The 41,627-nt window shown below is 42.2% G+C and carries 48 protein-coding genes and 1 tRNA gene (1 of these 49 cut by a window edge); 10 read left to right on the top strand and 39 right to left on the bottom strand.

Annotation, left to right across the window (positions count from 1 at the left end; translation table 11 throughout):
* The 7 genes from H8S07_RS14300 to ppk1 form a co-directional block, all read right to left on the bottom strand.
* Positions 1–384 (bottom strand): hypothetical protein (locus tag H8S07_RS14300; RefSeq protein ID WP_207722396.1); only part of this gene is annotated, 384 nt, incomplete at its 3' end.
* Positions 385–957: 573 nt separating this feature from the next.
* Positions 958–2,946: a 2-isopropylmalate synthase gene (locus H8S07_RS05875; protein ID WP_021861151.1), complete on the bottom strand. Its 1,989-nt coding sequence runs from the start codon at positions 2,944–2,946 to the stop codon at positions 958–960.
* Between the two features lie 163 nt (positions 2,947–3,109).
* A complete protein-coding gene (locus H8S07_RS05870; protein WP_186855640.1) occupies positions 3,110–4,639 on the bottom strand; it encodes a sodium:solute symporter family protein in 1,530 nt (509 codons plus the stop codon).
* 465 nt (positions 4,640–5,104) lie between these two features.
* Positions 5,105–5,578 (bottom strand): methylglyoxal synthase, encoded by a 474-nt coding sequence (locus tag H8S07_RS05865; protein WP_117537252.1) that lies wholly within the window; start codon positions 5,576–5,578, stop codon positions 5,105–5,107.
* A gap of 18 nt (positions 5,579–5,596) precedes the next feature.
* Positions 5,597–6,268, bottom strand: a complete 672-nt coding sequence (locus H8S07_RS05860) for an acyltransferase (RefSeq protein ID WP_186855639.1) — start codon at positions 6,266–6,268, stop codon at positions 5,597–5,599.
* A 70-nt stretch (positions 6,269–6,338) separates the two neighbouring features.
* Positions 6,339–8,375 carry a DNA topoisomerase gene (locus H8S07_RS05855; protein WP_117537253.1) on the bottom strand — a complete coding sequence of 679 codons (2,037 nt, stop codon included), beginning with the start codon at positions 8,373–8,375 and terminating at the stop codon, positions 6,339–6,341.
* A 16-nt stretch (positions 8,376–8,391) separates the two neighbouring features.
* A complete protein-coding gene (ppk1, locus tag H8S07_RS05850) occupies positions 8,392–10,509 on the bottom strand; it encodes a polyphosphate kinase 1 (protein ID WP_186855638.1) in 2,118 nt (705 codons plus the stop codon).
* Positions 10,510–10,691: 182 nt separating this feature from the next.
* On the opposite strand from ppk1, the gene H8S07_RS15020 reads away from it, so the two are divergent.
* Positions 10,692–10,874 (top strand): hypothetical protein, encoded by a 183-nt coding sequence (locus H8S07_RS15020; RefSeq protein ID WP_117537410.1) that lies wholly within the window; start codon positions 10,692–10,694, stop codon positions 10,872–10,874.
* Here the strand turns inward: H8S07_RS15020 and asd are convergent.
* The 3 genes from asd to H8S07_RS05835 are packed head-to-tail and all read right to left on the bottom strand — an operon-like array spanning position 10,862 to position 14,026.
* Positions 10,862–11,947, bottom strand: a complete 1,086-nt coding sequence (asd, locus tag H8S07_RS05845; RefSeq protein ID WP_021861157.1) for an aspartate-semialdehyde dehydrogenase — start codon at positions 11,945–11,947, stop codon at positions 10,862–10,864. The genes H8S07_RS15020 and asd overlap by 13 nt on opposite strands.
* Positions 11,948–11,972: 25 nt before the next feature.
* Positions 11,973–13,370: an argininosuccinate lyase gene (argH, locus tag H8S07_RS05840; RefSeq protein WP_186855637.1), complete on the bottom strand. Its 1,398-nt coding sequence runs from the start codon at positions 13,368–13,370 to the stop codon at positions 11,973–11,975.
* 41 nt (positions 13,371–13,411) lie between these two features.
* Positions 13,412–14,026 carry an epoxyqueuosine reductase QueH gene (locus H8S07_RS05835; RefSeq protein WP_117537256.1) on the bottom strand — a complete coding sequence of 205 codons (615 nt, stop codon included), beginning with the start codon at positions 14,024–14,026 and terminating at the stop codon, positions 13,412–13,414.
* A gap of 136 nt (positions 14,027–14,162) precedes the next feature.
* On the opposite strand from H8S07_RS05835, the gene H8S07_RS05830 reads away from it, so the two are divergent.
* Positions 14,163–14,930: an ABC transporter ATP-binding protein gene (locus H8S07_RS05830; protein ID WP_021861160.1), complete on the top strand. Its 768-nt coding sequence runs from the start codon at positions 14,163–14,165 to the stop codon at positions 14,928–14,930.
* On the top strand, positions 14,923–15,720 hold the full coding sequence (locus H8S07_RS05825) for an ABC transporter permease (protein WP_408640166.1): 798 nt from the start codon (positions 14,923–14,925) through the stop codon (positions 15,718–15,720). Before H8S07_RS05830 ends, H8S07_RS05825 begins: the two co-directional genes overlap by 8 nt.
* A 144-nt stretch (positions 15,721–15,864) precedes the next feature.
* Here the strand turns inward: H8S07_RS05825 and H8S07_RS05820 are convergent.
* The 17 genes from H8S07_RS05820 to H8S07_RS05740 all read right to left on the bottom strand — a co-directional run bounded on the left by H8S07_RS05820 (position 15,865) and on the right by H8S07_RS05740 (position 26,820).
* Positions 15,865–15,937, bottom strand: a tRNA-Thr gene (locus H8S07_RS05820).
* A 155-nt stretch (positions 15,938–16,092) separates the two neighbouring features.
* Entirely contained in the window at positions 16,093–16,980 is an 888-nt protein-coding gene (locus H8S07_RS05815) for a mechanosensitive ion channel family protein (RefSeq protein WP_186855636.1), read from the bottom strand.
* Between the two features lie 58 nt (positions 16,981–17,038).
* On the bottom strand, positions 17,039–17,875 hold the full coding sequence (pgeF, locus tag H8S07_RS05810) for a peptidoglycan editing factor PgeF (RefSeq protein WP_186855635.1): 837 nt from the start codon (positions 17,873–17,875) through the stop codon (positions 17,039–17,041).
* A 10-nt stretch (positions 17,876–17,885) separates the two neighbouring features.
* Positions 17,886–18,239: a YraN family protein gene (locus H8S07_RS05805; protein ID WP_021861164.1), complete on the bottom strand. Its 354-nt coding sequence runs from the start codon at positions 18,237–18,239 to the stop codon at positions 17,886–17,888.
* Positions 18,240–18,265: 26 nt separating this feature from the next.
* Positions 18,266–18,937, bottom strand: coding sequence for a ribonuclease HII (locus tag H8S07_RS05800; protein ID WP_118288513.1), 672 nt, complete (start codon positions 18,935–18,937; stop codon positions 18,266–18,268).
* Positions 18,930–19,496, bottom strand: a complete 567-nt coding sequence (gene lepB, locus H8S07_RS05795) for a signal peptidase I (RefSeq protein ID WP_118660408.1) — start codon at positions 19,494–19,496, stop codon at positions 18,930–18,932. The genes H8S07_RS05800 and lepB (H8S07_RS05795) overlap by 8 nt, the downstream gene beginning before the upstream one ends.
* Positions 19,497–19,589: 93 nt before the next feature.
* Positions 19,590–20,150 (bottom strand): signal peptidase I, encoded by a 561-nt coding sequence (gene lepB / locus H8S07_RS05790; protein WP_186855634.1) that lies wholly within the window; start codon positions 20,148–20,150, stop codon positions 19,590–19,592.
* Positions 20,144–20,995: a ribosome biogenesis GTPase YlqF gene (gene ylqF, locus H8S07_RS05785; RefSeq protein ID WP_021859799.1), complete on the bottom strand. Its 852-nt coding sequence runs from the start codon at positions 20,993–20,995 to the stop codon at positions 20,144–20,146. Before ylqF ends, lepB (H8S07_RS05790) begins: the two co-directional genes overlap by 7 nt.
* Before the next feature lie 6 nt (positions 20,996–21,001).
* Positions 21,002–21,664, bottom strand: a complete 663-nt coding sequence (lepB, locus tag H8S07_RS05780) for a signal peptidase I (protein WP_118288515.1) — start codon at positions 21,662–21,664, stop codon at positions 21,002–21,004.
* 64 nt (positions 21,665–21,728) lie between these two features.
* The gene (gene rplS / locus H8S07_RS05775; protein ID WP_021859801.1) at positions 21,729–22,076 is read right to left on the bottom strand and encodes a 50S ribosomal protein L19; all 348 of its coding nucleotides are present in this window, start codon (positions 22,074–22,076) and stop codon (positions 21,729–21,731) included.
* Positions 22,077–22,190: 114 nt separating this feature from the next.
* The gene (gene trmD / locus H8S07_RS05770; RefSeq protein ID WP_118288516.1) at positions 22,191–22,937 is read right to left on the bottom strand and encodes a tRNA (guanosine(37)-N1)-methyltransferase TrmD; all 747 of its coding nucleotides are present in this window, start codon (positions 22,935–22,937) and stop codon (positions 22,191–22,193) included.
* A 26-nt stretch (positions 22,938–22,963) separates the two neighbouring features.
* A complete protein-coding gene (gene rimM, locus H8S07_RS05765) occupies positions 22,964–23,470 on the bottom strand; it encodes a ribosome maturation factor RimM (protein WP_186855633.1) in 507 nt (168 codons plus the stop codon).
* 76 nt (positions 23,471–23,546) lie between these two features.
* Positions 23,547–23,777, bottom strand: a complete 231-nt coding sequence (locus H8S07_RS05760; RefSeq protein ID WP_186855632.1) for a KH domain-containing protein — start codon at positions 23,775–23,777, stop codon at positions 23,547–23,549.
* Positions 23,778–23,801: 24 nt separating this feature from the next.
* Positions 23,802–24,047, bottom strand: coding sequence for a 30S ribosomal protein S16 (rpsP, locus tag H8S07_RS05755; protein WP_021859805.1), 246 nt, complete (start codon positions 24,045–24,047; stop codon positions 23,802–23,804).
* Between the two features lie 78 nt (positions 24,048–24,125).
* Positions 24,126–25,478, bottom strand: coding sequence for a signal recognition particle protein (ffh, locus tag H8S07_RS05750; protein WP_186855631.1), 1,353 nt, complete (start codon positions 25,476–25,478; stop codon positions 24,126–24,128).
* A 4-nt stretch (positions 25,479–25,482) separates the two neighbouring features.
* The gene (gene ylxM / locus H8S07_RS05745) at positions 25,483–25,827 is read right to left on the bottom strand and encodes a YlxM family DNA-binding protein (RefSeq protein WP_021859807.1); all 345 of its coding nucleotides are present in this window, start codon (positions 25,825–25,827) and stop codon (positions 25,483–25,485) included.
* A gap of 114 nt (positions 25,828–25,941) precedes the next feature.
* Positions 25,942–26,820: a S8 family peptidase gene (locus H8S07_RS05740; protein WP_186855630.1), complete on the bottom strand. Its 879-nt coding sequence runs from the start codon at positions 26,818–26,820 to the stop codon at positions 25,942–25,944.
* A gap of 152 nt (positions 26,821–26,972) precedes the next feature.
* Here H8S07_RS05740 and H8S07_RS05735 point away from each other — a divergent pair, with 152 nt between their 5' ends.
* From H8S07_RS05735 to H8S07_RS05720, 4 genes are all read left to right on the top strand, one after another.
* Positions 26,973–27,605, top strand: coding sequence for a J domain-containing protein (locus H8S07_RS05735; protein ID WP_021859809.1), 633 nt, complete (start codon positions 26,973–26,975; stop codon positions 27,603–27,605).
* A 73-nt stretch (positions 27,606–27,678) separates the two neighbouring features.
* On the top strand, positions 27,679–27,939 hold the full coding sequence (locus tag H8S07_RS05730) for a chorion class high-cysteine HCB protein 13 (protein WP_117537271.1): 261 nt from the start codon (positions 27,679–27,681) through the stop codon (positions 27,937–27,939).
* A 120-nt stretch (positions 27,940–28,059) separates the two neighbouring features.
* Positions 28,060–28,473, top strand: a complete 414-nt coding sequence (locus tag H8S07_RS05725; protein WP_186855629.1) for a hypothetical protein — start codon at positions 28,060–28,062, stop codon at positions 28,471–28,473.
* Positions 28,474–28,488: 15 nt separating this feature from the next.
* Positions 28,489–28,764: a hypothetical protein gene (locus H8S07_RS05720; protein WP_118288518.1), complete on the top strand. Its 276-nt coding sequence runs from the start codon at positions 28,489–28,491 to the stop codon at positions 28,762–28,764.
* A gap of 7 nt (positions 28,765–28,771) precedes the next feature.
* On the opposite strand, the gene H8S07_RS05715 is transcribed toward H8S07_RS05720, so the two are convergent.
* A complete protein-coding gene (locus H8S07_RS05715; protein WP_021859933.1) occupies positions 28,772–29,248 on the bottom strand; it encodes an acyl-CoA thioesterase in 477 nt (158 codons plus the stop codon).
* Positions 29,249–29,341: 93 nt separating this feature from the next.
* Between H8S07_RS05715 and truA the strand changes: the two genes are divergently transcribed.
* Positions 29,342–30,118: a tRNA pseudouridine(38-40) synthase TruA gene (truA, locus tag H8S07_RS05710; protein WP_118660416.1), complete on the top strand. Its 777-nt coding sequence runs from the start codon at positions 29,342–29,344 to the stop codon at positions 30,116–30,118.
* A 188-nt stretch (positions 30,119–30,306) separates the two neighbouring features.
* Here the strand turns inward: truA and H8S07_RS05705 are convergent, their stop codons facing one another.
* Together H8S07_RS05705 and H8S07_RS05700 are read right to left on the bottom strand one after the other, a co-directional pair.
* A complete protein-coding gene (locus H8S07_RS05705; protein ID WP_186855628.1) occupies positions 30,307–30,921 on the bottom strand; it encodes an HD domain-containing protein in 615 nt (204 codons plus the stop codon).
* Position 30,922: 1 nt separating this feature from the next.
* Positions 30,923–31,780, bottom strand: coding sequence for a patatin-like phospholipase family protein (locus H8S07_RS05700; protein WP_021859936.1), 858 nt, complete (start codon positions 31,778–31,780; stop codon positions 30,923–30,925).
* Between the two features lie 477 nt (positions 31,781–32,257).
* On the opposite strand from H8S07_RS05700, the gene H8S07_RS05695 reads away from it, so the two are divergent.
* Positions 32,258–33,889, top strand: coding sequence for an ABC-F family ATP-binding cassette domain-containing protein (locus H8S07_RS05695; protein WP_021859937.1), 1,632 nt, complete (start codon positions 32,258–32,260; stop codon positions 33,887–33,889).
* Between the two features lie 212 nt (positions 33,890–34,101).
* Here H8S07_RS05695 and H8S07_RS05690 read toward each other — a convergent pair whose 3' ends face one another.
* From H8S07_RS05690 to H8S07_RS05675, 4 genes are all read right to left on the bottom strand, one after another.
* Positions 34,102–34,314, bottom strand: coding sequence for a hypothetical protein (locus tag H8S07_RS05690; protein WP_186855627.1), 213 nt, complete (start codon positions 34,312–34,314; stop codon positions 34,102–34,104).
* 266 nt (positions 34,315–34,580) lie between these two features.
* Complete coding sequence (locus H8S07_RS05685; RefSeq protein ID WP_186855626.1) at positions 34,581–35,081, bottom strand: hypothetical protein; 501 nt, start codon at positions 35,079–35,081, stop codon at positions 34,581–34,583.
* Positions 35,082–35,093: 12 nt separating this feature from the next.
* Entirely contained in the window at positions 35,094–35,612 is a 519-nt protein-coding gene (locus H8S07_RS05680; protein WP_021859940.1) for a hypothetical protein, read from the bottom strand.
* Positions 35,613–35,972: 360 nt separating this feature from the next.
* A complete protein-coding gene (locus H8S07_RS05675) occupies positions 35,973–36,602 on the bottom strand; it encodes a histidine phosphatase family protein (protein ID WP_186855625.1) in 630 nt (209 codons plus the stop codon).
* A gap of 177 nt (positions 36,603–36,779) precedes the next feature.
* On the opposite strand from H8S07_RS05675, the gene H8S07_RS05670 reads away from it, so the two are divergent.
* The gene (locus H8S07_RS05670) at positions 36,780–37,259 is read left to right on the top strand and encodes an S-ribosylhomocysteine lyase (RefSeq protein WP_117537279.1); all 480 of its coding nucleotides are present in this window, start codon (positions 36,780–36,782) and stop codon (positions 37,257–37,259) included.
* A gap of 18 nt (positions 37,260–37,277) precedes the next feature.
* Here the strand turns inward: H8S07_RS05670 and H8S07_RS05665 are convergent, their stop codons facing one another.
* The 5 genes from H8S07_RS05665 to H8S07_RS05645 form a co-directional block, all read right to left on the bottom strand.
* Positions 37,278–37,814 carry a cysteine hydrolase family protein gene (locus tag H8S07_RS05665; protein WP_118660428.1) on the bottom strand — a complete coding sequence of 179 codons (537 nt, stop codon included), beginning with the start codon at positions 37,812–37,814 and terminating at the stop codon, positions 37,278–37,280.
* A 184-nt stretch (positions 37,815–37,998) separates the two neighbouring features.
* Positions 37,999–38,355: a 50S ribosomal protein L20 gene (rplT, locus tag H8S07_RS05660; RefSeq protein WP_021859944.1), complete on the bottom strand. Its 357-nt coding sequence runs from the start codon at positions 38,353–38,355 to the stop codon at positions 37,999–38,001.
* A 33-nt stretch (positions 38,356–38,388) separates the two neighbouring features.
* Positions 38,389–38,586, bottom strand: coding sequence for a 50S ribosomal protein L35 (gene rpmI / locus H8S07_RS05655; protein ID WP_021859945.1), 198 nt, complete (start codon positions 38,584–38,586; stop codon positions 38,389–38,391).
* Positions 38,587–38,620: 34 nt separating this feature from the next.
* The gene (gene infC / locus H8S07_RS05650) at positions 38,621–39,115 is read right to left on the bottom strand and encodes a translation initiation factor IF-3 (protein WP_021859946.1); all 495 of its coding nucleotides are present in this window, start codon (positions 39,113–39,115) and stop codon (positions 38,621–38,623) included.
* 303 nt (positions 39,116–39,418) lie between these two features.
* A protein-coding gene (locus H8S07_RS05645; RefSeq protein WP_186855624.1) for a heavy metal translocating P-type ATPase crosses the window boundary here: on the bottom strand, positions 39,419–41,627 show its 3' portion. It continues 368 nt past the right edge of the window; the window shows 2,209 of its 2,577 coding nt (coding positions 369–2,577); the start codon falls outside the window, past its right edge; its stop codon occupies positions 39,419–39,421.

Raw genomic sequence — 41,627 nt, 5'->3', positions numbered from 1 at the left:
AAATATCCAGCGTCTGGCAATCCGGTAAATAACAAATATAGTAATTACAAATCCTATAAGAACCCATACAAATGTAACAGCTTTGAAATATATGTAGTAGCTTTCAATTGGATATTCTATATTTATATACCAAAGATTCATTAGTTTATCATTCAAAATATCAATATAACCAAAAATGTATACTGAAGACATTAATACGGGGAGTAAAAATGCTGAGCATATATTAGTAATTACACATTTTGTCCAAAATATTTTTTTATTAGCAATTGTTCCGTTCGTTTTCTTTAGATACCCGCTAAATATAAATAGATATAATAAATCTACTATAATGTATGTGGATATAATTACTACCCATGTTGGGTATGAATGTAAGATGTCTATCATTTGTTTTCCCCCTTTACTTGCTTATAATATAGCCGTTCTCAAAATGCGCAGTTATTCTACGCAAAATATCCTCAACACTATCGAAATCATCATTTTTGGTATATGAAAGTGAATATCCCATCAAATTATACTTCTGTAATTTTTTGTTTCACTTTTACCTGATTTTGTAGAGATCCCTTTTATAAACTAGCTTCAGTTCCGAGCATTACCACCCCTTTTCTTTCATCCAACCACGTCCGGATAATTTATCTTACATATATAGTAACAATCCACAGCTCCACTTTGTGACATATAATTTCAAAGTTTTTAAAAACAGCAGGGAAATTCTGTTTCATGTATTCAGAAATCGCCCTGCTGTCGTGCTGTTTATATTATTATCTTTCTTTAATTAAAGCTTATCATTACTGTAAGTATAGCAAAGTTTTGTTGCATTTGGAAGTTTTACTTACGGAATCTGCCACTGGAAGCTTCCTCCGGATACTATGACAATTAAAAAGCACCTCTCCCATGTCCTTTTACGGAACAACTGAAAGCGGTGCTTCATCTTATTTTCTCATTTTATTCTCTTCTTAATTATTTCTGATTGCGGAACTGAATCGGTGTCATGTTGTAAGCTTTCTTGAACATACGGTTGAAATGCTCCACGTTCTGATAGCCGACTGTGAGTGCAATATTTTCAACGGTCATATTGCTGCTCTTGAGTAATGCTTTTGCTTTTTTCATGCGGATTTTCTTTACCAGTTCGCCAAATGTCATGCCGGATTTTTCCTTAATATATTTGGAAATATATGGCTTGGACAGGTAGAATTTCTCTGCCAGATCATCCAGTGTCACATCAATATAATTTGCCTGAATATAATTCATAATCTCGATCATTCTTGCATCTTTGCATGTATCGGCGCTCCCAATATCTTCCAGCTTGTTGACTGCAACTGTCAGCGCTTCGATAGATGCTTTGATGATATCTGCATCGATACCAACGCCCCAGAATGGCTTGCCGTTGCAGAGGATTCCGACATAAGCAACAGCTTTGGAAGAAGATCCCTTTGTCAGAGAATGTTCTTCATAGAAGCTCAGTTCATAGCTGACGTTGAAATACTGTTTCAGTGCGTTGCTGACAGCGTCCAGACGTCCGTTACCCATTGCTGTGATCGTGCGGTTCTCATTCTGGTGATTGATCGTTACTTCTGCAGTAATTCCATCCGTCTGTTTGAAATGGCACTCGTCTACATGGAATACTGGTTTTGTATTAATGTAGTTATCAGAGAAGATCTGATATACCCATTCCGGACTCAACTCTTTGTGCGCCTTGTCGGATACGTCTTTTACAAGGTATCCGACCTCTGCACGCATCTGCTGTGGCAGGTTGATGCCGTGGCTCTGTTTCAGGATGTAGTTGACTCCACCCTTACCGGACTGGCTGTTGATACGGATAACATCGGAATCGTACTCTCTTCCGACATCCCTCGGATCGATCGGCAGATACGGAACTGTCCACAGATTGCTCTTGCTCTCTTCTCTGCACTGCATTCCTTTGGCGATCGCATCCTGGTGAGATCCTGAAAATGCTGTAAATACAAGATCTCCGGCATATGGCTGACGCTCGTAAACGTGCATTCTTGTCAGTCTCTCGTATGTCTCGCGGATCTCTTTCATATTAGAGAAATCCAGTCCCGGATCCACACCCTGTGAGTACATGTTCATACCCATAGTTACAATATCTACGTTACCGGTACGCTCTCCATTTCCAAATAAAGTTCCTTCGATTCTGTCTGCTCCTGCCAACATTCCAAGCTCTGCTGTTGCAACACCGCATCCACGGTCGTTATGTGGATGTAAGCAAAGAATAACATCATCTCTGTATTTCAAATGTTTATTTACATACTCTAACTGACATGCAAATGTATGTGGCATCGCATTCTCTACGGTTGTCGGAATATTGATGATCGCTTTGTTGTCAGCTGTAGGTTTCCATACATCCAATACTGCATTACAAACTTCTACTGCATAATCTACTTCTGTTCCATGGAAACTCTCCGGGCTATACTGGAATGTGAAGTTACCATCTGTCTCGTTTGCCAGTTTTAACAATAACTCTGCACCATCTACTGCAATCTTCTTAATTTCTTCTTTGCTTTTCTTAAATACCTGTTCTCTCTGTGCAACAGATGTAGAATTATAAAGATGTACAACTGCATGTGGAGCACCTTTAACTGCTTCAAATGTTCTCTTGATAATATGTTCTCTTGCCTGTGTCAGTACCTGTACGGTAACATCATCCGGAATCATATTTCTCTCGATCAATGTGCGCATGAACTGGTACTCTGTCTCAGATGCTGCCGGGAATCCGACCTCAATCTCTTTGAATCCGATATCTACAAGCATCTGAAAGAACTCTAACTTCTCTTCCAGACTCATTGGCTCGATCAGTGCCTGGTTACCGTCACGTAAGTCAACGCTGCACCAGATCGGTGGTTTTTCAATGTGATCTTTCTTTGCCCAATCGTATGTGACCTCCGGCGGCATAAAATAAGACCGCTGATATTTTTCATAATTTTTCATGTGTATTACCTCTCCTTCTATACAAAACTCATTGAATAATAATCATCAATTTAGTTGTTTATTTTTAACACTCACTTATACTAACACAGCTACATTAAAAAGGGAAGTGGTAAATTTAATCACTTCCCTTGATGTTTTTTAATTTATTGTATTAGATTGTGTCTTATTTTGCCTCCAACGAGCGTTTTTTCGTTATCACGACTTTTTCATCGTAACATTCAAAAATCTGATCCACCTTTCCGATATCCGGTTTCGGTGATAATGCGCTCACTATCGGCACAATGATAAGTCCTGCGATCATCGCGATCGCTCCTGCATTGATTGGTGAAGCAATGTAGCCGATAAACATGTTCGATACGGTAATACCGACACCTGCAACGAAGCTTGCCCATACAGCCGCTTTGGAAACTCGTTTCCAATACAATCCATATAAGAACGGTGCCAGAAATGCTCCGGCTAGTGCGCCCCAGGAAATTCCCATAAGCTGTGCGATAAAGGTCGGTGGATCTAATGCGATTGCTACGGAAAGCACGATGAAGAATACGATCAGTACCTGCATCGTCCGCACCTGCTTCTTCTCGCTCATATTTTTCATAACATTGTCTTTTAAGAAATCCAGTGTCAGTGTAGAACTGGATGTCAGTACGAGTGATGCCAGCGTGGACATGGATGCGGATAAGACAAGTACGATCACAATTCCGATCAGGATGTCCGGTAACGTAGACAGCATATAAGGAACGATACTGTCAAAGACGACATTTCCTGCCTCATCGTAAATAGATGCATTGTCAAATAATCGTCCGAATCCTCCGAGGAAATAACATCCTCCGGAGATCACAACTGCAAATAATGTAGATATCACAGTTCCTGTATTGATTGCTTTCTCGTCTTTGATCGCGTAGAATTTACCGATCATCTGCGGCAGTCCCCATGTTCCGAGGGATGTCAGGATTACAACGCCTAACAGGTTCAGCGGATCCGGTCCGAAAAAGGATGTAAATGCGCCCGGCTGTCCCATCGTCACAGGTACATCACTTGGAATCTCTGCCATCTTGCGAATGGCCTGGATAAACCCTCCCTGTCCGCTAAGAACAGCTCCGATAACTCCGATAATTCCGCCTAACATGATGATTCCCTGGATGAAATCGTTAATCGCTGTCGCCATATAGCCTCCGAGGATAACATACACTGCTGTAAATGCTGCCATTCCGAGAACGCAGTATGTATATGGAATGTTAAATGCCATTCCGAACAGTCTGGATAATCCGTTGTATACGGACGCTGTATACGGTACAAGGAAAATAAATACGATTGCTGATGCAGTAATTTTCAGTGCCTTACTTCCGTATCTCTCTCCGAAGAAATCCGGCATTGTCTTGACATTCAGATGCTGCGTCATAACTTTGGTTCGTCTTCCCAATACAACCCATGCCAGCAAACTTCCGATAATCGCATTGCCAAGTCCGATCCATGTACTTGCAAGTCCGTATTTCCATCCGAACTGTCCTGCATAGCCGACAAATACAACTGCCGAGAAGTAGGATGTTCCATATGCGAAAGCAGTCAGCCACGGTCCTACTGACCTTCCTCCAAGAACAAATCCGTCAACACTGGTTGCATGCTTTCTTGAGTATACACCTACCGCCACCATCACAGCGAAGAATAATACAAGAAGTACAATCTTGATTCCCATAATAAACCCTCATCTTTCTTTTTACTTTTGTTTCTCTCGTTCCTTTTTAAGCAGAGGTTAGCTTCTCAATTCCTATCTTTCACCTGTTTTTTTACTAACTCCGTTTCACTTGTCGCTTTAAAGCGTTACGCTTTAAAGTATTAAAGTTTTAATTTCTTTTCATAGAATATCACAGCAACTGTGTACTTGTCAATAAATTTTCTTTCTTTCACCTTATCAATATCTGTAAAACCTGACACTGGCAGATTTCTCAGATACTATGGCAGTAAAAAACAACCACCTTGCAAGTAATATTGTATTTATAACATTGTATTTATAACAATGTTTCCTGCATGATGGCTGTTTTTTATTCTATATAATCTTTACGCTATAATACTTGTAGATTGTTCCATGCTTCGCACTCTCACAATCCCTCTCTCTATTCGCATATCGTGGTCTTAAAATCCCACTTTCATGCTCATATCATTACTTCATCTGATTCACGCGGTCCTGGATCGTCTTGTTGAAGTTCTCAACCGTACGGCTGTAGCTTTCAGACATATATTTGGACTGCAGCATGAAATCTGCTGTTGCAAGGTTATTTGCAACCGGGATGTCATAAACGACGGCAATTCTAAGCAATGCCTTTACATCCGGATCGTGCGGCTGTGCCTCTAACGGATCCCAGAGGAATACCATGAAGTCAATCTGTCCTTCTACGATCTTGGCACCGATCTGCTGGTCTCCGCCTAACGGACCACTGTTGTAAGCTTTCACCGGAAGCCCGGTCTTCTCTGCGATCAGTCTGGCTGTTGTTCCTGTTCCGCATAAGAAATGATTTTTCAGGATGTCTTTATTTCTGTCACACCAATCTACAATTTCTTTTTTCTTTCCGTCGTGTGCTACCAGTGCAATGTGTTTTGTTTTCGCAATTTCAAATGATACATATCTGTCGTCCATATCTGGTCCTCCCTATCATTAATCTTCGTATTTCTCAACCACTTCATTCTGCTTTTTGTAAATGCTGTTTGCCGGCACATAACCGCGCACGCTGGAAAGCGGGTAAATATTGGTGTGGCTTCCGATCACACTTCCCGGATTCAGGATGGATCCACATCCGACTTCTACTTCGTCTCCGACCATAGCGCCGAATTTCTTGATTCCGGTCTCGATATTTTCTTTCGGTGTCTTCACAACAACCAGTTTCTTGTCTGATTTTACATTGGATGTAATAGAACCGGCTCCCATGTGTGACTTGTAGCCAAGAATCGAATCACCGACATAATTGTAATGCGGTACCTGTACTTTATTGAACAGGATAACGTTTTTAAGCTCTGTAGAGTTTCCGACAACCGCACCTTCACCTACAATCGCATTTCCACGAATAAATGCACAGTGTCTGACTTCTGCGTTCTTTCCGATGATCGCAGGTCCGTGTACATAAGCAGATGGAAATACATTCGCTGATTTGGCGATCCATACGTCCTCTCCTACTTTGTCATATTCCTCTTCCGGTAATGTTTTTCCCAGTTCCAGAATGAAAGCACTGATCTTCGGCAGCACTTCCCATGGATATGTCACACCTTCAAAAAGATTTTTTGCGATTGTCTCATCCAGTGTGTATAACTCCTTCACTGTTATTTCTTTCATTTGTTTCTTTTCTCCTTTACAGTAATCTCTCTTTTGTATCAGCATACCACGTTCTTAAGTAGCTGGCAAATCATTTACCTTTATTCGTCTTCTTATAAAACTGCGCGATCTTATCATAGCAGTTTCTGAGCTGGCTCTGATTTCTGAGTCCGCGCACACCCTCGGTGCGACTGACGATAAAATGATCCAGCTTCTGCATATATTCTTCGGAAGTGATGTCACCTTCCGCAACATAGTTGAGTCCTTTTTCCCAGCTTGCGGTCAGTTCCGGGTTAAGGAGTGAACGGATGGAATTCTGCACAACGTCATATACCATCTCTCCGAGCATGGACGGAGTTACGATCTGCGTCTTTTTATTAAGAGATAAATATTTGATGTTAAATAATTTTTTTAAAATCTCTCCCCTTGTTGCACTTGTTCCGATTCCGCTTCCTTTAATCTGTGCACGCAGTTCCTCATCTTCGATCAACTGCCCCGCATTTTCCATTGCAAGAATCAGTGAACCGGAATTGTAACGCTTCGGCGGTGATGTCTTTCCCTCTTTGATGTCTAACGCCTGTACCGGGAGAGACATACCCTTTTTTAACGTCTTGATCTTCTCAAAAAAGTTTACATCCGCCTCCATCTGTCCATCGTTTTGTCCGTCATCCGGACTGTCGGCGTTATTTGTCTTTGCTTTTTTCTTCGCCGGATTGCCTGCGACTTTCAGATATCCTTCTTCTGCCAGTACTTTGAAACTGGAGAAAAAGGACTCTTCCTTGATTTTCGTCACAATCGCAACTTTCTGGTATACAGCCGGTGGATAGAAAATACTCAAGAAACGTCGCACGATCACTTCATACACCTGTTTGGACAGATGGGATAAACCATTCAACGCCCCCATACCCTGTCCGGTCGGAATAATTGCATAGTGATCTGTGATCTGTTTGTCATTTACATACCTTGTCTTCTCCAGTCCTTTATGGGAACCGAAGGATACGATTTCTTTCAGATATGGAACGGCAACGTCATATTTCATCAGCCCGTTTAAGTTCTTGTGGATCTCTTTTGCCACTGCTGTTGAGAGGACACGGGCATCCGTTCTCGGATATGTAACCAACTTCTTCTCGTATAATTCCTGCACGATTCTGAGTGTCTCATCCGGGCTGATTTTGAATCTTTTGGAACATTCATTCTGGAGCTCCGCCAGGTTATAGAGAAGCGGCGGATTCTTCTTTTCCTTTTTCTTCTCAATGGAAGTGATCTGACAGGTCAGTGGTTCATTATTTTCTTTTAAATACTGAATGAGCGCCTCTGCTTTGTCTTTTTCTTTGAAACCATTTTCCTTATAAAGATCAAAGGATTCAAAATAGCGGGAGCCCTTCACGGCGCGCCATTCTCCCTCGAATGTCTGTCCGCTCTCCCCGATCGCACTGAGCACACGGTAAAATGGCGTCTCCACAAACTCACGGATCTCCCGCTCTCTGCGCACGACCATTCCGAGGACGCACGTCATGACACGTCCTACCGATATCACGGAATATTTTGTATTCAGGTAACTGGAAATACTGTTCCCGTATTTCAGTGTCAGCAGTCTGGAAAAATTAATTCCCATCAGATAGTCTTCCTTCGCGCGAAGATAAGCGGACGCCGACAGATTATCATACTCGGAGAGGTCTTTTGCTTCTCTGATCCCTCTTAATATCTCTTCCTCTGTCTGCGAATCAATCCACACACGAAGCCTTTTCTTGCCGGTCACCTGTGCCTGCTGCTCCACCAGGCGGTAAATATATTCTCCTTCTCGCCCGGAGTCGGTACAGACATAGATTGTATCCACATCCGCTCTGTTTAATAACCCTGCCACGATCCGGTACTGTTTTGCAACACCCGGGATTACTTCGTATTTGAATTCCTGCGGAATAAAAGGCAGAGTCTCAAGGCTCCACCTTTTCAGTGACGGATCATACTCTTCGGGATAACTCATTGTAACAAGATGCCCAACGCACCACGTTACAACGGCTTCTTCCGATTCCAGATATCCGTCTTTTCTCTTTGCAAAAATATTCAGTGCTTTGGCAAATTCCTGCGCCACACTTGGTTTCTCCGCGATATATAATGATTTCCCCATATATCTTATCTAACTCCTAGTGAAATATATTTTTTATCTTTGATAAAAGACCTTTTTTCTTCTTCGGTCGTTCTTTTGTTTTCTCTGCCGCCCGAATCATCTCGTCCATGAAAACTGCCTGTGAATCAATATATGGTTCTGTCAGTTCTCTCTTTCTGTAAGTGCCATCTTTCTGTAAAATACGCGCTTTGATATTATCACTTAACATCACTTTTAAATCATGATTAATAATTTTCTTAATCTCTTCATCCAGCACCGGACACGCAACTTCTACACGTTTTTCTGTGTTTCTCGTCATCATATCTGCCGAACCGATATAGATCTTCTGTTCTTTTCCGGTTCCAAAGCTGAAAATGCGCGGATGTTCCAGAAAGCGTCCGACAACGCTCATCACGCGCACATTTTCTGTATATCCCGGTACACCCGGAAGAATACAGCAGATACCGCGCACGAGGAGATCTACTTTTACACCGGCACAGGAAGCCTTAGATACTTTCTTAATAAAATCAACATCTGTGACGGAATTCATCTTCATCACGATGCGTCCTTTTACGCCTTTTTTAATCTCCTCATCCATCATTATAAGAATTTTCTGCTTCAGGCTGGTCGGTGAGACGATCAGATACGTATAATGACCATCCAGATTGCCCGTCGCCATATTATTGAAAAATGCAGACGCATCTTTTCCAATAGCCGGATCTGCTGTTATCAGAGACAGATCGGTGTACATTGTTGCTGTCTTCTCGTTATAATTACCGGTTCCTACCTGGGTAATATACTGGATATCTCCACGGTTCCGGTAAGTGATCAGGCAGATTTTGGAATGGACTTTGTAATTTTCAAATCCATAGATTACACGGCATCCGGCTTCTTCGAGACGCTCAGACCAGTCAATATTATTCTGCTCGTCAAATCTTGCCCTCAGCTCAATGAGAACGGTAACTTCTTTGCCATTCTCTGCTGCAGCACACAAATATTCTACCAGTCTCGCCTTACTTGCCAGACGATAGATCGTAATCTTGATCGTCAGCACATTCGGATCTGTCGATGCTTCTTTGATGAGATTCAGGAAAGGCTGCATACTTTCATATGGATAGAATAATAACAGGTCTTTCTTCCGGATCTGACGCATGATACTGCCATCTTCTACTGCCGCAGACGGCTGTGGTAAAAACGGCGGATAGATCAACGCTTTCTTCAATGGCTCCGGTAATTTTCCGCTAATTGCAAAAATATATGCCAGCTTCATCGGCATCTTTGTCCGGAAAATCTGATCCGGAGTGATCTGGAATTTCTCGCAGAAAAATGCCTGCATATCTTCGCTTAATTTCTCAGCTACTTCCAGGCGTACCACTGCCATTTTTCTTCTCTTATGCAGGGTGCTCTTCATAAGTTTGCGGAAATCGTCCGTTACTTCCAGTGCCTCATCATCCGGCGCAACGTCTGCATTTCTTGTCACGCAGATGTAGTTTGCATCGGAAATGTCATACCGGGTAAAGACAAGATCCAGATATTCCATAATCACTTTTTCCATGCGGATATAACGGATATCCTTGCCTGGTAAATATAAAATATCGGAAATAAACTGCGGAATCGGAACGATACCCATATGCACTTTATTCTTTTTGTCTTTCTGTGTAAGACTTGCCGTTACATAGATTTCTTTATTCAGAAGATGTGGGAACGGATGATTCGCATCCACAATCTGCGGAGACAATACCGGAAGAACCTGTTCTTTGAAATATTTCTTCACATATTTTCTTTCCTGCTGGTCTAACTCTTTAAAATCCAGCCCGCACACACCGTAAGGACTCAACTGACTCTTGATGTCAGCATAGGTCTTATCACGCTCTTTGTAAAGCGGTGCCACCGCAGCGTAAATCTTCTCAAGCTGTTCCATCGGTGTCATGCCAGACCGGCTGTCCGTTGCCTGCGCATCTGTATGTGCCATATCAAACAGACTTCCGACTCGGATCATGAAAAATTCATCCAGATTGCTTGTGAAAATCGCTACGAATTTCATTCGCTCCAGAAGCGGAACGGTAATATCTCTTGCTTCTTCCAGTACCCGTTTATTAAATTCCAGCCAGGAAAGCTCCCGGTTCTGTGTATAATTCAAAATTTCTTTTTTCATGTCCTCTCATCCCTTCCTGTCTGTGCGTGATTATTTCTGTATTCTGCATGCTCCCACAAGATTACATCCTACTTTCGTATGTTTTCTATCATACCACATTCTGCCCGGACGGACAAGAAAGGAAGGCGTAAGCCCGATTGTGTCCCGGCTCGCCTTCCTTTTATGCATCTCTGGTATATCTTATGATACCAACGGATTACTATGTGCTAACGCACTCCCGTAATCCTACCCACTATTCGCATATCGCGGGATTAAAATCCCACTTTTATGCTCATATTGGGGCGAGCCCCAAAGTCTTACAGCCACTTATGAGCAAGCTCCTGTGGCTTCAGACTTTTTGGCTCTGGTATCATTATTTCGCCTGAATGTATCCCTTGGCTGTAAGTGCTTCTGCGCAGAGCACAGCTCCACCTGCTGCTCCTCTGACTGTGTTGTGAGACAGACCAACAAACTTATAATCGAACATGCTGTCTTCTCTGAGACGCCCGATGGATACGCCCATTCCATTCTCGTAATCTACGTCCATTTTTACCTGCGGACGGTTGTCCTCTTCCAGATACTGGATGAACTGCTTCGGAGCACTCGGAAGTTCTGCTTCCTGTGGGAATCCTTTGAAGTTTACAAGCTTCTCGATAAGCTGTTCCTTTGTAGGCTTCTTCTCAAAATTGATAAACACTGCTGCTGTATGTCCGTTAAGAACCGGTACACGTAAGCACTGGCATGTAATCTTCGGTGACTCGGCAAGTGTGATCTGTCCATTCTCATATGTTCCGAGAACACGAAGTGGCTCCTGCTCACTCTTCTCTTCTTCTCCGCCGATATAAGGGATAATGTTCTCCACCATCTCCGGCCAGTCTTTGAATGTCTTACCTGCTCCGGAAATTGCCTGGTATGTTGTTGCAACAACTTCCTTTGGTCCGAATTCTTTCCATGCTGCAAGGCAAGGTGTATAACTCTGGATAGAGCAGTTTGGTTTTACTGCGATGAATCCTCTTGTTGTCCCAAGACGTTTCTTCTGGTCGTTGATCAGTTCAAAATGAGCTGCATTGATCTCTGGTACTACCATCGGTACGTCCTTTGTCCAGCGGTGTGCACTGTTGTTGGAAACAACCGGTGTCTCTGTCTTCGCATATGCTTCCTCGATCGCACGGATCTCGTCTTTTGTCATATCTACAGCACTAAATACAAAATCTACATCAGCAGCTACTTTCTCCACTTCGTTAACATTGGCAACAACCAGTTTCTTTACTGCTTCCGGCATCGGTGTGTCCATCTTCCAACGTCCGCCAACTGCCTCTTCGTATGTCTTTCCTGCAGATCTCGGGCTTGCTGCTACTTTTACTACTTCAAACCAAGGGTGATTTTCCAGCAGAGAAATAAAGCGCTGTCCTACCATACCTGTTGCTCCTAAGATTCCTACTTTTAACTTCTGTTCCATCTTTTCTCTCCTTCTTTAATTCTCTCTATTCACTTACACCATCTTCATATGCTGACAGATAATCCTGACAGATCTTTATTACCTGTGCCATTGCATCGTGTCCCGGCGCACCGATCGTCAGACGCTTATTTACACAAGTCTTTAAGCTGATAGCTTCATAAATATCTTCTTCAAATACCGGGCAGATCTCCTTGTACTCATCTAACGGAAGAGCATCCAGTGCGATCTTCTTCTCGATACACAGAAGTACCAGTCTTCCGACAATACCGTGTGCATCTCTGAACGGAACTCCGTGATTTACCAGATAATCTGCCGCATCCGTCGCATTGGTAAACCCATGTCTTGCACTCTCTGCCATGCGCTCTTTATTGAACTGCATGGTCTTTAACATTCCTGTAAATAAAGCAAGACAGCCCTTTGTTGTATCGATCGCATCAAATACCCATTCCTTGTCTTCCTGCATGTCCTTATTATATGCAAGCGGGATTCCCTTCATCGTTGTAAGGAACGAATTAAGTGCTCCATACACTCTTCCGGTCTTACCTCTTACAAGTTCTGCAATATCCGGATTCTTTTTCTGTGGCATAATACTGCTTCCGGTGCTGTATGCATCATCAATCTCCACAAACTTATATTCATTGGTATTCCAGATGATCACTTCCTCTGAAAATCTGGATAAATGCATCATGATCGTAGACAATGCAGATAACAGTTCGATCAGATAATCTCTGTCGGAAACACCGTCCATACTATTAAGTGTCGGTCCGTCAAAGCCAAGCAGTTCTGCTGTATACTCACGATCCAGCGGGTATGTAGTACCTGCAAGTGCTCCTGAACCAAGCGGGCAGGTATTCATTCTCTTCGCAATATCGATAAGTCGCTCATGATCTCTCTTAAACATCTCAAAATATGCGCCCATATGATGTGCCAGTGTGATCGGCTGTGCTTTCTGTAAATGCGTAAAGCCCGGCATATAAGTGTCAAGGTGTGCTTCCATGATCTCAAGAAGTACTTCCATCATCTCTTTCACCAGATGATTAAGCTCTTTGATCTCATCTCTCGTGTAAAGTTTCATATCTAATGCGACCTGATCATTACGGCTGCGTCCGGTATGCATCTTCTTTCCTGCATCACCGATCCGGTCGATCAGTACCGCCTCTACGAAGCTGTGAATATCTTCATACTCAGAGGTGATCTCAAGCCTTCCTTCTTCTACATCTTTTAAAATTCCATTCAGTCCATCAAGGATCTGGTCTCTCTCTTCTTCGGTCAGGATTCCCTGTTTTGCCAGCATTCTGACATGTGCCATGCTGCCCTTCATATCCTGCGCATAGAATCTCTTATCAAAAGAAATCGATGCGTTAAAGTTATATACAAGCTGGTCTGTTTCTTTGGTGAAACGCCCGCCCCATAATTGTGCCATCAGCTCTACTTCCTTTCACAAAAATATTGTAAATAATTTTATCACATTTTGTCACGGTTTTCCATGGAAAATTCACATCCACAATAATCTTGTCGATATAGTCCATATATTTTCGATAATTCGATGGAACGTTTGTATCCATTTTTCTTCTTAAAATCAGATAACAGATATTCCACCTCGTATTCTTCACCCAACCGCTGTCCAATCTCATTTAAACGCTCCGCTTTCTTAAGCGGGCTGATACTGAGTGTCGTTGTAAAATAATCAAACCCGGCATTTTTAGCGATCTTTGCCGCTTCCCTTAAGCGCAGCTCATAGCACTTCATGCAACGTGCGCCTCCTTCTTTTACATGCTCCAGACCACTTGCCATCTCATAAAAGCGTTCCTTATCATACGGACCTGCCATAAAGGATATCGGATGCTTCGCAGGCAGCTCATCAATAAGCTTCTGCTGCTCCCAGATTCTTTTTGTATATTCGCTCTCCGGATAAATATTCGGATTATAATAAAAAACCGTGATCTCAAAATACTGGCTCAGATATTCCAGCACATAGCTGCTGCATGGTGCACAACAGCTGTGCAGAAGAAGTTTTGGAACTCTCTCCTCCTTCGTCAGTTTTTCAAGTGTCTTGTCCAGTTCTTTCTGATAATTCATAAGTTACCTTCTCTCTGTTGTTTTAACATACTACAAAATTATAGCTTTTCTGAAATCCTATGACAAGTAAATACTTGCACTTATTTCTTATATTTACATAAACTAATATTAAATTCCTGTGCGGAGTCTGTAAAATATGGAACAAGTGCTTGAACTTCGACACATTTATTATTCCTATCACACGCCGGAAGGAGAGACACCGGCGCTTGCCGATATTTCTTTTTCTCTTTCCAAAGGAGAATTTATCGCCATCGTCGGACCGTCTGGCTGCGGCAAATCTACCCTGTTATCCGTGATCTGCGGTCTTCTGTCTCCGGAAAAGGGGCTGATCCGTATCAATGGCAAATACATGCGGGAAAGTACGACAAATATCGGATATATGTTACAGCATGATGAGCTGTTCGAGTGGCGGACAATTTTCAATAATGTCATCCTCGGACTGGAAGTACAGCATATGCTGACTGCAAAGACAAAAGAGAAAGCCGGAGAACTTCTGGATCTTTACGGTCTTGGAAATTTCAAAAATTCCCGACCTTCTGAGCTGTCCGGCGGCATGCGGCAACGTGCCGCTCTTATCCGCACACTCGTACTGGATCCGGATCTTCTGCTTCTGGATGAACCATTCTCCGCGCTGGATTACCAGACCAGACTCCAGGTCGGGGATGATATCGGACAGATCATACGGAAAGAAGGCAATTCTGCCATTCTGGTCACCCATGATCTCTCAGAAGCAATTTCCCTTGCTGACCGGGTGATTGTCTTATCCGGAAGACCGGCAACGATACAGCAGACGATTCCACTTATCTTTGACCTAGATCGGGATACACCGCTTGCAAGACGCAATGCTCCCGAATTTAAAACATATTTTAATCTGATCTGGGAGGAGCTGAATGCAAATGTATGAAATATCCAGAACACACGCGGACTATCTTAGGACAATACGAAGGCATAAACACATTGTACACATTTCCCGGATACTGATTCTTCTAAGTTTCCTCTTTATCTGGGAATTTACTGCAAATGTCGGTATCATCGATTCTTTTATTTTCAGCAGTCCGTCAAAGATTGTACAGTGCTTTGCCGGCATGGCTGCTGACTGGAGCATTTTCCTGCACATCGGTGTCACGATTTACGAAACACTCTTAAGCTTCCTACTCGTCATTGCCATCAGTATCCTGATGGCAGTTCTTCTCTGGTTCAGCCCGAAGCTTTCAGAAATTGCAGATCCTTATTTGGTCGTGCTGAACAGCCTTCCAAAATCTGCTCTTGCACCGCTTCTGATTGTCTGGCTCGGTGCAAATAAAACGACGATCATTGTTGCAGGAATGTCTGTTGCCATCTTCGGGAGTATTTTAAACCTTTATACAAGTTTCCACACCGTAGATGCCGGGAAACTGATGCTGATCTACACACTTGGCGGCAGCCGTTTTCATGCGCTGTATAAAGTCGTTCTCCCCTGCTCACTGCCTGCCATCATCAGTAATATGAAAGTCAACATCGGGCTCTGTCTGGTCGGCGTTATCATCGGCGAATTTCTTGCCGCCAAAGAAGGGCTTGGTTACCTGATTATCTACGCAAGTCAGGTATTTAAAATGGATTGGCTTCTAATGTCTATTCTTTTGCTCTGCATCCTTGCCACTATCCTCTATTCGCTCATCAATCTTCTGGAGAGGCGGTGCAGGCGCCGTTATTAGAACAACCAAAAAGGACCATTCACTGCTACGTGACGGTCCTGTCTACATATCTTATTCTACAAACACGCAAATTCATCCTGAATCGCATATTCTGGTTTTTGAAATATATTCTCTGTAAGTCTTCTGAAAATAAATAATAAAAAAAGCTGGAAATCGGACTTGAACCGACGACCCCTTCATTACGAGTGAAGTGCTCTACCGACTGAGCTATTCCAGCATGGACTGCATCAACTCGCAGTCACAAATTATATTATACCTGATTTTTTTACTTTTGCAAGAACTTTTTTACGAAACCGATTTTAAACTGATTTTCAAATCGGCTTTTTCATTTTCAAACCAGTCTAATTTTTAAATCTGTTCCAGACTTCGTCCTTATGCGTTTTTGTTCATATGAACGGTCAGCTGGCGATACGGAATCTCAATCTGGTTCTCATCCATCTTCTCTTTAATGTTCTCCAGTATACGCCATTTTGCCTGCCAGAAGTCCGCACTCTTCGTCCAGGCACGGGCACCCAGAACAACAGAACTTTCACCCAGTTCATCTACAAATACGACAATCTCATCTTCTCGGAGCACTGCCGGATCATTATTTAACACATCCATGATCATTGCTTTCGCCTTTTTAAGATCCGCATCATAGGAAATATCTACCCTGAGATCCAGACGTCTCTCGTCCTTCGCTGTCGCATTGGTCAGACTGTTATTCGTCAGTATCCCGTTCGGTATGACAATTGTCTTGTTATCAATCGTTGTCAGTTTCGTGTAAAAGATCTGTATCTCTTTTACAGTTCCTTCATTTTTGTTCGTATCTTCAATAATGTAATCCCCGACTTCAAATGGCTTCAGGAGAAGGATCAATACACCACCCGCAAAGTTGGAAAGACTTCCTTGCATGGCAAGGCCGATTGCCACACCACCGGATGCGATCAATGCCGCTACAGAAGAAGCATCGATTCCAAATTTCGTTCCGATCATAAATAACAGAAGAAAATATAATGAAAACTTTAAAAGTGAATCAACGAATTGTTCTACACCTTTGTCAGCACCTGAGCGCTGCATGGATTTGCGTACGAGTTTGCGAATCCAGCGGATTACAATTCTTCCAATAAAGAAAAACACAAGTGCAAATACTACTTTTATTCCAAAAGAGATCAAATCGGGAATATGATTTTGCAGATATGTCGTAAACTGACTGACTTCTTTAACCGTATCCTGTGTTGTCTTTGTTGCGGCTTCTACCGTTTTTGTTGTGTCATCCATAGATTTTATTATCCTCCTGCATATTTTTATATATGCTTTTTCTTACATATGCTTTCTCTTACACTTCTTGTAATGCCAGGAACGCACTTAAATTGCCTCTCGCATTGCCTGTTGTTCTATGTGAAAACAGCAGATCCGGGTTACAGTGTGTGCAGAGATTTGTCACCGCTATATGTTCTTTTAAAATACCGGCTTCTTCAAAGACTGCCTCATTGGCACGCCACAGATTTAACTGGTATTTTCCATTTTCTTTTTTATAAAATAATTCTTCCCAGAGTGACGCATCAAAAGCTTCTTTAAATTTTTCAATTACATCTTCGCTCACTTCATAGCAGTCCTGACAGATCGAAGGTCCGATCGCAGCGAGAATATCTTTCGGGTCACTGCCGAATTCTTTCACAAGCTTCTCTACTGTTACTTTTCCCATCTTGCCGACTGTACCACGCCATCCGGAATGGCTGAGTCCAATCGCTTTCTTCACCGGATCTACAAAGAAAAGCGGTACACAGTCTGCGTAAAATGTTACAAGGCAGATCCCCGGCACATTTGTAACCAGTCCGTCTGTCTCCATAAAATGTCTGCCTTTATCCTCCGGCATGACACGTGCAACATTCGTCGTATGTGTCTGGTGTGTGTAGGTAAAGTCTTCCTTATGTACACCGATTGCACCTGCGATACGTTCCTTATTGATTTCCACATCCTTCGGATCATCGCCTCTTGTGATACTGATATTCATAGATGTCCAGCATCCTTTGCTGACACCACCCAGTCTTGTAGAAAATCCATGATTTACAATCCCAGTATTTTCGAACAGCGGGTACGAAAGAAACGGCACATCATTTACTATCTTTTCATTAAAAATATGTTCGTCATTTTTATATTTGAATCCCAGCATATCGCTCCTCCTAATACGCCTCAAATGCATTTTTTACAAGACAGATCTCGTCATTCATAATTCCAATCACATCAAACCGACATGGTACTTCAGATAATCCGTGGTTTATAAGATAAATTCCTGCACATCGTGCGATCGTCCTCTGCTTCTTCACATCAACAGCCTCCAGCGGATGTCCGCCGGACGAACCATTCCGGTACTTTACTTCACAGAAGACAAGATATTCACCGTCTCTTGCGATAATATCAATCTCGCCTGCACGGCATCTGTAATTGTATTCCAGTATCTCATATCCGTGCTTCTTAAGATATGCACCGGCTTCTTTCTCAAATTTGCTTCCGATTGCTCTGTTATTCTCTCTCATAAACAGATCTTGTCCTCATCTTTGTCCTATACAAAATGTGTAATAAATGTTTTCCTGTGTATCGGTGTCGCTCCAAGTTCTTTTAAGCCTGCAATATGCGCTTTTGTTCCATAGCCTTTATTTTTTGCAAAATCATACCCCGGCAGAACCTGGTCGTACTCAATCATCAGATGATCCCTTGTGACTTTCGCTACGATACTTGCCGCTGCAATGGAAATACTCTTCGCATCTCCCTTGATGATCGGCACCTGTGGAATATCCACTTCCGGAATCGTCACCGCATCATTGAGCAACAGATCCGGCTTTTTTCCGAGTTTTCCTGTCAGATCCTCAATTGCCATCCGCATTGCTTCATAAGTTGCCTGCAAAATATTGATCTCATCGATCCTTGCCGGACCAACCGCGCCGATCCCGACCGCAACAGCTTTTTCCATAATTTCATCATAGAGTAATTCTCTTTTTTTCTCAGATAATTTCTTAGAATCATTGAGATATAATATCGTAACGTCTTTTGGCAACACAACTGCACACGCCACTACCGGACCCGCAAGCGGTCCACGTCCGACTTCATCAATCCCGCAGATATGCGTATACTGCGCATATTCTTTCTCGTACGCGGACATAACTTCCAGTCTCTCAAGCTCTTTTCTAAGCTTCTCTTCTTTCTTGCGCAGTCTCTCTTCTTCTCTTTTATTCATGTTTGATCACTCCGAACTTATTCAGCGGATAAATTCTGATAAATGCTCTTCCAAGCAGATCACTCCGCTTCAATACTCCAACATACGGATCACGGCTGTCCTGGCTGTGATTACGGTTATCTCCCAGCACAAAATACTCATCGGAGCCAAGCTTAATTGGTTCTTCGGCAATTCCCGGTTCATCCATCACTTCTCTTCCGTAAATGTCACTGGTTAATTTCTTTCCATTAATATAAGTATAGCCATCCTTTACCTGGACAATCTCACCCGGCAGTCCGATAATTCGTTTAATATAGAATGTATTTTCTTCATATTTGTATGGAAATACGATAATATCATAGCGCGACGGGTCATGGAAACGATAAGATATCTTATCTACGATCAAATTGTCTCTATCCTGCAGTGTCGTCTCCATTGACTGTCCGCTGACTCTTGTTCTCTGTCCTACAAATGTTACGATCATCCAAGTCAGTCCGATGATCACTAATATGTATAAAATATATCCAAGAATCGTTCTTAACATGCTCTTTGAACGCTCCTTTTCTTTTCCTTTTGCCATTCTTAAAACCCCTTTCCGGATGCTCTCTTTCTAAAAAACTTTCATCCGTTATCTATCCGCGAAACCTTCTGTCGGCAGTTTTCAGCAGATATGCTACTTGTGCCGGAGCAGTCCGAATTTGTTAAACGGATAGATCCGAAGCCACGCTCTTCCCATCAGATCATTTTTCTTCAGTACGCTGACATCCGGATCACGGCTGTCCGTACTGTCATTGCGGTTATCTCCCAGCACGAAATACTCGTCTTTTCCAAGTTTTACCGGTTCTTCGGCAATTCCCGGTTCATCCATCACTTCTTTGCCGTATATATCACTGGTCAGTTTCTTTCCATTAATATATGTGTAACCATCCTTTACCTGCACTGTCTCGCCCGGCAGTCCGATGATACGTTTGATATAAAATGTATTTTCTTCAAACTTGATCGGAAATACAATAATATCATACCTCTCCGGATCATGGAAACGGTACGATAACTTATCTACGATCAGGTTATCTCCATTATGAAGTGTATTCTGCATGGAAGGTCCGCTGACTTTTGTACGCTGTCCTATAAATGTTACGATAAGATATGCAAGCCCGATGATCACTAACAGATATAAAAGCCATCCAATTAATGAACGCCCTGTGCTTTTCTTCTCTTCTTTATTATCTAACATACGCCCTCCGGATATTCCAGTGTCAGTCTGCCAAGACGTCCGTTACGGAAATCATCTAACAACAGCATGGCTGCCTTCTCTGTATTTAATTCATTTCCTCTGACAACACAGTTACGGTTCTTCGCAATCTGATGCAGTACTACATAAGGATCTTCATCCGGTTCTACGGCATATTTTTCCGGTAAAACATCCGGATAATATGTTCCGAGGAATTTAATAAGCTCTGCCGCCAGTTCTTCTGTATTTAAGATTTCATCCTTCATAGAACCGATAAATGCAAGCCGGAGTCCGACTGCCTGGTCTTCGAATTTTGGCCAGAGGATTCCCGGAGTATCCAGAAGCTCCACCTGCTTGTTCAGGCGGATCCACTGCTTGCCTTTTGTGACACCCGGTTTATTTCCTGTCTTTGCACAGGCTTTTCCTGCCAGTGCATTGATAAATGTAGATTTACCGACATTCGGGATGCCGACAACCATCGCACGTACCGGACGGTTTAAGATTCCTCGCTTTCTGTCGCGTTCGATCTTTTCTTTGCAGGCTTCACGGATCACACCCTGGATGGACTTGATCCCGCCGCCTTTTTTGGAATTGACCTTCACAACAGAGTATCCTTTGGCTTTAAAATATTCTGCCCACGCATCATTCCATTTATCTTCTGCAAGATCAGCTTTATTCAGTAAAACCAGTCTTGCTTTGTTCTTTCCTAGTTCATCGATATCCGGATTCCGGCTGGAAATCGGGATTCTGGCATCTACCAGCTCAATCACAAGGTCAATTAATTTAATATTTTCCTGCATCATACGCTTTGCTTTCGTCATATGACCAGGGTACCACTGAAAATGCATATATCTTTACCTCACAAATCCAAAATGTTTTCTCGGTAACGCAACAAACCACGCTTTTCCGTAAATATAACTGCGCTTCACATTACCGATATCTGCATCACGGCTGTCATCGCTGTTCTCTCTGTCATCTCCGAGGACAAAATATTCATCGGAAGCAAGTTTCATCTGCTCACCTACGATACCGACATCACTGATCTTCGATGTCTTGTAATCTTCTTCCAGTTTCTTTCCATCTATATAAACATTATTCTCGATAATCTGGATCGTCTCACCCGGCAATCCGACAATACGCTTCGTATAATAATGATCGTTCTCATTTCCTTTTGGTTTAAAGACAATAATATCTCCCCGCTTCGGTGTCGTAGCATTATACACAATCCGATTTACCAGTACAACATCTCCGTTCTTCAGAACCGGATTCATGGAATCGCCAACTACACTGACACGCTGTCCAAAATACCATACCGATACAAATGCCAGCAAGCAGACTACTGCAATCTGAAAGATCCATTTGAAAACGCCTGCAACGATGTAACGGTCCGGTTTGAAAGAAAACTTCTTCTGTCCGAATTGTTTTCTCCTGTACCTTCTGCTCCGATATTTTTTGCTTTTAAAATCTTTTCTCCGCAAATGTCTTCCTTTAAAAAGCGCCCTTCTCTTTCTTTTCATAAGATCCCCTTATATCAGAAAAGGACAACTACAAATATGTACTTGTCCTCTTTAAACCTGTTTCTTATTTTACTAATTCTTTAACTTTCGCTCTCTTACCAACGCGGTCTCTTAAGTAGTTCAGTTTAGCTCTTCTTACTTTACCTCTTCTTACTACTTCAACCTTCTCTACGTTTGGAGAATGAAGCGGCCAAGTCTTCTCAACACCTACTCCATTAGAAGTCTTTCTAACTGTGAATGTTGCTCTTGTACTTCCGCCCTGTTTCTTAAGAACTGTACCTTCGAAAACCTGAATTCTTTCACGGTTTCCCTCTTTGATTTTACCGTAAACTTTTACAGTATCACCAACGTGGAACTCCGGTGCATTCTCTTTTAACTGCTCTGCTTCAATATTCTTAATAATATCGTTCATTGTGTGACCTCCTTGTTTACTTGGATGTTCTTAATACGCTTCGTACCAGAGGACCATCTATTTTCTTCACAACATATGATATGTTATCATAATCCTAACCAAAAAGCAAGAACTTTATTCGCTTTTTGTCATTTCTTTCTGTATCTGCGCTGCAAGGATTCTCTCCTTGTCTGTAAGTTCTGCTTTTTCCAGCAGATCCGGACGGTTCTTCGCTGTACGGATGACAGACTGCTCTCTGCGCCATTTTTCAATATTGGCATGGTGACCGGACATCAGAACTTCCGGAACTTTCTTATCATGCCATGTCTCCGGTCTTGAATACTGCGGATATTCCAGAAGATTATCCTGAAAACTTTCAAACTCTGCGGAAACATCATTGTGGAGCACTCCCGGAACAAGTCTGGAAATCGCATCTACCATGATCATTGCCGGAAGTTCTCCTCCGGTCAGCACATAATCTCCAATCGATACATAATCCGTAACAATCTCTTCCAGCACGCGCTCGTCAATGCCTTCATAATGACCGCACAAGAATACGAGTTCTTCTTCTTCCGCAAATTCTTCTGCCATCTTCTGGTTAAATGTCTGTCCCTGCGGCGACAGATAGACTACACGCGGACGTTTTCCGATCCTGTCTTCCAGTGCTTTGTAACACTGGTATACCGGCTCTGCCTGCATGAGCATTCCTGCACCGCCGCCATATGGATAATCATCCACGCTGTTATGTTTGTTAAATGCATAATCCCGGATATTAATTGCTTCGATGGAAAGCAGTTCATTCTTTATCGCACGTCCGATAATACTTGTCTTAAGACCGCCCATCACCATCTCCGGAAATAATGTCATAATATAAAACTGCATTTGTTATGATTCCTTCCTGTAAGCGATCAGATCAGTCCATCCATCAGATGGATCATCATCTGCCCTTTTTCTATATCTACACTGCGGATACATTCTTTGATCGCAGGAACAAGCACTTCGCCGTGCTCCGCACTTTCAATCACATAAACATCGTTGGCACCTGTCTCGATCACATCTTTTAATGTACCGAATATATTGCCATCTTCTGTGCATACTTCCATGCCAATCATATCCGCAATAAAATATTCGTCTTCTTCCAGCGGTACTGCATGTTCTCTTGTTACATAAAGCGAACATCTTTTATACTTTTCAATATCATTTATATTATCAATGCCTTTAAATTTTAAGATCACAAACTGTTTAAAAAATTTTACACTCTGAATTTCTAACGACATTGTCTCTTTTCCTATATCAAGAATGACCTGTTTTAACTTTTTGAAGCGGTTCACATCATCCGTAGTCGGAAAAACTTTGACTTCTCCCCGCACGCCGTGTGTCTGTGTGATCACGCCTACTTGAAGCATATCTTCCATTTACAAATCTCCTTCTGACTGCTTTAAAAAAGGACAGGTACTACTACAGACCTGTCCTGTAAGCATCCGTTGGTAATTAATCTAAAATATCAACGATTACTTTCTTATCTTCCTTTGCAGCTGCTGCTTTTACCACAGAACGAATTGCTTTTGCAATACGTCCCTGTTTTCCAATTACTTTTCCCATGTCGGAATCTGCAACTTTCACTTCCAGAACGGTAGCTTTCTTCTCTTCACGTTCTGTTACAACAACACTGTCAGGATCATCTACTAAAGCTTTTGCGATAACTTCTACCAGCTCTTTCATAGCTGTGCACCTCCAGGGTATTAATTATTTCTCGATGCCTGCTGCTTTGAAAATCTTGCTTACTGTTTCTGTCGGCTGTGCACCTGTTCCTAACCATTTCTTAGCTGCTTCTTCGTCAACTGAGATTGCGCTTGGCTCACAGTTCGGATCATATGTTCCGATCTCGTCGATGAATTTACCATCTCTCGGTGATCTAGAATCTGCTACTACGATTCTATAAAAAGGAGCTTTCTTCTGTCCCATTCTTCTTAATCTGATTTTTACTGCCATTTTGTTTACCTCCAAATAAAATTTTATAAATATTTTTTGATTTCTATATATAATGCGTAATCACGCCTTATATCAATGTTAGAACGGCATGCGGAACTTGCCGCGTTTTCCGCCTTTTCCCATCATCTTCATCATCTTCTTCATCTCACCGAACTGCTTGACCATACGGTTCACTTCACTGATGTCCACACCTGCGCCTCTTGCGATACGATGCTTTCTTGAAGGATTCAGAACATCCGGATTTCTTCTCTCTTCCACAGTCATGGAATAAATGATTGCTTCCATGCGCGCCATGTTCTTCTCAGCCTGCGCTGTCTGCTCGTCATCAAGACCTTTCATCTTGCCCATTCCCATACCACCAAGTCCCGGCAGCATGCTCATGATGCTGGAAAGTCCACCCATATTTTTCATCTGCTTCATGCTTTCCAGATAATCCTCGAAGTCAAACTGTGCCTTCTTAAGCTTCTTGGACATCTCTTTGGCTTTCTCTTCATCGATCTGTGACTCTGCCTTCTCGATCAGTGTCAACACATCACCCATGCCAAGGATTCTGGATGCCATACGATCCGGGTAAAACTGCTCCAAATCTGAAAGTTTCTCTCCCATACCTGCATACAAAATTGGCTTTCCGGTAACTGCCTTAACAGAAAGTGCAGCACCACCTCTTGTGTCACCATCTAATTTGGTAACGATCACACCGTCAATGCCGATCTTATCATTGAAATCCTTCGCCACATTCACGGCGTCCTGACCGGTCATCGCATCAATTACAAGAATCGTCTGATGTACTTCTACGGTTTCTTTGATCTCCTGAAGTTCTGCCATCATATCTTCATCAATATGAAGACGTCCTGCAGTATCGAGGATCACCGGCGTGTTGCCATTCTTCTTCGCATGCTCGATCGCAGCTTTTGCGATATCTGCCGGCTTGTGGTTTTCTCCCATTGCGAAGACTTCCACTCCCTGTTTCTCACCGTTGACCTGTAACTGCTTGATTGCAGCAGGACGGTACACATCACACGCTACCAGTAATGGCTTCTTGCCTTTTAATTTATATTTGCCCGCCAGTTTCGCGGTCGTTGTTGTCTTACCTGCTCCCTGAAGTCCTGCCATCATAATGACAGTGATTGCACTTCCCGGCTGTAACTTGATCTCCGTTGTCTCAGAGCCCATCAGCTTAACCAGCTCTTCATTAACGATCTTGATCACCATCTGTCCCGGATTCAATCCATTCATGACATCCTGCCCAATGGCTCTCTCCTGGACATTCTTGATAAACTCCTTTACAACCTTGAAGTTTACATCCGCAGCTAACAATGCACGTTTGATCTCTTTTAATGCTTCTTTTACATCTGCCTCTGTAAGTCTACCCTTGCTTCGCAGATTCTTAAACACATTCTGAAGTTTTTCTGTCAGACTGTCAAATGCCATATATCTATAACTCCTCTATAATCTCATCCGATATCTTACGGATCTCTTTAACGATCTCTTCTGCACGCTCTTTCTCATAGCCATCCAGCAATTCCTTGATCGTTCCTGTTTTCTCTTTTATTGCCATGAACTTCTCTACCAGATGAAGTTTCTCTTCATATCCGCTCAATGTCTGATTACACCGTCGGATCAGATCATGTACTCCCTGCCGGCTGATGCCTGCCTCTCTTGCAATCTCACCAAGAGACAGATCCTCCTGAATGAACTGTCCGTAAATCTCTTTCTGATGATCTGTCAGCAATTCTCCATAGAAGTCAAACAATAAAGCCTGTTCAAGAATTTCATTCATGTTTATCACCTGTGTTATCATACACGATAGCTGCGCAGGTGTCAAGTATTTTTTCTTGACACCCTGGTTTTCTTCCTTTTTTCTTATTTTTCCTACTTCTTTCGTGTCTCATTTTTATGCAAGCAGCTGTTCCACACGCAGTGATCTGCCGCACCGCTTCAGCAAATATCTCTTCAGCTCCTCACCTTCCAGTTCCGGATATTTGCTTTTTGCAAGTGCAAGCGCACCTGTTACGACAGGTGTCGCCATTGACGCACCGCTCTTTCTTATATAAGGAAAAAACTCTTTTCTTTGAAAACAGCTTTCCCCGTTTACCGCTTCATATCCGCAGGATACAATTCCCTCTCCCGGTGCAAAAATATCCGGTTTCCACACACAGATTCTTTCCCGTCCTGTTCCGCTGCAGTATCTGCCCATGCCACTGCGCCTGTAAGCTCCGACAGTGAGTACTTTTTCATTTGTACCCGGAACACTTACTTTCCGGCTTTGCAGTCCATAATTTCCGGCAGACACAACGACCGTGATTCCACAGTTACACAGTTCCTCCACAGCTTCTGTAATGCGGTTCTCCTTGACCGGATCAAGTCCCACGCCGGCGCCAAGTGACAGATTCACAAGTGCAATTTTATTTTTCTTATTCACTTTTCTTACATGTTCCATTCCCCGTAAAATATGCATGGCATTTCCTTCCCCTTTTTCATCCAGTATTTTCACGATCAGAAGTTCCACTCCCGGTGCCATCCCTGCATACCTTCCACCGGACATTTTCCCGTCTCCGGCAAGAATTCCTGCCACATGTGTTCCGTGCCCGCTGTCATCATAAAGTCCGCATCGTCCATGCTGCATATCTGCAAATCCAATGACTCTTCCTTTAAAATCCGGATGTGGATATGCACCTGTATCCAGGATAGCAGCTCTCACACCTCTTCCTGTAATCCTTCCATTTATTGTATCCGGACATACATATCCGATCTGGCGCTTTACGTTGTCCATATGATTATCACCTTTTTTATCAGCATATTCACCGGCATGCTTTCCGGCAGATATTATCCGCTAAAATTTTCCAGAATTTCAAATTGATTTCCTATAAAAACTGTCGTAATATAAATATGTTCTATTTACATAGACATATAAGGGGAGAATCTATGAAATCAAAAAATTATTATGACATTCTGGGTGTTTCTGTGAAAGCGTCTGCGGAAGAAATCACATCGGCGAAGAACGAACTGGCAAAAAGATACCATCCCGATGCAAATATGAAGAACGGCGTTGATACAACCAGCCGGATGCAGGAAATTCTCGAAGCATATAAAGTACTTTCAGATCCGGCACGCCGCAAGGCATACGACCGCTCCTTAACCGGGCGGAAAGCCGTTATGCGTACTTTTGATCTGTTCGATATAGAAGAAGAATCGAACGGCGACACCGGATTTGTCGTTTACTGGAAAGCAGCAAATACATTATATGATATCGTTCTGGAGAGTGAACCGTTATTTCACAAACGGGAGGCTAAAGGCAGACTGACTGCACTTGCCATCCGAGCCCTGCGCCCGATCATCACACTGCGGGAAGCGCAGATCCCGGAGCGCTACTGGCATCCGGATATTATGAACTGGCTACTTTTTACGTCTTACCAGAATCCAAACTATACTGTTACTTATCTGCTTGCGCTCTATGACACCCATATCAGATCAAGCCGCAGCATGGTTGAAAAGCTAAAAGCCCAGAACGCTGCTGCCAGATATGAACATACTGTCAGGAAATTATTAAAATATTAGCCGGTGCTTTACTCACACATCCTCCGAATTCGCATATGTTATTACTGTAAATATTTCATCGGAGGATTTTAATATGAGTGATTTAAGTGCTACAAACTGTGGCTGCGGATGTGACGCTGACAGATTCGGAGGCGGATGCGGCAACAATAACAACTGCGGATGTGGTTTCGGCAATAACAGCTGCCTGTGGATCATCCTTCTCTTATGCTGCTGTGGCGGATGCGGCAACAACAACGGATGTGGCTGTGGCAATGACAGCTGCCTGTGGATCATCCTTCTCTTATGCTGCTGCGGTGGTTTCGGCAACTGCGGATGTGGAAACGGATGCTGCTAATTCATCCTTCACACTGTTTCCGATATGATTCGGGATGGAGTTTATACTCCATCTCCTTTTTTATGTATATTTCCACGTTATTCCTCATATATATTTACAACGTAAAAGGAAGGAACTGCCATGGAAAAGAAAACACCCAGATCATTGCTGCCGTTCGATGAACTGACCATGCCCGGGGACTTATATCTTCTGAAACTTCTTTTGCCGTTCATCCCCGCACATATGCAGAAATTACTTGCCATTTTTATTAAATATCTGGAACTTTCCTATACCTTGCGTACGTTTCAGGGATTTGCCCGGAAAGAATTTTCCCTGCAGTCTGTCTCCGAACTTCTTCCATACATGGATCCGGACAGCTCAGACAAATTCCGCCAGTTGGAAATGATGATGCAGATGTTTTCCATGTCAGAAAATGACACAGACTTTAATCCTTCTGATATTTTAAATGGAATGTTTACAGATACACAGCAGGAAGAATTTGCTGCATACAGTCAGATGTTTGATGATGCGTTAAACAAAGATTTTGAAAAATGAAAGGAGTGTTTATCTATGGCAAATGAATGGATGAATCACCCGGATCTTAAAAATCTCGATCCGATCAAATTACAGCTGATCCGCACTGCTGCCGCCAATACAGGGAATAAAACCGGAAAGGATCTTGCTCCGGTTATGATGGCTCTTATATCCAGTGCCGGAAAGAAAGGGATCCGCTTCACTCCGGATGAATTTTCCCTGATCCTTGAGATCTTGAAAGACGGGAAATCGGATCAGGAGAAACAGAATATTGATCAGATGGTACAGATGGTAAAAGGTTATATGAAGTAATAGCATTCTAAAACCCTTCTTCCTTGCGGAGCATACGGATCTCCCGGCGCTTCTTTGCCTTTTCCCATTCCGCTCTCTCTTCTTCTGTCTCAAGAACGAGTCCCGGAACGTGCGCCGGTCTGTCATTCTCATCAAGACCAACCATTGTAAAATATGCACGATTGATGAGTGTACGTTCACTGTCCATATGCTCTACATAGGTGTCTACTTTTACTTCCATGGAAGTAGTTCCGACATACGTTACGCTTCCTATAATAATCACAACATCCTTTTGATACGCACCGTGGAGGAACTTCAGATTGTCTACAGATGCTGTGATCACATTCATTCTTGCATGTCTCTTTGCCGCGACTACAGCCACTTCATCGATCCACTGCATCAGGATTCCACCAAACAGACGATCTGCACCGTTTAGATGGTTTGGACGCACAATATGGATTGTCTCAACGACTGATTCAGATACTTTTCTTTCTTCTGCCTTCATAAAATAATCTTCTCTTTCTTATTTTCGTGTCTTTTATTATACCACAAGATTTGTTATACTAACACTACAAGCATACAAAAGGAGCATTTAAACATGAGAAATATAAAACTTACGATAGAATACGATGGCAGCCGTTATCAGGGTTGGACAAGACTTGGCAAAAATGAATCGAGCAATACAATTTTCAATAAGATTCAGGAAGTTCTGCGGAAGATGACCGGTGAATTTGTTGTGGATCTCTACTGTGGATGCCGTACAGAAGTTGGTGTGCACGCCTATGCACAGATTGTCAACTTCAAGACTGAGAGCACGATGGATGTACAGGATATCAAACATTATCTGAACCGCTATCTTCCAATGGATATCGCGATTACAGATGTAGAGGAAGTCGATGACCGTTTCCATGCACAGTTGAATGCCAGATACAAGACTTATGTATACCGCATGACGATTTCCGATGTGCCGAGTGTATTCGACCGCAAGACAACTTACCACTGCTATAAGATTCCGGACAAGAAACGCATGCAGCAGGCTGCCCTGCACTTGATCGGCAAACATGATTTCAAGAATTTTTCAACCGTTAAGAAGACCAAATCTACTGTCCGTGAAGTTACAAACATTGAGATTTATGACGATATCGAAGAAATGCAGATCACACTCCGCGCCGATGATTTTCTTCATAACATGGCGCGTATCATTATCGGTACACTTCTGGATATCGGTTTTGGCACACGAAGTCTTGATGATATCGATGCAATCTTTGACGGCACTGCCGATGCAAGTGCCCCGTGCGATCCGAAAGGATTATATCTGCAGGATATTGAATATGCTGCACCGGTCGGCAATGCACCAACGATGGGCGAGATATAGTTCTGGAGACTTAAACACCAAAAGAGTATTGCAATTAGAATATCTCTTCTATTTTGCAGTACTCTTCTCTTATCTTAATATTATCTTATATCTTTCTTATCTTATGTTATTACTTTATAGTGTATCTCTTACATAGTTACTTTCACGTTACATTTTTCTCTTCTGCAAGATTATTTTCACATTACATTTTATAGAAACCCTTTTTTATCCTGCAGCCCCATCTGTTCATCCAGTGCTTCATCTACAGCAGCGTCAATCTTATCCAACGTATCCTGACGTATCAGTTCCCGCATCCGTTCCAGATAAGGATGTACTTTTGCCTGCTCCTGCCCATAAGTCAGCTGCAGATCATACTCCAGTGGCAGCCACGTATCAATCGACGCTTCATTGTGCTGGATTATAGCTTCCATCTTATCTAAAGCATGCACAATCTTCGCTTCCATCGTCTCACTTGCTTCCAGTTCTTCAAGAAGCATAAGAAATTCTTTTCGTTTTTTATCCGGCAGCACTTCTGCAATCTGATAAATCGCATCCTTCTCTGTCATCCGGTCTTCTTCTTTCTTCTCAAATGCCGGAACATCTCCTGTCACTGCTTCTCCCATATCATGCAACAGACACATTTTCATAACGCGGTCACTGTCACACTCTGGAAATGCATCCTCCACAAGCCACGCAAACATTATCAGTCGAAACGTATGCTCAGCCACACTCTCCGGACGTCCGCTGCTCGTACAAGAATGGCGGAGATTACATTTTAATTTCTCCGCAATCGTCATAAATTCTAACAGACTTCTCTGATCCATTTTATTCCTCCAGATATTTCATCATTGCATCGTACTGTTTTTCCATCAGCTTATAGCCATGATTATAGAAATTCATCAATGTATCATAGTCTTTCTCCAGACGGGAAACTGTCGGGATCAGTGGGCGAAGCACGAAAATCTTTCCTTCTTCTTCCAGTTTCTCTACATGCTCCATTGTCTGATTATATACATGATTTCTGCGGATCGCTGCTCGCACCAGATTTGGATATTTCTTATATGCTTTCCGGTAAATTCCTGCCATTCCTTTGGAAATTGGTTTCTTTCGGTAGCCTGGATTCCTTGTCAGTATCAGAACAATCTTCTTATTGCCAAGCTCCATCGCACGGCGTAGCGGAATGGAATCCGCAATTCCACCGTCCAGATACGGAACTTCGTCAATATTTACAATCGGAGATACAAGCGGCATACTGCTGGATGCACGGCAAATCTTCATCAGTCTGTCAAAATCATGATCTTCCGTCATGTATTCTGCTTTTCCTGTCTCACAGTTTACTGTCACAATTTCGCATGTCATATCTGATGCGAAATATGTCTCATAATCAAACGGGAAGATTTCCTTCGGATATTTGTCAAATACCATGTCCATATCCAGAATACTCTTCTCTTTGATAAACTCACGAAAGCCATAATAATAGCTATACTCTTTATCTTTATGAATCATGCAGTCTCTTGTGCGTCCCGGCTGTTTCGACACATAGTCCACCGCATTGCAGGAGCCTGCCGATACACCGATCACATGAGAAAAATACTGATCTTTCTCCATAAGATAATCCAGTGCTCCTGATGTAAATACACCTCTCGTAGCTCCGCCTTCTAATACAAGTGTTCCATTTATCATAAATTCCACGCTCCTTTTCTTTATATAGCTCGATTCTGTCACCTTCTATGCTCTATAGTATTTCTGATTACAGCCTGTCTTAATAGCAGACTTCTCTTGCCCTGTATATTCTATAACATTTCCAGTTGCGGTCTGTCTTAATATCATTACTTCTGTAAATCTGTATATTCTATAGCACTTCCAGTTGCAGTCTGTTTTAATATCATCCCTTCTGTAAACCAGTATATCTATAGCATTTCCAGTTACTATCCTGTCTCAATATCATCAACCTGTATGTTCTATGATATTTCGGTTACTGCTTATCATAACATGATTTTTCAGGAAACGTAACCCCTATGCGACAACAAACCCGAAAAACAACCTCTGCGTCCAGCTTAAATTTCCTTGCCATTTTCCACCAACTCTGATAAGATAGGCTTTGTATGCAATGAAATTAATAATAAGAAGATAATCAAAATAACAAGGAGAATGTAAAATATGATCAGCACAAGCAATATTACACTGCGTGTGGGTAAAAAAGCATTATTTGAAGATGTAAATATCAAATTTACAGAAGGCAACTGTTATGGTCTGATTGGTGCAAATGGAGCCGGTAAATCTACTTTTCTTAAGATTTTATCCGGACAGCTTGAACCAAGCAAGGGAGAAGTCATCATCACTCCGGGTGAGCGTCTTTCTTTCCTGCAGCAGGATCATTTCAAATACGATGAATTTCCGGTACTGGATACGGTCATGATGGGAAATGCTCGATTGTACGAAATCATGAAAGAAAAGGAAGCCATCTACGCGAAAGAAGATTTCACTGATGAAGATGGTATCAAGGCAAGTGAATTAGAAGCTGAATTTGCTTCCATGAACGGATGGGAAGCTGAGTCTGACGCTTCTACTTTATTAAATGGTCTTGGAATCGGGACAGAACTTCACTATGAGACAATGAAAAATCTTGCAGGTCCTGAGAAAGTCAAAGTGCTTCTCGCACAGGCATTATTCGGCAACCCGGATATCCTGCTCCTCGACGAGCCGACCAACCACCTAGACCTGGATGCGATCGCATGGCTGGAAGAATTCCTGATCGGATTCGACAATACAGTCATCGTTGTATCCCATGACCGTTATTTCCTGAATAAAGTCTGCACACAGATCGCAGATATCGACTATGGAAAAATCAAACTGTATGCCGGTAACTATGATTTCTGGTATGAATCCAGCCAGCTTCTGATCCGTCAGATGAAAGAAGCCAACAAGAAGAAGGAAGAGAAAATCAAAGAATTGCAGGAATTTATTTCCCGATTCAGCGCTAACGCTTCCAAATCCAAGCAGGCGACATCCAGAAAACGTGCACTGGAGAAAATCCAGCTTGACGATATCCAGCCGTCCAGCAGAAAATATCCTTACATTGATTTCCGTCCAAACCGCGAGATTGGTAATGAAGTTCTGTCTGTAGAAGGCTTAAGCAAGACCATCGACGGTGAAAAAGTTCTGGATAACATTTCCTTTACACTGAACCGTGATGACAAAGTTGCTTTCGTTGGCGGTAATGAGCTTGCCAAAACCACTTTGTTCGAAATTCTCGCCGGTAACATGGAACCGGATGAGGGAACTTATAAATGGGGAATCACTACCACACAGGCATATTTCCCATTAGACAGCGGAGAAGAATTTGACAACGATTATACGATCGTTGAATGGCTGACTCAGTATTCTGAAGAGAAAGATGCTACTTATGTACGTGGTTTTCTCGGACGCATGTTGTTCGCCGGTGATGACGGTGTGAAACGTGTAAAAGTATTATCCGGTGGAGAGAAGGTGCGCTGTCTGCTTTCCAAGATGATGATTTCCGGTGCAAATGTGCTGATGTTTGACGAGCCGACTAACCACTTGGATATGGAATCGATCACTGCACTGAATACAGGTATGACCAAGTTTTCTGGCGTTATCCTGTTCTCTTGCCGTGACCACCAGATTGTCCAGACAACTGCCAACCGTATCATGGAGATTGTTCCGGGCGGAAAGCTCATCGACAAGATTACTACTTACGATGAGTACCTTGAAAATGACGAGATGGCAAGAAAGAGACAGACTTACACTGTTCAGGAAGAAGACAACTAAACAGCTCCGTGAGGATCGCATTTTTGCGATCCTCTTTTGTTATGTCTTGTTAGCGTTTTCTTTTAACTTGTTAGAGATCCTTTTTAGTTTATATCAGCTTGTTTGAGATACGTCAAACATACCCCTTACAGTTCTATTGTTTATATAGGGATATCACATCTCATTAGCTTGTTGGGGATACGGCAACCCGCCAGTCTGTATCTAATTTACAATTATCTATCTGAAAATCTAAAATAGCAATCTGCTTCTAATTCTGTAGGAAACATCTGCGTACCTATTTGTTTTAATTTTTCTTTTATCTGTTTCTCACATTTTCCCGGCTTATGTATAGCATAATAAAAATAAAGTACTTCCTCTTTCTCAGGCATCTTCCTGTACAATTCCTCAATCATACATTCGTTGTTCTTCTGTAATTCTTCAACCACAGCATCTTTTCCCCAAAAATAAAAGTCTGTTGTATTGCAGATCCAGCCAATCAGCAGCTGTATTTTAGTTGCCATAGCATCCGTAGGAATCTGCCAGTGGCAGGTTCTATAGGCATTATTTTTAAAATTTGCTTCCGCATATTGAAGTATCTGGAAGAAATTATCTGCACCTTTATATGTTGTATGATAATCACTGAAAATCCAAACATAACTCTGGATTCCGTTCTTTTCTCTAATGTCCCATCACGAATCTTTTTTAATTTGCTCTAAATTCCAATCACGAACCCTGAATCCGTTCCATTCTTTACTTTCTTCTTATAGGTGTCGCCCCATTTCGGTTCTCTGTATTTTACATTATAATTTGCTTTCCAGACACCATTCTCATTTACAATATCAGCATTCCAGGTAATCGCTGCACACTGCATTTCATCTGCTATATAATAACTCATCTCATATACTTGTTCCGGAACACCTTTCCCAAGAGCATCTTTGGGAATACTGACAAAATATTGATATTCCGTTGCATCTTTGTCCCAGTTAAGCAACTTAATTTTATCCGGACTTTTCTTCATCCATGTAGATTTAACCGGTTTTCCCGAATCTCTGACAACTTCTACCTTTACAACATTTACATCCTTAATCTCTTTTCCATTATATGTAATATGAATCTTACATGTCGTAAAATGATTCCATCCAATTCCTGCATACATTACAATTGCCAGACATACGACAACTACTACACACTGTGAAATTTTACTTTTCTTCATCTTTTTTCCTCCTTACCAGCTTCCTCTGCACGCGATTCGCTCGATTGCAGCGACCATTACAGTAGTTACAACATTCGCAGCCGCAATCACACCGAGGCTCTTCTTTTTATCATGAATTTCATCCTGCACAATTGCATAAACAATCGGACATTCTATGATCAGCGTCAGGAACAGGTATGCACTGTTAATGGTATAAAAATCCATCGATTCAAATGTCTGTTTTATCGTTTCATATACTCCATCTTGATAATAAGTGGCAAAATACGGCACCATAAAAGATACGAGATTTGATATACAGACAGCGATCAGCACTCTTTTTTTATTCTGAATATGTAAAATATTTTTAATCATCAAATATTCGATCACAATTGTCAGCACAGCTACAAATGGCAATAGCTGATATGGTGCCGTCGTTGTAAACCATATCCAGGAAGAATCAGCATAGACAACTTTCGGAATACAAAGCACCAGTAAAACAATAAGCAGTATGCTCTCTTTTGTTCTTGCAAAAATTTTATCTGATTTTTTCATAGGCTTTTCCCTCCTTTTTCTCATTATAACAAATCCATGCTTCAATTTATGACATATTTTCTGAAAATTCCTTTAAGATTCCCTTAATTCTTCTCTTTAATCATTTGAATAATTCTTATAAAACCGAAAGCTGGTAGCTATTCTTAATATTTATTGCGATTTTATTAATACAAACTGTAATAAAAAAGAGAGAACCCTAGTCGTCCTCTCCTACTCCTTTTTCAAGTATATTATGTTGATTATATTGCTTATAATATTAGTCAGCAATGCTATTCCCAGAATCAAGTCTAATCCTTCTGTTACTGCCATATAGCATAGACATGCGAATGTCACCCATGATGTTATTATTATACTCTTCATCTACCAATTCTTCACCTCTTCTTTGTAAAATGTCCGGTTCTCATAAATAATCCGGGCAACGCCATCCTGCACTTCTACTTTTGTTACTGCACAGTTTTTATGTACACCAATATCCCAGTATGCTTCCAGCGGCTGATTCTTAATATTATTCATAAGCCCTGCAAGCGCTACACCATGGGTGGTAAGCAGTACACATTTACGCGCATATTCCGGTGCATGTATCAGCCAGTCCAGAAATGCGCCGGTACGTTTTTTCACTGCCAGAAAATCTTCGCCGCCCTGTGCAGGCTTGAAACCAACCGGATCATTAAAAAATGCTCTGAAAGATTCCGGAAGATCCCATCCTTCTTCTGCGCAGCATTTTCCTTCGTACTCTGCGAATCCCATCTCTATAATCCGTTTATCTTCTATGATCGGCACATCTTTCCCCGCAAGGATAAGTTCAGCCGTCTCTTTCGCTCTTTTTAAAGGGCTTGTAAAACATACATCAAATGGTATGTCCTGAAGCGCTTCTCCTGTTTCCACTGCCAGTTGTCTGCCAAAATCATCTAAAGCGATATCCGCCTGTCCCTGCAGCCTACGCTCTTTATTCCACTCTGTCTCTCCATGTCTCACCAAATATAATTCCATCCTCTAAAACTCCTTATATATCTCATGTCCACTGCACTTGACAGCGACATCTTCTCACTCATGTGCTGTTGCACATGTCTGTATCCTGTCAAAAGCAAAAGTCTTAAAATATTTGCTACTCTTCCATAAAAATGCTATACTCTTACAGAATCATTGAAACAGGAGGATATTCACATTATGGAAAAAGTAACAAGTTTTACAATTAATCATCTGAAATTAAAACCGGGTATCTATGTATCGCGTATCGATCATGTAAACGGTAACCCACTCACAACTTTTGATCTTCGCATGACAACACCGAACAAAGAACCAGTTATGAACACAGCGGAAGTTCACACGATCGAGCATCTCGGTGCGACATTTCTTCGCAATCATCCAACTTACAAAGATCAGACTATTTATTTCGGACCAATGGGATGCCGTACCGGATTCTATTTGATCCTTGCCGGAGAGCTTACTTCTAAGGAAATCGTTCCACTCATCTGCGAAATGTTCCGGTTTATCGCAGATTTTAACGATGAAGTTCCTGGTGCGGCGGCAAGAGACTGCGGCAATTATCTGGATATGAACCTTCCAATGGCAAATTACCTCGCAAAGAAATATCTGACAGAAGTTCTGGATCACATTACCGATGATCGTCTCGTTTATCCGGAATAATTCTTACAGATAATTCTTCTAGCATTTGATCTGGCACATCCGCATAGCTGCCAGCGCTGTCTCATGACTGTCTGTTGTCACTCCGGCACAACAGTCTTTGTCAACATATACCGGCACTTCCGGCAATGCGGCTTTGCTGATCATTGCATTTGAAATCACACAGATATCTGTGCAAAGTCCGACAAGCGTAATCGATGTAATCCCATCCATGCCATTTCCACGCAGCTCTTCATCTTTTTTCTTTAACAGTTCTCCCAGCTCCATGCTTCCAAATGTCGGCTTATCGATCACAATGTCATTTTCACTGCGAAGCGCCTCTAACTGCGGGCAAATCTCCCAGCCTTTTGTACCACGGATACAATGTGCTACCGGAAGATTCCTGCCTTCCTGTGTATCCAGATAATTCTCTTCATGGGTGTCTCTCGTATAAATAATTTCACCGTCAAAGTCTTTAATTTTTTTTACAACATCTGGTACAATCGCTTTTGCTTCTTTCGTTCCAAGTGCACCGTCAATAAAGTCATTCTGCATATCCACAATAATTAATATATCCATGATCTGCCTCCTTAATGTTTCCCATACAAATTATCAGAAACGCCTTCCACCTTATTCTGATATTGTGGGCGGTTATCAAATACATCATGCTCGCATGAATGTATTTTCCTCATCGCATTTACAAAAAGCAGTTACCGGAATTTCCAATAACTGCTTTGTATATTCTATCTATATTCTGCTAAAATTAAGCAAGTTTTGCTTTTGCAGCTTCTGCAAGTGCTGTAAATCCTTCTGCGTCATTAACAGCCATCTCTGCAAGCATCTTTCTATTGATGTCGATGTTTGCAAGTTTCAGACCGTGCATCAGTTTGCTGTAAGAAAGACCATTCATTCTTGCTGCAGCGTTGATACGAGCGATCCATAACTGACGCATCTGACGTTTGCGCTGTTTTCTTCCTGCGTATGCAGATGTAAGAGCTCTCATAACAGACTGTTTTGCTACTCTATACTGTTTAGAGCGTGCTCCTCTGTATCCTTTTGCTAATTTTAAAGTTCTATTGTGTCTTTTTTTAGCGTTTAATCCGCCTTTGATTCTTGCCATGTCTTATCTCCTCCTTCTATTCTCTACACTATCTTACAGATATGGTAATACTTTCTTCATGTTCTTTACATTAGTTGCATCTGTAATGATTGATTTTCTAAGATTTCTTTTTCTCTTTGTAGATTTCTTAGTTAAGATATGGCTCTTGTAAGCTTTATTTCTTTTTAATTTTCCTGTACCTGTTTTTTTGAAGCGCTTTGCAGCTGCTCTATTTGTTTTAATTTTTGGCATTGTAATATTCCTCCTTAGATTTATAAATGTATTTTTAACGTTTTTCAGTTAAAACCATGCTCATACTTCTGCCTTCCTGCTTTGCCGGTTTCTCGATCACAGCAACATCAGCAAGTGCCTGCGCAAAATCATCCAGAATGTGTTTACTCTGTTGCATATGCGCCATCTCACGGCCACGGAAACGTAAAGTGACTTTTACTTTATTTCCTTTACCGATGAACTTCTTCGCATTGTTCATCTTCGTATTCAGGTCATTCGTATCAATATTCGGTGAAAGGCGTACTTCCTTAACCTCTACAGTTTTTTGCTTCTTCTTTGCTTCTTTTTCTTTTCTCGCCAGCTCATACTTATACTTACCGTAGTCGATGATCTTACATACCGGCGGCTGTGCCTTCGGAGCAATCTTTACAAGATCAAGATCTGCCTCTCTCGCAAGTTTCATGGCATCTTTGGATGACATAATACCAAGCTGTTCTCCACTTTCGCTTATCACACGAACTTCCTTATCTCTAATCTGTCCGTTAATCATTAAATCGCTAATGTTCCTGCACCCCCATTATAAAATAAAAAGTGAATAGTTTTCAGACTATCCACTTTCCTGTCACATTAAAATCAAATCTATCTAAAAATGATTCATGTTCAATATCAACCAATAGTCACCCGATTGTGCTATGGTGAGAGTGGATACTCTTCTTTGTTGTTTCACACAAAAGATAATTTACCATAAATTCATATTACTGTCAACTGTTAACTTGAATTTTCTTATCAATTTTCTTATCTTCTGTTCCTCTTCCACATTATAAGCTTCTTTTTTCTCAAATGCAATTGTTAATTAGCCGACTGAGACTACTTTGTAATCTTTGTCTTCTACTGCTTTTGTAAGTACATCATCTGCAACTTCGTGGCTCATCTTTACAACTGCTGTTCCTGCTTCGTGGCTGACAATTGCCTCTTCTACGCCGTCTAATGCTTCCAGCGCTTTTTTTACTGCTGCCTCACAGTGTCCACACATCATTCCTTCAATCTTCATTGTTTTCTCCATTGTTGTTTCCTCCTCTTTCTTTTCATTATTTTTAATTGCTGATCCTTCATCTGCCATTTCTACAGTTCCGGTTTTTGCAGCTTTTTTTAATTTTTTATCTTTGCTTGCATCCAACATGTTAAACCAGTTCAGACGCAATGCATTGCTCACAACACAGAAACTTGAAAGACTCATCGCTGCTGCGCCGAACATTGGATTTAATTTCCACCCAAAGATCGGATACCACAGTCCTGCTGCCAGCGGGATTCCGATCACATTGTAGAAAAATGCCCAGAACAGATTCTCATGAATATTCCGAAGTGTTGCGCGACTTAAACGAATCGCCGCCGGAACATCACTTAAGCGGCTCTTCATCAATACAACATCCGCTGCATCAATGGCAATATCTGTACCTGCACCTATGGCGATACCAACATCTGCTCTTGTCAGTGCCGGTGCGTCATTGATACCATCGCCGACCATCGCTGTCTTGCCCTGCTTCTTTAAATCACAGATCACTGCTTCTTTTCCGTCCGGAAGCACACCTGCGATTACTTCATCTACGCCTGCCTGCTTTCCGATTGCTTTCGCTGTCCGCTCATTATCACCGGTCAGCATGACAACATGGATACCCATATTCTGTAGTTCACGGATCGCACGCGGACTGTCCTCTTTCATAACATCCGCTACGGCAATGATTCCCATCAATTTGTCTTCTCTTGCGAAGAACAAAGGCGTCTTCCCATCTTCGGCAAGCTCCTGCGCCTGTTCTTTCATTTCCTCACTTATTTCAACCAGACCGCTGATATACCGGTAACTGCCTCCAACCAGCTTCTGTCCGTTTAACATACCGGAGAGACCATTTCCAGCTGCGATCTGGAAATCTTCCACTTCTGGAAGATCATCAAGACCTTCTGTGCCAAGACTTTCTACAGCCGATGTGATTGCTCTCGCCAGTGGATGTTCACTCTTTCGCTCCAGCACATACGCTGTGAAGAGCAATTCTTCCTCACTGACATTATCTTCCGCAACAAGATCCGTTACTTTCGGTTCTCCCTTTGTAATTGTTCCTGTCTTATCTAATGCGACAATCTCTGTCTTTCCTGTCTCTTCCAGGGAAACGGCTGTCTTAAACATTATTCCATGCTTTGCACCCATTCCGTTACCAACCATGATCGCAACAGGTGTTGCCAGTCCAAGCGCACACGGACAGCTGATTACAAGAACTGCAATTCCTCTTGCCAGTGCAAAACCAATCGTCTGTCCGGCGATCAGCCAGATCAGAGTTGTTACAGTCGCAATCCCGATAACTGCCGGCACAAATACGCCGGATACCCGGTCTGCGACTTTGGCGATCGGCGCCTTTGTAGCCGCTGCGTCACTGACCATCTGAATAATCTGTGATAAGGTCGTATCTTCTCCAACTCTTGTCGCTTCACATTTTAAAAATCCGGACTGGTTCATGGTAGCTGCCGACACACTGTCTCCAACTGTTTTGTCCACCGGAATACTCTCTCCGGTAAGTGCCGCTTCATCCACTGCACTGCTTCCTTCTATAACCGTCCCATCTACCGGAATATTCTCACCCGGTCTTACAACAAAGATATCACCAATCTTCACCTGATCAATTGTTACTTCTGCCTCTTTTCCCTGACAAAGAACGACTGCCTTCTTCGGCGCAAGCTTCATAAGTCCTTTCAGCGCATCGGTTGTTTTACCTTTCGATCTTGCTTCAAGCATCTTGCCGACTGTAATAAGCGTCAGGATCATTGCCGCTGACTCAAAATAAAATTCATGCATATAGGATAAAACAAGTTCTGCATTGCCCTTCATCTGCGCATCTGTCATCGCAAATAATGCATACGTACTATATACAAATGATGCGCCGGATCCAAGTGCAACCAACGTGTCCATATTCGGTGCACGATGAATCAATCCTTTGAAGCCGCTGATAAAGAACTTCTGATTGATCACCATGATCACGATTGTAAATAGCATCTGGATAAGTCCCATCGCTACA

This window comes from Dorea hominis (assembly GCF_014287705.1).
GTDB classification, from domain to species: domain Bacteria; phylum Bacillota; class Clostridia; order Lachnospirales; family Lachnospiraceae; genus Dorea_D; species Dorea_D hominis.
Note: the sequence above shows the minus strand (reverse complement) of the source record. Positions and strands in the feature narration are given on the sequence as shown.

Bases quoted from the DNA above. Each gene is read 5' to 3' on its own strand.
- H8S07_RS05715 (WP_021859933.1), bottom strand. From the start codon at position 29,248: ATGAAGGCAGAAGAAAGAAAAGTATCTGAATCAGTCGTTGAGACAATC.
- H8S07_RS05735 (WP_021859809.1), top strand. From the start codon at position 26,973: ATGAAATCAAAAAATTATTATGACATTCTGGGTGTTTCTGTGAAAGCG.
- lepB (WP_186855634.1), bottom strand. From the start codon at position 20,150: ATGTTAGATAATAAAGAAGAGAAGAAAAGCACAGGGCGTTCATTAATT.
- rpmI (WP_021859945.1), bottom strand. From the start codon at position 38,586: ATGCCAAAAATTAAAACAAATAGAGCAGCTGCAAAGCGCTTCAAAAAA.
- asd (WP_021861157.1), bottom strand. From the start codon at position 11,947: ATGGAACAGAAGTTAAAAGTAGGAATCTTAGGAGCAACAGGTATGGTA.
- H8S07_RS05695 (WP_021859937.1), top strand. From the start codon at position 32,258: ATGATCAGCACAAGCAATATTACACTGCGTGTGGGTAAAAAAGCATTA.
- ffh (WP_186855631.1), bottom strand. From the start codon at position 25,478: ATGGCATTTGACAGTCTGACAGAAAAACTTCAGAATGTGTTTAAGAAT.
- H8S07_RS05670 (WP_117537279.1), top strand. From the start codon at position 36,780: ATGGAAAAAGTAACAAGTTTTACAATTAATCATCTGAAATTAAAACCG.
- H8S07_RS05865 (WP_117537252.1), bottom strand. From the start codon at position 5,578: ATGGACGACAGATATGTATCATTTGAAATTGCGAAAACAAAACACATT.
- H8S07_RS15020 (WP_117537410.1), top strand. From the start codon at position 10,692: ATGATACCAACGGATTACTATGTGCTAACGCACTCCCGTAATCCTACC.
- H8S07_RS05730 (WP_117537271.1), top strand. From the start codon at position 27,679: ATGAGTGATTTAAGTGCTACAAACTGTGGCTGCGGATGTGACGCTGAC.
- H8S07_RS05675 (WP_186855625.1), bottom strand. From the start codon at position 36,602: ATGGAATTATATTTGGTGAGACATGGAGAGACAGAGTGGAATAAAGAG.
- H8S07_RS05870 (WP_186855640.1), bottom strand. From the start codon at position 4,639: ATGGGAATCAAGATTGTACTTCTTGTATTATTCTTCGCTGTGATGGTG.
- H8S07_RS05665 (WP_118660428.1), bottom strand. From the start codon at position 37,814: ATGGATATATTAATTATTGTGGATATGCAGAATGACTTTATTGACGGT.
- H8S07_RS05680 (WP_021859940.1), bottom strand. From the start codon at position 35,612: ATGAAAAAATCAGATAAAATTTTTGCAAGAACAAAAGAGAGCATACTG.
- pgeF (WP_186855635.1), bottom strand. From the start codon at position 17,875: ATGCTGGGATTCAAATATAAAAATGACGAACATATTTTTAATGAAAAG.
- rplT (WP_021859944.1), bottom strand. From the start codon at position 38,355: ATGGCAAGAATCAAAGGCGGATTAAACGCTAAAAAAAGACACAATAGA.
- lepB (WP_118660408.1), bottom strand. From the start codon at position 19,496: ATGGCAAAAGGAAAAGAAAAGGAGCGTTCAAAGAGCATGTTAAGAACG.
- H8S07_RS05805 (WP_021861164.1), bottom strand. From the start codon at position 18,239: ATGAGAGAGAATAACAGAGCAATCGGAAGCAAATTTGAGAAAGAAGCC.
- H8S07_RS05760 (WP_186855632.1), bottom strand. From the start codon at position 23,777: ATGAAAGAGCTGGTAGAAGTTATCGCAAAAGCTTTAGTAGATGATCCT.
- H8S07_RS05855 (WP_117537253.1), bottom strand. From the start codon at position 8,375: ATGGGGAAATCATTATATATCGCGGAGAAACCAAGTGTGGCGCAGGAA.
- H8S07_RS05815 (WP_186855636.1), bottom strand. From the start codon at position 16,980: ATGGATGACACAACAAAAACGGTAGAAGCCGCAACAAAGACAACACAG.
- H8S07_RS05875 (WP_021861151.1), bottom strand. From the start codon at position 2,946: ATGAAAAATTATGAAAAATATCAGCGGTCTTATTTTATGCCGCCGGAG.
- ylqF (WP_021859799.1), bottom strand. From the start codon at position 20,995: ATGCATTTTCAGTGGTACCCTGGTCATATGACGAAAGCAAAGCGTATG.
- H8S07_RS05725 (WP_186855629.1), top strand. From the start codon at position 28,060: ATGGAAAAGAAAACACCCAGATCATTGCTGCCGTTCGATGAACTGACC.
- infC (WP_021859946.1), bottom strand. From the start codon at position 39,115: ATGATTAACGGACAGATTAGAGATAAGGAAGTTCGTGTGATAAGCGAA.
- H8S07_RS05685 (WP_186855626.1), bottom strand. From the start codon at position 35,081: ATGAAGAAAAGTAAAATTTCACAGTGTGTAGTAGTTGTCGTATGTCTG.
- H8S07_RS05830 (WP_021861160.1), top strand. From the start codon at position 14,163: ATGGAACAAGTGCTTGAACTTCGACACATTTATTATTCCTATCACACG.
- H8S07_RS05705 (WP_186855628.1), bottom strand. From the start codon at position 30,921: ATGGATCAGAGAAGTCTGTTAGAATTTATGACGATTGCGGAGAAATTA.
- rplS (WP_021859801.1), bottom strand. From the start codon at position 22,076: ATGAACGATATTATTAAGAATATTGAAGCAGAGCAGTTAAAAGAGAAT.
- H8S07_RS05720 (WP_118288518.1), top strand. From the start codon at position 28,489: ATGGCAAATGAATGGATGAATCACCCGGATCTTAAAAATCTCGATCCG.
- rpsP (WP_021859805.1), bottom strand. From the start codon at position 24,047: ATGGCAGTAAAAATCAGATTAAGAAGAATGGGACAGAAGAAAGCTCCT.
- trmD (WP_118288516.1), bottom strand. From the start codon at position 22,937: ATGCAGTTTTATATTATGACATTATTTCCGGAGATGGTGATGGGCGGT.
- ylxM (WP_021859807.1), bottom strand. From the start codon at position 25,827: ATGAATGAAATTCTTGAACAGGCTTTATTGTTTGACTTCTATGGAGAA.
- H8S07_RS05740 (WP_186855630.1), bottom strand. From the start codon at position 26,820: ATGGACAACGTAAAGCGCCAGATCGGATATGTATGTCCGGATACAATA.
- truA (WP_118660416.1), top strand. From the start codon at position 29,342: ATGAGAAATATAAAACTTACGATAGAATACGATGGCAGCCGTTATCAG.
- H8S07_RS05835 (WP_117537256.1), bottom strand. From the start codon at position 14,026: ATGAATTATCAGAAAGAACTGGACAAGACACTTGAAAAACTGACGAAG.
- H8S07_RS05825 (WP_408640166.1), top strand. From the start codon at position 14,923: ATGTATGAAATATCCAGAACACACGCGGACTATCTTAGGACAATACGA.
- H8S07_RS05700 (WP_021859936.1), bottom strand. From the start codon at position 31,780: ATGATAAATGGAACACTTGTATTAGAAGGCGGAGCTACGAGAGGTGTA.
- H8S07_RS05800 (WP_118288513.1), bottom strand. From the start codon at position 18,937: ATGAATAAAAGAGAAGAAGAGAGACTGCGCAAGAAAGAAGAGAAGCTT.
- lepB (WP_118288515.1), bottom strand. From the start codon at position 21,664: ATGAAAAGAAAGAGAAGGGCGCTTTTTAAAGGAAGACATTTGCGGAGA.
- rimM (WP_186855633.1), bottom strand. From the start codon at position 23,470: ATGGAAGATATGCTTCAAGTAGGCGTGATCACACAGACACACGGCGTG.
- ppk1 (WP_186855638.1), bottom strand. From the start codon at position 10,509: ATGAAAAAAGAAATTTTGAATTATACACAGAACCGGGAGCTTTCCTGG.
- argH (WP_186855637.1), bottom strand. From the start codon at position 13,370: ATGGCACAATTATGGGGCGGGCGTTTCACCAAAGAAACAGACCAGCTT.
- H8S07_RS05860 (WP_186855639.1), bottom strand. From the start codon at position 6,268: ATGAAAGAAATAACAGTGAAGGAGTTATACACACTGGATGAGACAATC.